Here is a 57,671-nt window from a genome sequence, read left to right on the forward strand (position 1 = left end):
ATTGATGAAAATCGGCTGGAGGATCGTAAATTTACAGGGCTGCGCACAGCGATAGACAAATATTCCAAGAGAATGGATTCCATTGTCCCGGCAGAGATACTGACCAAGCATGTCTCTGAAATCAATGTTGTGGAGGAACAGGAATTCTGGCCCGGACGTTCTGAGCTGAAAGATTTTCTGGCATCCATATCTGACCGATATGAACAGAGCGCAAAATTTAGCAAGAGCCTGACTGACCTCTGGTGCAATTCGGACTACTGGGGTCACGACGCTGTTCAGGGTGTACAGGTGCCGATCGGCTGGACTTCGGATGGCGAGATCGTTCCTTTCTCTATCGGTGGGGTGAATACAGAGCACCATGTTCTTCTGGCCGGGCGTTCAGGCTCCGGAAAATCAAACCTGCTTCATGTTCTGATTCATAGCCTCTGCCACATGTATTCACCCTCAGAGTTGAATATTTACCTGCTGGATTACAAGCAGGGTACGGAATTCAGTGTTTATGCTTCCCCTCCGCTTCCTCAGGCAAAACTGGTGGCTACAGAGAGTGATCCTGAATACGGGGTAACTGTTTTGGCGCATTTGACCGAGGAGCTTGAAAAACGGGCTCAGGAGTTCAAAAGCCGGGCTGTCCGTGACTTTTATGAATACAGGGAATCTTCAGCGGCCGAACTCCCGCGTATCCTGCTGATTATCGATGAGTTTCAGATCCTGTTTTCTGAGGGGCGGCAAGTGGCCGAACCCGCAGAGAAAATGTTGAACCAGCTGCTGAGGCAAGGACGGGCCTACGGCATACATGTGCTGCTGGCCACCCAGACACTGAAAGGAATCCAGTCTCTTTCAATGGGCCAGTTGATAAGCCAGATCGGCTGCCGGATTGCCCTTGCCTGCAGCGAGGAAGATTCCGCGATGATTCTTGGCAACAGCAACTGGGAGGCTTCCAAATTGAGTAGCCCGCCGGAGGGAATCATTAACAATTCCAACGGGGCAAAATCGGCAAATCAACGGTTTCTGATTCCATTTGCCGATCGTGGGCTGTGCAAGGATCACATTACCAAGATTACTCAGATCGCAGACCAGCGTGGTTACTGCGGCTCAACAAGAATATTCAACGGCTCGCGTCTGCCGGAAATGCCTGCTGCTGATTGGTTCAACTCAAAAAGCCATGAGACGGTGCAACTGCACATTGGTGAGCGTTTGAGTTTTGAAGCAGAACCGCTCTCACTGACACTGGTTAACCGACCGTCATCGAATTTACTGATATCCGGCTATAACGATGCAATCCACGACGGTCTGCTCGCCTCCATCCTTCAAAGCTTGGATGCTCAGAATGGCATCGATGAAATCATCTACTTTAACGGGCGCTCCATAGTGCCGGTGGGGGCATCAAAATATCTCGATGGTTCCGGAAACAGACCTGTTTCAAAGCACGAGAGTGTTCCCGCGCTGAATCTGGCCGAGATCTCCGGGAAATTACAACAGTCAAAAAGAATCGTGATTATTGACGGGCTGGACTCGACCAAGGAATTTCACTCCGGACCGGCGAGCTTTCGACCGGTGAAGAAAGATGAGCCACCATCACCACAAGAGAGTCTGAAGAAAATTTTGGAAGACGGTCCGCTGCAAGGGACATTTGTGATTGCCTTTGCGGATAATTGGAAACGCTGCAATTCATCGTGCAAGGACCTTCTTGGGTTCTTTGAGATGCGCGTCGGATTCTGCATGAATGAAGATGATGCAGGTTCATTCGTCAGTGGAGCAATAGGAAAATTTAAAGGACTTGAAACAGACAATCGCGCTGTCTTTGCCGATCGCCTGAAAAATCAGGTTAGTTGGTTCCGTCCATACATAAATGGGGAAAGTTTATGAAGAAATATTTAATGACATGGTACGGAATGACTGATTTCAGGGCCTCACTCGGACTGGAACAGACAACCGGCCCCGTTCTGGGAGCTTTGCTGGCGGAAGATTACACCGATGTGATCATCCTCGGCTTTACGCACCCGGATAAATCCGAATACAAAGCTGATGTATTTCAGCAAAAAATTGCAGGTGTTGAAGGCTCTGACCCGGCTGCTGCGAGACAGTTTGTCGACCTGTTTTCAAATACAGGGGCTGCGCACCATCATTTTAATGAATGGCTAAAGAAACAGCTTCGGGATGCCGGTAAAAAGGTCGATGTGCGTTTCCACTCTGTGGAGCTGACGCATCTCAATGACACGGAGGGCATCTATGAGGCTGCGACTCAATCCCTGCATGCGGTTGCAGCATCTGAAGGTGAAAAGCTCGTTACGCTCTACCTGAGTCCGGGGACTCCGGTTATGGCTTTCGTCTGGGCTTTTGCGGCCCTGAGGCACCCAACGCTAAAAAAACGCCTTATCGCATCTTCTCACCCAGGAAGGCCTCCAGAAAGCATCGTTCTGCCAAATGAGTGGCTGGAATGGCATGGAATACAGGTTCGAACAGCTAATACGGAATCTGACCAATATGATGCCATTTTTCACCTGTTCGGCGAACAGCGGATGCCGAACCTGCTTGGCGTGCTCCAGTTTTCAAGCAGTAAGCATATCTTTGTGAATTCCGCACAGTTTCCAGCCGATGTCATGAAACAGTTTATTGGAGAAGCTGAATACGCTGAAATTGCGGTGGACCCATATGACCCTGAGAATGTCCGAACCACGATTTTGGATCTGATTGAGAAAACGCCTGTTGATTCGAAGATCGGCTTTAACTTAACGGGTGGAACCAAGTTGATGTATGCAGGGGCGCTTGCCGCCTGTCGTAAGGTAAATGCAACGCCATTTTATTTCGATTTTTCAAAGAAACAGGTTATCAATCTTAATAGTTTTACTAAAAGTGAGATTGTTTCAATAGATTCGGTTGAAACATTTCTGAAGTTGAACGGTGATGGATTAACAGTATCGAAGCCTGGTCTTACAGAACAAGAACTTTCTCGAGAAATTATTAATGCCTCTCAGATAATCTGGGAAAATCGTAACTTGATCGCGTCAAAGTATCGTGAGCTGAAAAGTTATATTTCTGATGAATCATTCAAGAGTTGGGGCGATGATTTCTACGCTGAACTGACAATTGATAAACAAGCAAAGCTAACAATTGGCGGTAAGTCATTTGTGTTTAATGAATTCCCTGATTTTCTTGAGTTTCTGATGGGTAAGTGGCTAGAGGTGTATGTTTTTAGTGTGTTACTTCCCTTAAAAGAATCTGCTGTTCTAAAAGATTTACGCCTTGGGTTAGAGGTGTCTGTTGTGGACGTCGACTCCAACGATAACTTTAAGTATTACCATGATGGGTTTAAAGAAAATATAGGTTATCAAGAGTTTGATGTTATTTGTACCGATGGATATCGCTTATTCATTATTGAGTGTAAAAGTGGAAAGGTTGAAGCGAACCATGTTTTGAAGCTGAGTGAAACTGCCAAACATTTTGGTGGTGTGAAAGGGCACGGAATAATGATTTCGTCGTTTCGTCCCCCACATCCTGTGATAAAGCAAAAATCAGATGATCTTATAAATGTGGAATGGTTTTTTGGTAGTGGTGCCTCTGAGCATTTGCTAAATTTTTTCGGGAAAATTTGAGATGGAACTTTTTGTTTTTGTAGATGTTTCCGGCAGTATGAATGAAATGGGCAAAATCCATCTTCAGCGGAATCTTTGCCGATATGCGGCTCAGTTAAGGCTCATAGATAAGGAAAAATATTCGGGCTTAGACATCCGTTTTTATCAATGGGCGCAGAGTGTTGCCGTGGCCGTTTTGCAAAGCGACGGGGATATCCCTGACTTAAACGCTGAAGGCTCATCGAACCTATGTGTTATCTCCGAATTTCTGTCCCAGTATCAGAGTGATACCGGGAGATTAATGGTTCTCATTCTTTCTGACGGCAATTTCCCCAATTCAGACATCGTAAGTTTTCAGAAACAACTGGGCACATTTAGCAACCTGATCATCCGGACAGTTGCCGTCGGCGCAGATGCTGACCTGTTGAAGTTGAAGAAAATTTCCACAAATAACACTGTTTACCTTTCGGAGAACATAGCTTCAGCGATTGACAGCACAATCTTTGGTTCTGATGAGCCGTTGACCGCGCCAGTATCCACAGCCGGGATTCTGGAATCCGCACCGGCTGAAACAGAAGAACAAGAGGAGGATTGGGATGCTTGATCAACTCTGGAATAGCTGGGGGGGCTCAGTAATCGGCCCCCTACATGTTAAAGCCGGGATTCCCAATCAGGATTCTTGGATGGCACGCCGGTATAAATGGGGAAATGTCGTTGTTGTATCGGACGGACTGGGCAGCAAGGCACATTCAGATCACGGTTCAAAAGCCGCCTGTCTGGCTGTATTTGAGGCAGCCAAGAGCTACCAGAATACCCCTGATGCCAATATCGTTGATATTTTAAGGCTGATTCATGCCAACTGGCTCGTGAAAATAGCTCCGTACTCTTCAACAGATTGTTCGGCCACATGCCTTTTCGCCATCCAGATTGAAGGCATTATCACTCTTGGCCGCCTTGGTGACGGAATGATTGCCGCCCTTGGAGAAACTGGCGAAAACCACCTTATTCTCAGTGATAACAAACAGGATTCCTTCTCAAACTACACAAACAGTCTTCAGCAGGAGTTTAAGCCAGATCATTGGGAAACCGCTACGATTGAAAGCGCGGTATGCAATGCAGTTGTGCTATGTACGGATGGCATATCCGATGACCTGTTACCTGAAAAGCAGATGACTTTTGCACAGGAACTCTACTCCACTTATGCAGACCTGGAGTCGGAGGAAAGAAAGAGGGATCTTAAACGTTGGCTCAATGAATGGCCGGTTCCGGGACACTCCGATGACAAGACGATTGCTTGTCTGTTTAAGAAAGGAGGTTCCCAATGAGTCAAAGATTCAACGAGTATGTGGATGAATATCAGAATGTACACATTCAGGACAAGGTGCTCGGGCAAGGAGGCCAAGGGGTTGTTTTCCGTACCAAGGACCCTGATCTGGCGATCAAGCTTGTTACAGATGAAAGCGGAACTCCGATCACCGATGAGGAGTCGGTGGAACGGTATTCAAAGCGCTTTAAGCGCGTCCGGCTCCTACCTCTGCCAGAAAACCTGAATATATCCGTACCGGCAGCTCTTCTTCAAAACAATGCCGGTTATGTGATGCAGCTTTTGAGTGAAATGGTTCCGTTCAGTCATTTCTGGCTCGATGGCAAGTCCGCAGAAAAAATTGGTCCCGACGATATCCCAACATGGCTTTCGGCAATGCCGGAGAACGAAGCTAAAAAGATTGTTCATTATTATAGAACCGGTGGGCTCAGACGCAGGCTTCATGCGCTCTACAAATGCGCATCATTGCTGGCACGCCTTCACGGCAATGGTATGGTTTATGGTGACATTTCTCCCAACAATATCTTTATTTCAGAAGGGCTTGATGATTCAGCAGTCTGGCTGATTGATGCCGACAATATTCGATTTGAAATCACCGCAGGCGGAAGTGTTGTTTATACACCAAAGTACGGAGCTCCCGAGCTGGTGCAGGGCAAAGACGGTGGAAGACCTTCAAGCGATTGTCATGCGTTCGCGGTCGTGGCTTTCTACCTTCTTTCGTTGATTCACCCTTTTGTCGGAAAAAAGGTGGATGGAACGGATGAAGGCGACTGGGCTGATGAGGAAAATGATGGCGAGGATGTTGAAGATAAAGCCTATGCAGGGCTGTTCCCTTGGGTTGACGAACAAGATGATGATTCAAACTCTTCCGACAGCGGTCTGCCCAGATCCCTTCTCCTTACAGAAAAACTGATCTCTTTATTTGAGGGCACATTCGGCCCAGGTAGGACATCCCCATTGCTGCGGCCGACCATCTATCACTGGCCTGAGGCTCTCGCTCAGGCAGCGGATATGACTGTCACGTGCCCAGGCTGCTCGATGAACTATTACTATGATTTCATTCACCCGGAAACAGAGGCTCACAATTGCCCTTACTGTAAAAAGCAGAGGCCGCAGGTGCTCATTCTTGAGTCTTATCGATGGTGTGGACCGGACAAACCCATAAACTCACCATGCTGGCGGTATGTACGTGAGATCCCTCAGGGTACCGAACTCACGATACCAAGACGAATTTTTGATGAGTTTGCAATGCTTGATTCGGATACAGCAGAGGTGCTCATCTCTTCGAGCAATAATGGCATTTTGATTAAGAAGTCAGACCATGGCAAAGCCGATTTGTCCGTTGCTGCTGACAGTCCGCAAAGTGGTTTTCAGAAGCTGTATTCACAGATGAAAATTGACCGGGTAACGCCGGATGCTCAGTTCTGGATGTTCGCACATTTGAATAGTCCTCGGCTGGTTAAATGCATGATCAGCGGAGGTGGCAAATGAGACTGAAAGACATAAATGCTGAAATTAATTTTGAATTATGGTTGATACCTGAGCTGTCCGGAGAGACTCCAAACATTGGTATTGGATATATCGCACCCAACAATACCGGGCAGGCATACAGATTGAGAATCGATGGCCAGCAGTGGAGCGTGCAGCTTCGTGATCCTTCGGCCGGAAAGGATCTGAATTTTCATCTTAAAAGAGGTTGTGCGCATCTTGCCGAGGTAATGCAGGTTGCCAAGGACGGCAGTGCGCTTGTTAAAATCATCTTTTTCAATGGTGAAATCGTTGAAATTGGCGACGTGGAGATCGGCATTGATGAGCGCATAGAATCAACGGCTAAAAGAAATGGCATTCGCTTCAATGGAGCTGAAGAGCTGGGGAGCGTATTAAACGATAAATGCAAAATCAGCGTTGGCGGCGAAGATTTCTTTCTGCTCATGAGCGGCCCATCCGCTAAGGCTGATTTTGAAGCGGATATTCCTGAGGATGAAGACTCGCCCAACTCCAAAGCCGTTGTGCAGGAGAAGTACCGGGAATTCTCTATCTATGGAGAGAGAGTTCGTATCCCAGTTGAAAGGCGCAATGTCGATAAGTCAAAGGACATCTATTTTGCGACTAAAGCGGTCTTTAAGGACAACCAGAAGAGTGAAGGAGCATTGCGTCTGGCAAGGGGTACGGTCCTGTTTTCAGACTACACCAAGACAGGTCGCATTCGGGCTTTAGCCGCTGGAGCGATGAGTCAACTTACCAAGGAGACTGGGAGTTACTTGCAACAGTGGGACGAGTACGGCGCAATTGAAGGTGAAATGCTGCTGGCCCGGGCCAAAGCAGTTGGCAGAATAGGCTATCATGGCACTGAACAGACAACAAAAGGTGTTAAGTTCTTTGTGTCGTCTATTCCGGATCAACTTACCGAAGGCGATGAGATAGAGATCACCTCCGAAGAGCCTTTATACCTCAAGAATCCGGATCTTACATGGGAATCCTACAGCAAGGCTCTGGAAGAAGAATTCGCAACCAAAATGGATCAGAAAAAGAACGATGCTGAAATGCCAGCTTCTGTTTATGCCCCGATCCTTAAAATTTCAAAAACCAGCATTGAATTGGATCTGCCGTCAATTCCGTCTGGTCAAATGTTTTTGATTCTGTCCATCAATGGCGACAAGATTCAGATTGAAAGACGAATGCGGGCACGTTCAGCCATTCTGGAAGGACGCTGTGCAAACCCGCTTCTCGGCCTGCTGATTGAAGAAGGTGGAACGCTACCAGACATACAGCGAGTCACCAAACTAAAGCCTTTGACGTCCTTTGTGAAAGAGAAGATTTTTAAGCATCCTCCCACAGACAGGCAGGTGGAGGCCATCGATGTCGCCTTGAACACCCCAGACATCGCTCTTATTCAGGGACCACCAGGCACTGGAAAAACAACTGTAGTTACAGCAATTCTTGAAAGGCTTAACGAGGAATATGACAAAACCAAGTCGATAAGAGGTCAGATACTTGTCTCCGGTTTTCAGCATGATGCCGTTGAGAATATCGTTGCAAGGTTGAGTGTTAATGCACTTCCGGCAGTTAAGTTCGGCAGAAGAACCGGTGATTCGGAATTTACGGAAGATGCCGTCACTGAAAAAATTAACAAATGGTGCTCCAATGTCGCCGAGAATATTCGTATCAAGAATCCTCAAATTGCTCAGACGGAAGATCAGGTAAGACTGGCTGAACTGTTTGTCGCATATTCATTGTGTCCCTCGAAGAACAATACAGTCAGTTTAATGAAACGTATTCTGGATTTGCCCAGAGACGTGATTTCTGAGGATATCACCAGTGAGGCAGAAGAAATCATCAATTCCCTGCAAACCGAACTGAAGTCGAATGATCCTTCCACCTTGCGGCTCGTTAGAGCTCTGCGTGTCAGTGAAGCAGCCTTTGTTGACGACGGTGCCGCAAGAGCTGTCGATTTGCTGGATAAGATCGAAGACGAACTGGCTAATCCAGATTTAAGCGTTCTTGAAAAAGCGGCCCGTTGGCGCTGTGGTAAGCCTTTGAGTTTTCTCCCAGAGCTTAGAGAACTGAAAGAATCACTACTTTATAAATATCTGCCTTTGCCTGATTTCAGGACTGAAAAACCAAGAGAAGATGTTTTGAGATTGGTGGCAACGGTATCTCAGCTTCTGGAGAAAAAACTCAATTCAACCAATAAACGTGATGCAATACTGGCTGAGTTTTTACATGAGCTTGAAGACAATCCTGATGGCGTTCGTGAGGCCATAGAGGATTATAACTTTGTGTATGCTGCAACCACTCAACAGGCGGTCGGGAAAGATATCATCCGCTCAAAGAATAAAAACGTCCGATATGATCAGCGAACAGAAATGGTCAGGTACGATACGGTGATCATCGATGAGGCGGCGAGAACCAGCCCGCGAGACCTGCTTATTCCGATGTCTCTGGCTGAAAAAAGAATAATCCTTGTCGGGGACCACAGGCAGCTGCCTCATTTGATTGATGAGGAGGTCGCGAGAGCCTTGGAAGGTGGCGATTCATCCGGTCTGTCGGTTGATGTCGATTTTGTCAAAAAAAGTATGTTTGAGTATCTGTTCAACCGCCTGAAGAAACTGGAGGAGAAAGATGACATCAAACGAACAGTGACGCTGGATGCTCAGTACCGAACACATCCGATTTTGGGGGATTTTGCAAGCCGCAACTTTTATAACCAATACAATGAAGGTTATCGATCTCCTTTAGCTGCTAAGTATTTTTCCCAGAAGTTAAAAGGCATCGAAGATAAAGCAGCAGTATGGTTTGATGTACCTAATAGTAGAGGGCCAGAAGGTTACAACAAAGATGGTGGGAAGAGATGGCGAAGTATAGAGGCTGAAGTTATCGCTGAAAAAACTAATACTTGGATCAAATCGAGAGAATCCAGTGCAGAATTTATGCAGGAACTGACTGGTGATTCAAAACATGCAGGCCTTAGTTTTGGAATTATTAGTTTTTATAAACCTCAAGTATTTGAAGTCTACAGAGAGTTAGAAAAATATGGTATCACGGAGCGGGCACAGGATGGTACATGGCAGATATGTCAGGAATACCGCTTTCTTGAAAATGGCGAAGAGCGGCTCCGCATCGGTACTGTTGATGCCTTTCAGGGCATGGAGTTCGATATTGTGTTTCTTTCCATGGTGAGGTCTCAGGACATGAACGCCTTGCCGCCTAATATACGCAACGAGCTGGATTACAAAAAGAAGCAACAAAAACTATTCGGCCATCTCATGTCGGAAAACCGCTTATGTGTGAGCATGAGTCGTCAGAAGAGGGTCTTAGCCATTGTGGGAGACGGCGTCCTTACAAACACCCAGATTGCTGTGGATGCAGTTCCGGCGCTGAAAAACTTCTATGATTTGTGCCACGAAAAGGGGGTGATCCTATGAGTGCGCCCTCTACAAAAAAATCAGCAAAAGACCATCGTCCTAAAGTAATCAGTTTTCGCACAGCATTGGATGGATTGAACATCGCCGCCAGGCAAAGTGTTCTTTGGCCATGTCACGCTTTCAACATCTCTATTCCGCAAAAGAAAAAGAGTGGCCTCAATGTTTTTGAAGAAACTGTCTTGAAAATAACCGAGATAGAATCCGGCGACACAGAAAAGATTGCGCTGCTCACTTGTCTGGAAAAGGAACTGGTGGCCTTCATTCAGAATCGCCTCAACCAGCTCGGCCTTTTAAATGACCGCTATGAGTTGTCTGAGCATGGGCAGGAGCTTCTGAATGAGTGGCAGAATAAATCAGACGGAAATCTGGAATACACCGTGGCCACAGTGTTTGTAGATCTACTGTCCGGGAAGCTTCTTCCCTATGTCAGCACGGAGCAGCTGAGCTATAAAAAAATATCAAGGATTGGTGACAACGGATTTATTGATTTTCTAATCAATCCAACCAATGAGAAGTCGAGGGTCAGTGCAAGACAGATACGCCCTGCAAAAGACTCTTTCTGGAAAGCAGTTCCTGACTCCAACGATATTATCAGAGCCATAAGGGAGTTTAAGAAGAAATATAAACGGCATGCCCTGTTGAACCAAGGTGTCGATCAGTACCCGCCTCCGGTGCCAATGGCTGAAGCCATATCCTTACATGAGAATCCAGAACTGGTTTACTTGCATTGCAATGTCCTTATCCAGATAGGCAATTCTGACCTTTTGGTGACGGATGGATGCGGCTTTGGCTTCTCTGAAAGCTTTGCCAATTACCTTACTTCTCAGGACTGGAAGTGGGTCATAGATTTGAAGAATAAAGGGGTTATCGACAGACTGAATTCCAATCAAAGCAATGAAGAGGCTGAGGATGAGTCTTCAGCGGCGGACGGGTTGAAGAACTATCCACGGATAGCACGCCCACTTCGACGCGCACAAGAGTATCTTTCAGACGCTGAAAAGATCGAGGTTGATTCATCCAATGATGAGCAGGAATTCGCCCGTTTGACCGGCTTGGCGGTAGTCGCCTTGTATGAAGCCATAGAATGGGCGCTGCGATTTGTTGTATCTGACAACCCTGTGACTCACTGGGAACGCTTGTTCTCGTCACAGTCCTACCGGGAAAATGACAAGATACTGCGCTCGTTTGCTACCAAGATTGGGTTTGATGTTTCGGACAGTGTGAAGGCCCTTCTTCAAGTGAAACCCGGCAAAATCAGAGCCGTTGACCGTGGTGTTTCCGAGATGCAGCCACTACTGGCTCTGGCAATAGCCGGGGCGATAAATGATCCCAACCATCCGCTGAATCATCTGGCCATTGAAGACTCTGGATGTCTCTCCTTTATAAATGCGCTGAAAGAAGTCAGGGACCCGGTATCCCATGGAAGCTCAACCGATGTTGAACTTTCACCGGAAACCCTTGAGGGCTATCGCGATAGAACCACTCGGCTCATCCAGTCGCTAATACCGGATATAACCGAAGATGCCTATACAGCCAAAACAAAGCAGGAAAGAGATATTGATCAGGTCAGATTGAAGGCCAGGATCGAACTGGACAAGTCATTGGGGCTTGGATTTGTTCAAGCTGTTTCCCCGTCGTTACGGGAAGAGTTGGTCAAAGTAACGATCTTAAGCCAGAGGACGACTCTGGATAACGAGCAGCTTCAGCGCTACATAAATTTGTTGGCGTCCATTATGCAATTGTCGTTGCTGGAAGTAGCGAAGGACCGGAGAAAAATAGTCAAAAATCGAAATAAACTGAGGGATGAGGCGATTGAAAAAATCGTTCAATCTGGTTTGGTTCCAGCGTCTGATGCAATACCAGTGCAGATTAGTACTGTAAATGCAGATCGACTATATCGTGCTACTCAAGGCTCAAGCACAACTCTTGGGGCTCAACTTCTTGCACTCTGTTTGCTCGCATCAGAAGGTGAATTGCTAGTTCTAAAAAGGTGTTTTCCGAACTGCTTTGAGCTTATCGCCAAGTTGATAAAACTTCGTGGTCACGGGAATCATCATCAACATGACTTTACAAGGGAAAACTTGGAGTCATTAAAAATAAATGTATTCAAACTAGTCAAAATAATTATGGAAGTATTTTAATGGACTCTAATAGAAATAATAACACTCAGATAAGCGCAGATAATGGAAAAGGAGCTCAGAGTGATAGAACTATATACGCTAAAGAGGAAGTCCTCCTGAAAAAACAGCAGGAACTGAAAGAATTAGAATATTCTCTTGGTCAAAAAGAGACCTCTATCGTTCAAAAGGAACATGAGCTAAAAGCCGCTAAAGACGCGATAGCTAAAAAAGAAGCGGAGCTGAATGACAAACGTGTTCAGCTTGAAGAGATGGAGCTTCAGGCCAAAAACGGTTTTCCGCAACTCTTTGAGGAAAAGTTCGCAGCATTCCAAAAACAATTGGAGCAGCGGGAAGCTCAATGCGTAAGTGAGCTGGAGTCTCTTGAATCCGAAAAGGAAAAATTGCGGCAGAGAGAGGTGGCGATACAAAAGGCTGAAATCCAAAGGGACAATGGGTATGCAGATGCCCGGGCAAAGCTTGATGACGAGCTCTTCAATCTTCGGAAAGAACATGAAAAGGAGCAGGAGTCAAAACGGGCAAACGCTCTGACTGCCATTGAAAAAGAACTTTCGGAGGAGAGGACATCCAGAATAGCAAGCTTGGAGAAAGAGATAGCTGATAGACTGAAAGTTCATGAGGCTGCGATTCAACAGGAAAAAGATGAGCTCGAACAAAAAAGAAAGGCTTTCCTGAAGGATCAGGCTGCGCTTGATGAACTCAAGGATGAGCTTGAGTATCAAAAGCAGCGCCTTCAATCCAGCAAAGACCGCCTTGAGGAACGAGAAGCTCATTTAAACGTTGAGGTGGATGCCAAGGTTGTTGAACGGAAGCAATCTTTCGAGAATGAGAAGTCTGCGCTTAATGATGAAATTGCACGTTTGAGAGAATCTATCAAAACGAGCAGTGCTCTAATTTCAAACTTTGAAGAATTGAAGCATAAGCTCGGTGATGAAGACCCAGCCGCTGTTTTACTGAAACTGAAAACCTATGAAGAGGAAATTAAAAAGCTGCGCGATGACCTTGCCACACGCCCAACACAGGAGATGCGGGAAGCTTTTGATCGCTTGAAGTCCGAACAGAGCGAACTGCAGCTGGCCTGTGAGCGACTCTCTGAAGAAAATGAGGCTCTCAGAAGTTCAGCACGCGCACAGTCGGATCTTGAAATGCAGGTAGCGGAACTGACCGATAAAAACAAATCTCTGCTGAGACGGTTTGAATCAGTGGATGCCGACAATAATCGATTGATGGAAGAGCTGAAACGTTTACAGTCTTCTTACGAGCGTGAACAGGACCGAGAAGCAAGGGTTCGGGACATTGAAACTCCATACATTCATAAGAGTCTGCCTCGTGCGCAGGAGCAAATTAGTGAAATTCAATGGCTTGATAGGATTAGGACATCTTGCACAAATTATGGTTTGAGATTTCCACGACGAATACTTTATGCGTTTCATACAGCTTTAAAAACTGCTGAGTGGTCACCCATGACCGTTCTATCTGGGGTTAGTGGTACAGGTAAATCTGAACTACCCAGACTTTACTCCCATTTTGGCGGTATCAATTTTCTGAGCCTGTCTGTACAGCCAAATTGGGACAGTCAGGAATCGATGCTTGGCTTCTTCAATTCCATCGATAACAAATTTGATGCTCAGCCAGTTCTGCGTTTATTGGCACAAAGTCAAAAGGCACAGGTTGATGACTATCCAGGCTTAGAGGATGTAATGAGTCTCATATTAATGGATGAGATGAACCTCGCTCACGTTGAGCTCTATTTTGCTGAATTTCTAAGTAAGCTTGAGCTGCGACGCGGTCGCAAAGGCAACGAGGTGCCGTGTCTTGAAGTGAAGCTTGGCGCAGGTATTCAACAATATGATCTGCCTCTTGGAAGAAATGTGCTCTGGGCAGGAACTATGAATCAGGACGAAACAACTAAATCTCTTTCTGATAAGGTTCTCGATAGAGGAATAGTAATCAATTTCCCCCGGCCGGCCACTCTCGAAAGACGCCGTCAGCTGAAACCGTTGGGCGAACAGGCTCCTCTGCTGTCCCGCAAACTGTGGGAGGGTTGGTGGTGCAAAGAAAGCAAATTCAATGACGATCAGATTTTACCATTCAAGGGATTCATTGAAGAAATGAATACCTCGTTGTCCAAGGTTGGTAGAGCTCTGGGGCACAGGGTGTGGCAGTCTATCGAGTATTACATGGCTAATTATCCAGATGTGTTGGAAGCCCAGAGAAACAACGATGACGCAAGCTTGGGCAAAGCAATGAAAGTTGCCTTTGAAGACCAGCTTGTTCAAAAGGTTATGCCAAAACTTCGAGGAATTGAAACCCGAGGGAAATCAAAATTAGACTGCCTAGATAAAATACGAACTCAACTAGTCAATGACGATTATAACATCGTAGAGGACTTCGATCTTGCTTGTGAGTTTGGCTACGGGCAGTTTATCTGGAATAGTGCTAATTATCTAAAAGATGATGCATTTTTGAATGAGAGTAATAATAACGATTCCAGAAAGTCCATAGTTGCCTCACCTGAACAATCAAATTTTCATAGTAGTTCAAAAGTGGGGGATAGTCTTATCCCTAGTGAGCTCAAAAGATTTGCAAGTGATAATCAAAAGAAGCTATGGCAGCTAACCACAAACGAAATAATGAGAGCTATGTCATGTGACGTAAAAGAAGCGAAATCACTCAAGGATTTGTGTAATAAGACAAAGGAGTCATAGATAATGGAAAGAACCATTGAATTTGACTCGATTGAATCTCTTTATAGGGGGCTAAACGATAAAGATGAGGTAAAGACCCAAGCCAATTGGATACTAATAGTTCGCAAGTGGCTGACGGAAGTCTCGGGCTTCGATCCTGTTTCAGGGCATGCCCTGCATACTGGCATTGTCGATTTTTTGAGTACCGTGGAGAGATCGGTGCAGGATGAGTCACCAGAGGGCGAGATAAAGGACCGTATCTATCGAATTGTGTCGCATTCAAAGGAATCAGTTCTGGCAATCATGGAGCATACTCGGGATAAGATATTACGGGAACATGCCATGCTGCCAATACATGCGGCAAGAGAGGTTGACAGCAAAAGTGTTCAATGGCTCAGCCGTCAGCCGGGAAGAACACTCCGCGAGAAACTTTCCGGTAAACCTTATATGAAGGCTGTCAGGCGGAGGTCCAGTGTTGATACGGCAGAAAACCGACTATTAAAAGCTTTTCTACTCCGGCTGGAGCAGATTCTGATTGAAAGACAGTATGCTTTGTCTGCAGCGGCAGAAGAGACCTGTGAAGAACTGCTTGTTTCCCTCCAGCGCTGGCTTAGAACAGAAGATGCTGCTGAAATTGGCAATTGGGGCAATCTTCCGCCCAACAACACACTTCTTCAGGATAAGCGTTATCGAAAAGTCTGGGATGGTTGGCTCTGGCTCCAAACCATCGACGAGCAGATCACTGGGGACAGCAAAAGAGTCCATAGCGATATCCTCAGTGTTATTTATTGGAATACCCTTTCCTTACTCAACCATAGTGGTCGTTTTCGAACCGTTCAGCAGCCGGTCGGTCTCGACTATGATAATTTTTCTATCTCCCCAGAATTGCCGGTCAGGGGATATTTATTTCCTGTTGCTGACTCAAAGATCAAAGGAAAAATCAAAACAATAAACTATGAGAAGAAGTTTGGCTTTGTAACACAAGAAAGCGGTGTTGATTTATTTTTTCATCAAAACAATCTTTCAAGCAAGCTCAAGCTCGATTCATTATCTACTGGAGATGAAGTTTCTTTTGTTATCGGCATCAACCGACAGGGCGAATGTGCTGACGACATAACCCTTCCAGCAGGAATCATTCCTATCGATTTCAATTTGATGGGTGATAAATGGAAGGTACAAGTCGGTGAGGATAAGTATTTATTAAAGATCGTTTCCGAGAGTCTGGTTATAGAGCAAGCTCAGGGCGCAAAAAAGAAATTAAAAATAGAGCCAACAACTCTCAAAGAGATACCGAAGATGATACTGTCATTAGTCGCGGATGCCCCGTTTGAATACTCTGTACCGACAAATAATCAAAGTGGTCCAATACGGATGGATAGCTCTGTTGTTGACCTGTGTTCTATCCGTCCGACCTTCACGAATAATACAGGTTCTCAGGCGCACCTGCCGTTCAGGTTGCTTCAGCAGCACTGGCCTACAAATATTAATGGAGGGGTGGTAATAGACTGCGGTTGCGCAAAATCAATCGCCCTGCATTCCGATATTGAAACGGTCAGCATGAGGAGCCTCTTTTCACATAGCTCAACACTGCCCGATGCCACCAAAAGCAGTGCATCGATGTTTTTTACTAAAAAGTTGAGTGACTATATCAAGGCAGACAAGCTGACCTATCTTGTCCCTGATTGGGGCAATGACTTCGATCTGGAGGGAATAAGAAAAAGCGTCAATTTTTATTTTGATGAATCGACACCGCTTCCCAAAAGCATAGCTGCTATCTTTGCATGGCAATCATCGAAGAAATTTGTACAGGACAGAGTCCGAGAGAATGATTTTGTGCTGGTGGTTGATTTATTTGACGGCGGCATTTCAATAACCCCAGTTCAGGCAATATACCAAAAAGAGCTGGACGAAATATTGCCTGAGACACAAGGAATGAGCTGGGAGCGACATCCTACGGTTACTATTCCAAACAGTGGCATTCATACTGCCATGGCCCGCAATCTTGACCGTAATGGCTGCCAGACATCTGAAGAACTCCTCCATTTGTTCGGCTTCGATGGTTTAGCCAGTGATTCAGGAGAAGTGTCCTTTGTGAAAGATGACCACTGGTATCACTTACCAGGTTCTATTCGGGAGGCTCTGACTCAGGATTTAGATCTCAACATATTATCAAACCACTCTATCAGTGACTGCCTGAACTCTACAAACAGGGATTGTCGTGGAGTTGGTGTCTTTATCCTGCCTCTTGAGGATACAATCAGGAAACCTGATGTGCGAATGGATTACAAGTGGCTGGGGTCTGCATGGTCACCAATTAAAGGCTGCCAGACTTTAAACAGATGGCAGGAGGAAGTTGATGACATTGCCCTTTGGCGTGATCATCTTCCAGAGCTGTCGATCAGAATTGTACGTGATGGGCACTTTGAAAATTTCTATTTGGTAAAAGATGCGACAGTAACACCGCAACGTGGCAGAACTGTGAATATACCAGTAGAAGAGTCATTTACTCTTCCAGCCGGACAAACGCATTACAGTTTTCCTCTGCAGCAGGGAGAAGGCAATAAAGAGCTGCAGTTTGTTGCATACCTGAAATCGCCAGCATTCCCTTTGAAGAAGGCCACGGCCTGCAAGCTGAAGATGACCTACACCTATGGAGCGGATGATCCATACGAATTGAAATTCATTCCGTTGGATTCAGCGGAAGCAGGTTTTAAATCTATACGGGTTGAATGGCGCTCAGCATCAGAGGGTGAGGCAGCCGATCTTGAGAACTTGCCGGTTCCAGATTTTCCAGCCCGTAAAAGCTGGTCCGATTTTCAGCAATTCCCGAAAGAAGATGGCAAAAGCTTCTCTGACCTTCTGGACTGGTGTTGCTCCAAAATTGCAGGCTTGAATGATCTGATCTCGTTCGATTATGAACAGGAATTTAAATCTATCCTGAATAAAAGAAAAGTCGGCTATTTGGAATGGGGAACCACTGACCGTACCGGGAAATACTATTGCCGAGTCAATGTTGATGGAGAGAGTGTGTTTTGCCACAGTTCTCAATTTATTGAGGCTGTTGATGAAAATTCCCTATATGAAGGATGCCCAGTTTATCTGGATGTTTTTACTAATGAAAAAGGTCCTTCCGGGTCAAATATATCATTTTCAGAGAGCTTACCCTCACTGCTCCAGGAGAAGGCACAGGATACCATCAATCGGAAGCTTTCCAGAACCATGGAGTATGCTGAAAAAGGAATCTTCAGCCTCCGATTTCCAGCATTAACCATCTGGAATCATGGCCACTCCCTTTCAGAGTCAGATGTGCCTGACCATTTTAGAAACGCGATATTCGAAGGTACTCAAAAAATCATATCAATAATTGAGTCAGAAAATATGCCGGACACCCTTAAAGAGGAGCTTTTCTTCTTTCTGTGTTGTCTACATAAGGATGCCCCCGGGATTGTTGGTTCCCGGCTCCTTGATGCTGTGAAGGATAAAAAGCTTTTGCGGAGGTACTACAAGAATATTGCTTTCGCCATCGGTAATGCCGAACTGCCATACCAACAAAAGCTGTTGGAGAATGTCATCGACCCCATTGATAATGAGGGCCTGACCAGATCCATTACCATGGAGGTTTTGTCGATAGCTTTTTGGCGTTCCAAAACACTGATCAACAAATTGACTAAAGAGGATCTCGTAGCTTTATCTGGAGGCTTATATGGCTGCCTTGAGTTCGACATCCATAAGGTTGTTAATGATGGGAAAGGATATCAGATCGCGACTCTCTGTAAGCACTTGGAACTTCTTCTTGCACTCCTGAGAAGCCGACGGATTGAAGACGAAGAGTTCAAAATGATTTTCGCCCCAGATAATGACCTGACTAAAAAATATGTGGCATTGGTAGATGATGTTTCCAAAATAGTTATCGAAAGTGACATCGAGCTTAAGTCCCGAATCAGCCTTCAAATTGAAAAGCCTGAAATGTTCCGCAACACTCCCGATCTGTTATACGCATTGCGGATGTATCTAACGGGAGACGCTGGTGCAAGCTCGATAGGAATTACATCTGTTTCGGATGACTAGATTGTCAAGTTAACTAAGTTCTATTTCTTATTACCTATCTTGTTATCGTCTTCTTAGTGAACCTTCACACTATCGTGTCGGAGGTTCACTATGTTCAAAAACCTATTTTTTCAAACCAAAGTACTACCAGAGCTTTCATCGCAACTGGATGCGGAAATTCCACGCTATCCGCCATTCCTGAAGGGGTTGCCAGCAGCGTCACCCGAGGATTTGCAGTCCACACAAGACGAGCTAATAGCCAAACTGCGCCAGGTACTTGGCTTTAACCAGCGTGAGTTTCAAAGGCTGATTCAGCCCTGCATTGATCATCTGGCTGCTTATGTTCATTTGTTGCCAGCTTCTGAGCATCATCATCACAGTGGTGCTGGTGGTTTATTACGTCACTCGTTGGAAGTTGCTTTCTGGGCGGCACAAGCTGCTGAGGGGATCATCTTTGTTGCCAGTGGCACACCGGTTGAGAAAAAAGAGCTAGAGCCAAGGTGGCGTGTTGCAGCGGCTCTTGGCGGTTTGTTCCATGATATTGGTAAGCCCGTTTCAGACTTGTCCATCACGGATGAAGATGGACGCTATCAATGGAACCCTTTTTTAGAAACCTTATCCCAGTGGACCAGTAACAACAGCATTGAACGCTATTTCATTCGCTGGCGCGACGGACGGTGCAAGCGGCACGAGCAATTTTCAATTTTGGTATTAAACCGGGTGATGACACCTGAGTTGCTCGCCTGGTTAACCCAGCCGGGACCTGAAATTTTGCAAGCCATGTTGGAAGCAATTGGCAATACTGATCCCGAACATGTCCTGTCTAAACTGGTCATTGAAGCTGACCAAACCAGTGTCCAGCGAGACCTGAAAGCTCAACGAATTTCCGTTGACGACAATGCCCTTGGTGTCCCAGTCGAACGCTATCTACTTGATGCCATGAGGCGATTACTTGCCAGTTCGCAATGGCTGGTCAACCAGCGAGACGCCAGAGTTTGGATACGAAAATCGAATCAATCAACCCATCTTTACCTGGTTTGGAAAAGCGCGGCTAAGGACATCATTGAGCTATTGGCAAAAGACAAGATACCAGGCATACCAAGAGATCCCGATACCCTTGCGGACATCCTCATTGAGCGAGCATTGGCCACTAAATCCGCCTCAAATGAGCGATATGAAAGCCTTGCCCCTGAAGTTCTGATCAAAGACGACAAGCCAATCTGGTTACCCATGCTGCATATATCTGAGGCCGATTTATTGTTCAGCTCGAATGTACCAAGTAGCGTGAGACTGTTTAGCAAATCTGAGTGGGAATCAACACAGCAAACACAAGTAGAGCCACAGAGTCGCTCCAGTGAGCAGCCAGGCTTGTCTGAAGAGTCATCATCAATCGAACATAGAAAATCGGATGAGTCACCATCGACAAACTCGTCCGAGCAAGATGATGAACTTAGTCATGCCAGTGATGTTAATCACCTACAGGCAAATGAAAATGTTCCGGGTGATGGATGTGAAAAGCCTAACAATTCATATGATGGCGCTATCTCAAATAACGTAAACCAGCACGATGCAGAGGCATTGAATCTCCCTGAATCTTTGGCGTGGCTCCCAGAGGCCGGTAGTGCGTTGGTTGTGGTTGGTGAGCAAGTCCTGATCCGTTATCCCGATGCCGTAAGGCCTTGGTGTGCTCCTCGAAAACTGCTTGCTGAACTCAGTCGATTAGACTGGCTTGAACTAGATCCTGCAAACCCGACACGTAAGGCCAGAACTGTGACTACGAATGATGGCGTTCAGGAGCAAGGGTTACTGCTGAAGGTATCGATTTCTAAAGGGCTTACTGCACTGATAGATCTATCCAATCAAGACGCAGAATCAGTGTCAGTAATTGAGAACGATGAGGCTTCACAGCGGCCGAGTCGAACTGAGACAACCAATGGCCAAGCAAAGGAGCCCGCCGTAAGAACGGAGCGTAAGCAAAAGCCGATAGCGCCCAATACGAACTCATGTACAGACCCCAAACACGCACAGCGCCAACAGATGGTTAATTTTGTGAAAGATTTGCCCATCTTACTGACCGATGGCGATTACCCAGACGTGGATCATAGTGCCGATGGTATTCGCGTCACGATTAAAACCTTACGCCAAGTCGCAAATGAGCATGGTATTCCAGCCGGACAGCTGCTTCGGGGGATCTCGGCCAGTGACGAATGCCAGTTTTATGAGGGGGAAACGGTTCTGTTTACCGCTCACGCTAAACGTTAATCCATTTGAAATTAAGCGATTGCAAACGGTTATTTTGCGGAGAATGAATGAAAGAAAACGCATACGAGATGCCCTGGCGCACGAACTATGAAGCCATGGCAGCAGCAGGTTGGCTGGTTGGTGCAACTGGGGCAATTGCCGCAGAAATGCTGACTGAGCTACCACCTGAGCCATTTTGGTGGATGACAGGGATTTCCTCGGGCATGGCGTTGTATCGCCTGCCTGAGGCTTACCGTCTTTATAAGTTGCAGAAGGGACTGAAAGGAAAACCATTGGCTTTTATGGAGCTGTCGCATTTGCAAAAGGTGATGGCAAAACATCCTGATGAATTGTGGTTAGGTTATGGCTTTGAGTGGGACCAACGCCATGCCCAACGCGCTTATGAAATCCTAAAGCGGGATAAGCAAACCTTGCTTAACCAAGGTCACGGCAAACAAATGGGTTCGACCTGGATTCATGGTGTCGAGCCCAAAGAAGAAGATGTGTACCAGCCAGTTGGTCACACAGAGGGGCATACCTTAATTGTCGGAACGACCGGTGCCGGAAAAACCCGATGTTTTGATGCGATGATCACTCAGGCCATTTTGCGCAATGAAGCCGTGATTATTATTGACCCCAAGGGAGACAAGGAACTTAAGGATAATGCGCAGCGAGCCTGTATTGCCGCCGGTAGTCCTGAGCGCTTTGTGTATTTTCATCCGGGTTTTCCAGAGCATTCAGTACGTCTTAATCCTCTTAGAAACTTTAACCGGGGCACTGAAATTGCCAGCCGAATTGCGGCATTAATACCATCTGAAACCGGTGCTGATCCATTTAAAGCCTTTGGCCAAATGGCGCTGAATAACATCGTGCAAGGTTTGTTGCTTACGTCACAACGTCCTGATCTGAAAACACTGAGGCGATTCTTGGAAGGTGGCCCAGAAGGCTTGGTAGTAAAAGCCGTCACAGCCTGGGGGGAGCAGGTGTATCCGAACTTTAGTGTGGAGATCAAGCGCTTTACCGAAAAGGCCAATACCTTGGCTAAACAAGCCATGGCGATGCTGCTTTTTTACTACGAACGCATTCAGCCCATTGCCGCCAATACCGATTTGGAAGGCCTTTTGAGCATGTTTGAGCATGACAGAACCCACTATTCCAAGATGGTGGCCTCACTGATGCCGGTACTCAATATGCTCACATCAAGTGAACTAGGCCCATTGCTATCACCGATTGCAAACGATGTGGATGACAGCCGGTTAATTACGGATTCTGGCCGTATTATCAACAATGCCCAAGTGGCGTATATCGGGTTGGATTCATTGACCGACGCCATGGTTGGCAGCGCCATTGGTTCGTTGCTTTTATCCGATCTCACCGCCGTGGCCGGTGACCGCTATAACTATGGTGTTGAAAATCGTCCCGTAAATATCTTCATCGATGAGGCGGCTGAAGTCGTCAACGATCCCTTCATTCAACTGCTCAACAAAGGCCGTGGCGCAAAAATGCGTTGTGTAATTGCTACTCAGACCTTTGCTGACTTTGCAGCTCGTACAGGCAGTGAAGCTAAGGCTCGCCAGGTGTTAGGTAACATCAACAACTTGATAGCCCTTCGGGTGATGGACGCCGAAACGCAGCAATACATTACCGACAATCTGCCTAAAACTCGGTTGCAGTACATCATGCAAACTCAAGGTATGTCGTCCAACTCGGACAGCCCCGCGTTGTTTACCGGCAATCATGGCGAGCGCTTGATGGAAGAAGAAGGCGATATGTTTCCACCGCAGTTATTAGGCCAGCTCCCCAACCTGGAGTACATCGCCAAGCTTTCAGGTGGCCGCGTGATCAAAGGCCGCATTCCAATTTTAACCAGCTCTACACAGGCAGCATAAGGAGTCTGTATGCATCATTCTGTCTGTCTGAAAATGACAACACTTACCAGTAAAGAAATGCTCGCTCAGTGGCAGCAACATAACCCCCAGTTCAAGGAAACCTTAAGACTGCTTGAAACCGACTGGCCTCATGCTTTGGCCTCGGTGTATTGCTTGGCGGACTACTTAACGGATGCGTTCACGTTAGATGGCCATTCCACCTTTGATTTGTGTCTCTGCAATGGCTTGGGCAGTTATGAAGAAGTCAGTTGTGATGATGACAGTGTACGCCTTTGGCATTTCATTGAGGCACTGACCTGGACTGCCGCCAGTGCTTTAACGGGGATTCGCCTGCGTGATCCTGACCATTTCGAGTGGGCTGCCGTAGATGGTGTGTATTTCCACACATGGATTCGTAATCGTCCAAATCGAATGGCGTATTTGGCTGAAGGACGCATCGATGTGCGTTATGTCAGTGGCCATACGACGACAAAACGGCTTCAACAAGTGATTAAAGCCCGGATTATGACGCCAACCGTTGCAGCCATGCTGGCGCGAGTAGAAGAGGATATTTGGCATGAGCAAGCATAAGTCGGTTTGGCTGCTGTGTCTGGCACTGATGCTGGAGATTATTGCCATTGGCGTGTTAGTGCCCGGTGATTGGACTGGCCGGGTCATTAGTAAAGAGAAGCAGATGATCCAAAATCAATTGGGCGCACAAACGAGCTATTGGATTGGTCAAACTAGCCATGGCTGGTATCAATCATGGGTTGTGGATACGCAGATGGAGCAATCTGTGCGTGATTTTCTAATCCCCACTGAAGAGCAGCGACTGCGCTCTAAAGGGATGGAGAACATGGGAGGCTTTTGGTTTGTCTGGGTAGAAGACCGTATTCAGGCATTTTTTGATGTGTTGTACCAAGTGTTCACTCGATTTGCGTTGCTGATGGTCTGGTTGCCCTTTGCGCTTATTCTCATGTTACCGGCGTTGTGGGATGGCTTGATGACCTGGAAGATTAAGAAGACAACCTTTGATTTTTCGAGCCCTATCATTCACCGCTATAGCATGATAATTCTGGGTTCAGGTGTCATCTTACTGTTTATGGGATTGTTCGCCCCGCTGGCTATTCCTCCTGTGGTGTTACCGTCGCTGATCATTGGTTTGGCATTGATGGCGGGGTTGGCGTTAAGTCACTTGCAGAAGAAGATATGAGGCCCATCAGGCCTCATCTTGTAGAGCTAAAACCTTACGCCTACGGTATTGCCATTCTCGTCTTCCGCTGGCAAATGATAAGTATCAATAAGGTGGCCTTGAAGCCAAATATATTGAGGCATCCAAAAAGAGTACTGTCGTATAAGAGCCAATACTTCTTTTAACGGTTTGTTTGCATGAGGCTCGGCAAGACGAAAGTACATGAATGAGCAATAATCTCGAAAGTACTCCTGAAGCTCTGAATCCGATAGCGTTTCTTTTAGCGGCCTGTTTTGTTCGTCGTCCTCATCAGGGGAATTGGCATAAATTTCAAATAGCTGCTGTTCAGTAAGCATCTCCAAGAAGTGGTCTTCAATTAAAACCCCATCACTGGTATCGACATCCATACCATCTTTGACATCAAAAGCCATGACACATCCAGAAGATAATGCCACTTCTGATGGTTTCTGTACGTCATTAGCTTGTATAACCTGATGCCAATGATTAAAACCAACAGAGATTGCAATTTCATCGAGTGCTTGAGTGTGTGGAATAGATTTTTCACGTTTAAGCTTTCGTGCTTTTTGCTTTAAACGTTCAACCGTGGCAGAGGAAATGATTTTAGTAATTTGCATTGAGTTTCTCCTATTAGCGAATACGGTGCCCACTGCCGAGGTCGCAGAAAAACCTAAGCAAAAAATAAATTTGATATGCATGTCGTCCCGTCCGGGTTTGCTAAAGTGGGCAGCTGGTCTCGACACGACCAATATCCTCATCATATCAACCGCATCAAAAAGATCAATTGTTAGTATTGTCTGAGTAGAACCCTCAAAACCTTCAAAAATTCGGCATCTAGCTGACCACCGAACCTGCCAATCCCAAGGCATTCTTCACTTCTCAATTCAAACAACGAGGAGTGACTATGGAACCTGTGAGTATTCCGTCCTATATCGATGATCCGCCGCACTTCCTGCTTTGGAGTGCCGATGAGATGGCTCCCATTCTGTTGGGGCTAGTGATCGGCATTTTTACCGGTAATGCCTTGGTTTTATGCCTGTTGGGGTTGGTAACAACCAAGCTCTATCGGCGTTTTCGTGATGGCCGCCCAGATGGTTTTATTCTTCACGCCATCTACTGGGCCGGACTGTTGCCAACCAAAGCAAAGACGATCCCTAACCCATTTATCAGGAGCTATCTGCCGTGAAGTTCGACGTGTTTTTAAAATCATGGCAAGGCACGCAATTAGAGAACCGATGGCAGCGGTTCCTGATTGCAGTGCTGGTGCTATCTAATTTGCTGCTTGCGGTAGCGGCATTTTCTCGCAATACCGTGGTGGCCATTCAACCACCAACCTTGTCTGAAACGGCTGAAGTGTCACGAAACCAGGCCACTCAGCCTTACCTGGAATCTTGGGGACTCTACCTGGCTGAGCTTATGGGCAACGTGACGCCGGGCAATGTGTCCTTTATCCGGGTTGCTATCGAGCCGCTACTTTCACCTGCGGTGTACCAGCAAGTGGTCGATGCACTGGAGATTCAGGCAAGACAGATCCGTGAAGACCGAGTCACGCTCAAATTCCAACCCAGACAAGTGGACTATGAGTATGAAACCGGCCATGTCTTTGTGACCGGTTATTCCTTGGTCTCTGGACCATCTGGAGATGAACAGCGCCAAACTCGCACCTATGAGTTTGACATCGATATTGAGCAATACCGTCCAAAACTCAATTGGATGGATACGTATGAGGGGCAAGCTAGAACGAAGCGAGTTCGTGAAAAGTTGACCCAAGAGCAAAACCGGAGGGTGAATGATGCGAACCAAAATTAGTCGATGGATAACACCAAGCTTAATCGCAATGAGCTTGAGTGGAGTCCTTTTATCTCAAGCGTCGTATGCAGACGTGGAATTGCCGATTGTGCCAGCCAGTGTGATGAAGCAGTCTGCTACTGCAAATCCACCGACTCAAACCAATACGGCTTCAACGGATGTGCCAACAACGCTGCTGATGACACCGGGGATTAATGAACTGATCCCTGTAGCACTTGGCCATCTGAACCGGATTGTGACGCCGTTTGAATCGCCTCAGGTAAGAACAACCAGTGATGCTCAGACGCAAATCAAGGGGAATGTTGTATATGTGGCCACGGACAAAGAATCACCGGTTTCACTTTACATCACTCCGCCTGGTCAGGAAGCGCCCGCATTATCAGTCACCTTAGTACCTCGTCGTATTCCACCGCGTGAAATCACCTTAGCTATTGATGGTCAGCAGTGGCCTATTAAGGGCGTCGTGAACCGAAAAGCCGCCACTTGGGAAACGGCTCAGCCATACGTCGATAACCTACGTGACTTACTCAGACGCCTTGCACTAAATGAGTTACCACAAGGCTATGACATCCGTTTAGCTGGCCAAACTGACACAAGCCCAAAATGTTTTCAGCCGGGCTTAAAGTTTGGTTTTAAGCAGGGGCAAATTGTGACGGGACATTACTTCACCGTCTATGTAGGACTGGTTGAAAGCTTTGCCGATGAGCCGATAGAAGCCAGTGAAATAGCCTGTCATGCACCAGATATAGTGGCAAGCGCCTACTGGCCTCGCAATATCTTGTTGCCGGGTGAAAAGACTGAGTTGTATGTGGTTGTTCGCAATCATCGTGAAGAACCAGTGGAAAGTCAGCGACCTTCGCTTCTTGTGGGAGGTAAGTAACGATGAAAGCACAATGGGAACAAATGAGCCCGAACATGAAGCGGGGTCTATCGGTTGCTGGTATTGCTGGTGGTCTCATCCTTATGGTGATGGTGTTTTCACCTAATCCTGACGATGGCTCAAGCAGTCGGAACCGGCAGGAAACGATCCGGCACATTCTTACGGATACCAATACTCGTGATGTTGGGGTCGATAGTTTGGCTGCAAACGTAAAACTACTCAGTGAGCGCAATGAACAGTTACGTCGTGAAGTTGAGCGCTTGCGTCGTGACGTCGATTCAGGACGGCTAAGCCCAGGTTCGCCTTCTATACCAAGTGAGGTCAATGCGGAGCTGGCCCGCCTTCGAGCAGAACTTGATGATGTTCGCGCTGGAGGTGATGCAGCAGTTGAAGGCACAAATAACCGTTTTAAAGTGCCTTTATCTGCCATGGAATTGCCAAATGAAGAAAGGCCACTGCCGTCTAACCCAGACGACTATTTTGCCAATGCGCCGCTGCCTGATCCGCTCTATCAGCAGCCAGTCAATGGTCAAGGTACACGAGCACGAGATGTTCCATTGCCGCCAATCACGATTCGTATGATTGAGCCTGAAGTGGTTGCTGAACCAGACGTTGTTGTGCAAGAAGCGCCGCCTTTGTATCTACCGGCGGGCAGCATCATCTCAGGTACTTTGATCACGGGTTTGGATGCACCTACTCACGAGTCCGCAAGACGCGAACCTTTTCCTGCATTGCTGAGGATTCAAAAGGAAGCCATTTTACCCAACCGATTTAGAGCGGATATCAAAGAGTGTTTCTTGATCGCCGCAGGTTATGGTGATTTGAGCTCTGAGCGTGCTTATTTGCGAGGCGAGACCATTTCATGTGTGAGAGAAGATGGTGGCGTCATTGAAACACGACTGGATTCTTATGCCGTGGGTGAAGACGGCAAAGCCGGTATTCGTGGCCGATTGGTGTCGAAACAAGGTCAGCTGGTGGCCAAATCGATGATGGCCGGATTCCTTCAGGGCTTGGCAGGCGCATTTGATGTGAATCCTGTACCGACGATTCAGACAGGTAATGCCGGTGATACTCAGCTGTACCAGCAAGTCATGAGCCAAGAAGCATTACAAGGCGCTGCGATTAAAGGCACTGGTAAAGCATTGGATCGAGTGGCCAAGTTCTATTTGGACATGGCTGAAAATATGTTCCCAGTCATAGAGGTAGACGCTGCAAGGAAAATTGAAGTCATAGTCACTCGTGGAGCTTCGTTGTCATTGGCCGCTTCGCAAGGGGTAGGTGCAAGAAGATGAAAAAATCCTGCATGTTGCTAACCGATCGAAGTCCGTTTCAGACAATAAGATGTGTATCCAGAGGAGAGTTAACCATGACGACATCAATGCAGAACAACCCAAAGCACCAGTCAAAACAGTGGTCTAAAGCTGGATTACTTTTATTGGCAGTCGGCTCAACCTTATTGTCTGGCTGTAGTTCATTGGGTCTTGGGAGTAGTGAATATGGATGCCCAGGTATGCCTGACGGTGTGCGCTGTTTATCCGCTCGTGAAGTCTATGAGCTTACCAGTAATGGCGCTGCACCCAAGACGATTGATGCTGTGGCGACTCGAATTGGTTCTCCCTCTGGGTATTCACAATCTGATTTAGAGACAGGACTGCTGAGCCATCCAGCATTACCCGAAACGCAGCAATCTGCACCTATTCGCATTCCTTCAAGGGTAATGCGGATTTGGATTGCGCCTTGGGAGAATGATCGTGGGGATCTGAATTTATCCAGCTACGTGTTTACCGAAATTGAACCGCGCCGGTGGGATATTGGGGTGTCAGCACCTCGAACGGTTTCGCCAGTGCTACGTCCACTTCAGACTCAAAGCGATTCAGCCTCAGCGGGAGTTGATGGTAAGCGCGATAACTTGAGTATCTACGGAGAAACTAACGAATGACAAATGCAGTTCGCACCATTCAAACTCAGCGCCTAATGACCATTGGTGCGCTTGGTTTAATGGCGTTAATGATTTCGGAGCCCTCATTTGCGGGCACTGGTGGTGATGCTTTCACTGATGTGTGGGATACCCTAAAAGACTGGACCCAAGGTACTTTGGGACGGATCGTAGCGGGAGCCATGGTTCTGGTGGGTATTGTGGGCGGTATCGCTCGCCAAAGCTTGATGGCTTTTGCCTTGGGCATTGGTGGCGGTATGGGTCTCTACAATACGCCAACCGTCGTTGAAAGTGTTATGTCTGCAACTTTACCTGTCGTTGCCAGCACTCAAAAAGTCATTGGCACAGCAGTTCCAGCGATCAGCGCCGTTTTACTGGGCACCTGAATGTGAGCCACAGTAGGCACTTCACTTAAGGTAATCAAACTAGGTCTACACAACATCGGGTTATTGGTGATGTTCTGTAGACCTTTTCATTTCAACAACGCCGCATTAGCGGGCTTGGTTTACAGTATTTGGTATATTAATACCTAAAGTGTTAAAATCACTGTCACAATAAACTATATGGTTTATACTGTTCGTGATATTCATACTTTGGGTGTTAAAATGTCATCTAAGATAAACTGGCTTGTTGCTCATACTTCTCCTGGTGCGCTAGTACTTCAGCAATGGCTGACTGAAAACGGCGTGAGCTATTCCTTGGCTCAAAAGTACGCGCAGAACGGTTGGCTAAAGAAGCTATGTTCTGGCGTGTATTATCGTCCAGATGCGCAGGGCGATAGAAAGCCAACTTGGGTTGATGCCATTCAAGCATTAGATGTGCAATTGGGCGTTTCAGTTCATTTGGCTGGATTGAGCAGCTTAACTCACCAAGGACTGAGTCACTATTTACAGCTGAACAAAGAGCAAGTTTGGATTTCCGTTAAAAATAAGTCGTCCTTACCAAAATGGTTTCGTGAATTCCCTTATCAGAATTGGTTTTACTGTGGAAACCATAAGCTTGAAGTGAGTCCCGAGAAAGATTTGAAAAGGATCACGGTTAAAGAGAAAGAACTCACTGTCAGCTGTGCAGAACTTGCTGCCTATGAAGTGGTAGACGGGATTGGGAAGCTGATTTCATTTGAGCATGTCGCAGAATTATTTCAGGGTTTAGTCAATCTTAGCCCTAGAAAAGTACAAGATATTCTTGAGCGAAGCAGCTCTGTTCAGGCAAACCGAATATTTCTATTTCTGGGTCGATACTACGATCACCAGTGGGTCAATCGCATAGATGAAACAAGAATTAAATTGGGTGCAGGAAAGCGGCAGGTTGTCGAAAAAGGACGTTTTGATGAGCGATATCAAATTACAGTGCCAGAGATATTAAGCGTCAAAAAAGGTGAACAACATAATGGATAAAGATAGCCCATACTTCAAACAGGTTTCTTTGCTCATAAGAATGCTGCCTGTGGTAGCCACAGAGACGGTTTTTGCACTTAAAGGTGGCACAGCCATTAATTTATTTGTGAGAGATTTTCCTCGGTTATCTGTAGATATTGATCTTGCTTATCTTCCACTTGAACCAAGAGATGAGGCTTTGATTAATGTCAGGGCTGCATTGCAACGGATTACAGACAGAATCAATACTCAACCAGATATCCGAGCGGCATTTCAGGATAATAAAGCTGATGAACTGAGAATCGTTGTATCAAGTCCGGTTGCGACGATCAAAATTGAAGTGTCGCCCGTCGCCAGAGGTACATTGCATAGTGCAGAAATAATGCCAGTTCAAGAGTCTGTTGAAGACGAGTTTGGTTATGCTGAGATTCAGGTAGCCAGTCTTCCCGATCTGTATGGTGGAAAATTGTGTGCTGCAATGGATCGCCAACATCCTCGCGACTTATTTGATGTGCGTATGTTACTTGGCAGTGAAGGGATTTCGAGAGAGATTTTGGTGGGTTTTTTAACCTATACATTAAGTCACCCTCGGCCTATTAATGAAGTCATGTCGCCAAACTGGCAGCCTCTAAATGAGAAATTTCAGGCAGAATTTGACGGAATGACTTTTGAAAAAGTTGAATGCGAAGACTTAGCCTCTGTTAGGCCCATGATGTTAATTGAACTGCAAAAACATTTCACAGAAAGGGATCATGCTTTCCTTATGTCATTCAAAAGAGGGCAACCTGACTGGGCATTGTTTGACTATCCTAATGCAGCAGACTTGCCAGCGATTCGTTGGAAGTTGCAGAACATTAACAAATTGGCAAAGAATCAAGCAAAACATCAAGAGCAATTAGATAAATTGAAGCAAGTGCTTGATGATTGGCTTGTTAACGCAAACGCCGAGTAATTCGTTTATAACAAACCTCAACGAGCTATAAGCCCCCTAGTTAGATTGCGATTTCTTCAATCTATCTAACCGAGTCCACATAGGACAACTGCATAGACTGGAGCCTCGATTTACATTAACGAGGACTCCTCATGCGAAAACTATCTCCAATTATTCTGGCGCTTGCGCTGTCTCCTTTGGTTCAAGCTGAACCAGTGTCTGAAGTGTCGCCCGTTGGCAAAATTGACGGCATGGTTTCTTTGCCGGTCACGGGTATGAAAGCGGTTGAAAGCAATGGCCGTATTGTTTTCATGTCAGACAGTGGCCGGTTCGTCATTGATGGCACGCTCTATGATGCCTGGTCGAAAAAGCCGCTTACTAGCCTTGAAGAAATTCGAGAAGCGGGAAACACGCTGGACTTAAGTCGTCTTGGCTTAAAAATGGATGATTTGAACCCACTGACGCTGGGCGAAGGCAAAAAGAAAGTGGTGGTCTTTGTTGATCCACGATGCCCGCACTGCCATGAGCTTTTGAAACAAGCTTTACCGCTAACCAAAGAATACACCTTCCAAATACTTCCTGTGCCAGTGCTTGGTCCTGATTCAGAGCGTCAGGTTCGCCAGCTTGGCTGTGCGCGTGACAAAAAAGCGGCCACCGATGCATTGCTCAATGGTCGAATTAGTAACTTAGAGCAGGATGATGCCTGCAACTTAGAGCCAATGCAGCGTACCTTGGTGACGGCTCAAATCCTGGGCATTCAAGGTGTGCCTTTCATCGTCGCCAATGATGGTCGCATCAGCCGAGGCCGTCCTTATGATCTTTCTGCTTGGTTGGAGGGGCGTTAATGAAAGCCTCTCTGTATTCAGGGCAACGCGCTTCAGAGCTATTGCCAGTATTGGCCTATTCAGACGATGAGCAACTGTTTTTCATGGAAGACCAAAGTGTTGGCTTTGGTTTTCTATGTGACCCATTGCCGGGTGGTGATGAGTCTGTTGCAGACAGGGTTAATGTTCTACTCAACAACGACTGGCCAAAAGACACTTTGCTGCAATTTGGCCTGTACGCCTCGCCTGATATTCAAACCGACCTTCAGCGCATGATGGGCTTACGGCATCGTCAATCCGATCCATTACTCAGGGCGTCGATACGCAAACGTGCGGATTTTCTCGATGGGGGCACGGTTCAACCGATAGAAGAATCGACCCAGACTCAGGTTCGCAACTTTCAACTGATCGTCACCTGCAAATTGCCTTTGGAAAGTCCTATTCCGACGGAGCGTGAGTTGAGTCGAGCATCCGCGCTTCGGGCTTCTTTCTCGCAAGCGCTGGCAACGGTTGGTTTTCGCGTCACTGAGATGACTGACCGAAATTGGCTCGCGGCATTAAGTGCTCAGCTTAACTGGGGAAAAGATGCTTCCTGGCGCAATCCATCACCAATCCGCAGTGAGGCAGATAAACCACTTCGAGAGCAAGTGTTGGATTATGACCGAGCTATCAAGGTGGATAGCCAAGGTCTGATGCTGGGTGATTACCGAGTTAAAACCTTATCGTTTAAGCGCTTGCCTGAGCGGATCTGGTTTGGTCATGCCGCAAGTTTTGCGGGCGATATGATGACGGGCAGTCGCGGTTTACGCGGCAGCTTTTTGCTAAATGTCACCATTCACTTTCCCTCAGCTGAGGCGATGCGATCTCGTTTAGAGACGAAGCGTCAATGGGCGGTCAATCAGGCCTATGGCCCGATGCTCAAGTTTGTGCCGGTGCTTGCAGCCAAGAAAAAGGGGTTTGATGTTCTTTTTGAAGCTTTGCAAGAAGGTGATCGTCCTATTCGGGCAAATATGACCTTAACGCTGTTTTCCCCGACGGAAGAGGCGTCCATCAGCTCTGTTTCAAATGCTCGAACCTATTTCAAAGAGCTCGGATTTGAGCTGATGGAAGACAAGTACTTCTGTTTGCCCATTTTCCTGAATGCCTTGCCATTTGGTGCTGACCGCCAGGCGATGAACGACTTGTTTCGATTCAAGACCATGGCGACACGGCATGTCATCCCTCTGTTGCCTTTGTTTGCGGATTGGAAAGGCACTGGCACGCCGGTGATTAACTTTGTTTCCCGTAATGGTCAGATCATGAGTGTGTCCCTTTATGACTCGGGCAGTAATTACAACTGTTGCATCGCGGCGCAATCGGGGTCGGGCAAGTCTTTCCTGGTGAACGAAATCATCTCCTCCTACTTATCTGAAGGCGGGCAATGCTGGGTGATTGATGTTGGCCGCTCTTATGAAAAGCTGTGTGAAGTTTATGACGGAGAGTTCTTACAGTTCGGGCGGGACAGTGGCATTTGCTTAAACCCGTTTGAAATCGTTGAGGACTATGACGAAGAAGCGGATGTACTGGTTGGGTTATTGGCCGCAATGGCCGCACCTACGCAGTCATTAACCGATTTTCAGATGGCCAACCTAAAACGTCAGACCCGTGAACTGTGGGAGAAAAAAGGTCGTGCGATGTTGGTTGATGATGTGGCAGAGGCTTTAAAAAATCATGAAGACCGACGAGTGCAAGACGTGGGTGAGCAGCTCTATCCGTTTACGACACAGGGCGAATATGGCCGCTTCTTTAATGGCCACAACAATATTCGCTTCAAAAACCGTTTCACCGTTTTGGAGTTAGAAGAACTCAAGGGGCGTAAGCATCTACAACAAGTGGTGTTGCTTCAGCTTATCTACCAAATCCAACAGGAGATGTACTTAGGTGAGCGGGATCGTCGCAAGATTGTGTTCATTGACGAAGCCTGGGATCTGCTGACTCAAGGTGATGTCGGTAAGTTCATCGAGACGGGTTACCGTCGATTTCGAAAATATGGCGGCAGTGCTGTAACGGTAACGCAGTCGGTCAACGATTTGTATGACAGCCCTACAGGTAAAGCCATCGCTGAAAACTCGGCCAATATGTACTTGCTTGGCCAAAAAGCTGAAACCATCAACGCGCTCAAAAAAGAAGGACGTTTGCCATTAGGTGAAGGCGGTTATGAATACCTGAAAACGGTTCATACCGTCACGGGTGTCTATTCCGAAATTTTCTTTATTACCGAGATGGGCACCGGGATTGGCCGCCTCATCGTCGATCCGTTTCACAAGCTGTTGTACTCGTCCCGTGCAGAAGATGTAAACGCGATTAAGCAGTTAACGCGCAAAGGCCTTTCTGTTGCTGATGCCATATCCCAGTTGTTAAAGGAGCGAGGCTATGAATAAGACCACGCTTTGGCCATTTATGGCTTCTATTACTTTGTCTATTGCTGGTAGCGGTTTAATGACCAGCTGGCTCTTAATGAAAACACTCGAACCCATCCACAGCCAGTTGGCGTTAAGTACGCCCATTGCAGTCGTGGATTTTGGGGAGGCGGTGTTGTCACTGGGCCCCAATGCAAGCGAACAAGACATCGAATCCAGATTGCTTCAGACCAATCAGCAAATTGAAAAGCTAAAAGCAGCCGGTTTTATCGTGCTGGATGCCCAAGCGGTGGTGGGTGCTGATGATTCTGTATTTGTGCCAGTAGGCTCAAAGGAGGTGTCTCATGCAGATACTCCGTAAAAGAATGCCTTGGCGGCCATATCTCATTCGGTTGACCGTTCTTGCGTTAATCATGGCCTTGGTAGGCACCTACGCCATGATGCGCTACCGAATAGGTATTGATACCCAGCAAGAGCGCTGCCTGCCTGATACCACGGTGTATCTGATTGACCTATGGAATAAAGAGCCCGTTAAGGATGGTCTGTATGCCTTCCACTCAAAAGGACTTGCTCCGTTATATAACGACGGTACTCGGATGCTGAAACGCCTAACAGGGATGCCTGGGGATGAAGTCAAGGTGACGCCTGAGCATGTGCTGGTGAACGGTGCTGAAGTCTCTACCGGCATGGCATTAGCCCAGCGACTTGGTGTAGCGGAATCACAATTTAGCCGCTCATTGACGCTGCAAGAAAACGAATATTGGTTTTCCGGCGAGGCTGCTACGAGTTTCGACTCCCGCTATTGGAATGCCGTTAAGCGCGAGCAGATTGTCGGTCGCGCTTGGCCGCTTTGGTAGGAGGTAGATGATGCAAAGACTATGTCTCTTATTTTTGTTGGTTGCTCCATTGGCTTGGGTTCAAGTGTCCTGGGCACAAGAGCCTTATCCGTTGTCAGACGAAGACAAAAAGATCGTCGAAATGAGCCGCAGCATTTTACAAAGTGCTGTGGATGGTTCATCTGAATTTATAGAGCCTTTTTCACCGATTGAACAACCTAAGTCGCGCAAACACAACGATGAATGGTTGATATTTGCGTCGTCTTCACTGGGGGATTCCTCACTGAAGCAGCTATTTAAAGAGGCCAGTGCTACCGGCGCTATTGTGTTGTTTCGGGGAATTCCTGAAGGAAAGACCTTGGGGGCGGCTATCCGTGATTGGCATACCCTGATGACGGGGCTTGATCCTGTTCCTCAGGTTCGAATCGATCCGAAAGCCTTTGTGCACTGGCGGGTGACTAGCGTGCCTGCCATTTTCCGCATAAAAGATAACAAGGTGACTGCAAGTGCACTAGGGGTTTACAGCAAGGACTGGTTGCAGCGTCAAATTGAAACAGGCAATACCGGTTCATTGGGTCAACGCGGTCCTATTCATTCGATTTTAGAACCGGATTTGATGCAAGTAGCGATGCAGCGTTTACAGTCGATTGACTTGGGCGCGTTAAAGAAAAAAGCCATTGAGCGTTTCTGGTCTCGCCAAACATTTACTGAGTTACCCAAAGCCACGCAGTATCGGATAAGAATGGTTGATCCAACCATCGTCATGCAGCGGCCACTATTGGATGCCAATGGCCGAACATTGATCCCAGCAGGAACGCGTATTAACCCGCTAAATGCCTTGCCGTTCACTCAGCAGCTTGTGGTGTTTAATGCGTCGAACGCTGAAGAAGTGGACGCAGTAGCGCATTGGCTTGAGACGCAAGATAGGACACTGCGCCGCATTACGCTTATCACCACGCAGCTCGACCGTGCCCAAGGCTGGAATCGCCTCAATGCGCTCGAAAAGACATTGGATAGTCCGGTTTACCTTCTCAATGCCTCGCTAAAGCAGCGCTTTGATCTGCAAGTCACCCCATCGTTTGTTCAAGCAAAGGGGCTCGCGTTTGAAATAGAAGAAATTCCAGCAAAGGAGCTTGTTCATGAAAAAGCTCAATAATACGTATCGTCTGTTGCGGACTCTCGTTGTCATGTTTGTCCTTGGCGCATCTATTCCTGCAAAAGCCGAACTGACCTGCCCAGACGCGGGTTTATTGTCGGGTAAGTTGCTGACGGATGTTTGCTGGTCATGCATTTTTCCTATCCGAGTTGCGGGTCTTCCTCTTGGCTCTGGTAGTGTCCCAAGCGGCGCATCAAACAAGTCATTTTGCTTATGTGAAGATAACTTAGGCGTGCCAAGGCCAGGTATTGTTACCAGCATGTGGGAGCCAGCGCGTTTAATTGAACTGGTCAGAACGCCGGGTTGCTCGCCTTCCCTGGGAGGGATTCGTTTACCGTTAGGTGATAGGCGACTGCAAGGTGGTCATGGCGAGGGTGAATACGATACCGGTGATCTCGCTTTCTACCATTACCATTATTACGCCTTTCCGCTTTTGGTCATGCTCGATTTGTTCATGGATGGCAATTGCAATGCCGATGGTTACATGGACTTTGACTTGATGTATTTGTCCGAATTGGACCCAACATGGCTGAACGATGAACTGGCCTTTTTTACTCAGCCTGAAGCTGCTGCCGTTGCCAATCCATTGGCTATTTCGGCTTGTACCGCTGACGCTGCTTCATCAACGCTTGGTAAACCCATCGACCAGTTGTTTTGGTGTGCTGGCAGTTGGGGCCATCTCTATCCCTTATCTGGCCACACCTTAGCCTTTGGCTCATTAGCAGAAAACACCAGCCATTTAGCGGCGCGTGCAATCGCGGCTCAACACAGGCGTGGTCTTGCAAGGCGAACAATGGGGAACAGTGCGCTATGTCGACCTGTTATCGAACCCATGCTACCGAAATCCCAATACAAGATGAGTATGTTCTTCCCTGTACCAGAAACTGAAAGTGCGCATGTCATCGGTGAAAGCACCATGAAATGGGGAGAGTGGCGAACGATCCCCGGTGCCGGAGAAGATGCTCTCTACATTTTGTGGCGCTGGCAAGACTGCTGTAACTCGGGAGGTTAACCATGAAACCAACACTTTTTACCCGAGTTTTAGCGGGTGTTTTATCAATCACTATGGCGTGCTTGCCCTTACATGCTGTGGCCGCTGATGTGCAGCGCCAATCCGGCTTAAGCGGACAACAAGAAGGTAAGCAATTGCTGCAAAACTGGGCGATGCCCGCACTCAATGGCAATACATTGTCGGTGCCGAATGGCAGTGGTAATGAGACGATTAACTTGCAAGAGCTTTTCCCTGGTATGGATCAGGGCTCATTGGATGTCTTAACGGGCGTTTATGGCTCTGATGCCAGTATGAATCAATTGGGGACGCAGCGCCAAGAGAGCATGGCATCCGAAAATGGCGCTACGGGTGAGGCGTTTCGCTCGCTCCAGCAAATCAAAGACAGGTCTCGGCCAGATATGGTCAATGATCCGCTTTGGGCATTAACCGATGCGGTTCAAACTGACCCAAATCTATTAACGCAAAGCTTCCCAGGCTGTGAGTCTCAAGGTGAAGGCAGCCCAAACTACCAGCAATGTGACAGGCTCAATACAGCGGTTAACAGCTGCACTATTACTCACGATTACACGGCAGGCATTATTGAGCATGTTTCAGGACCAATGAACCTTCGCTCTTGTGGTGAGGGATGTCTTGAAGTTTGGATTGGACGAATAGGCGACAACTACTGGAGTGGCCGTTGTAAAGTGTTTGAACAGGCCATCACACTCAAAGTCGTGAACCCCGATGCGATTACCTCAGCCGTTCTTGAGTACGCCAAATGGGATGACTACATGCAGGTGTGGCTTGGCGATCAGAAAGTCTGGTCTGGGCCGAACAATAACTTTCCACCAGAAACGGCAGGTCGCTGCGAGCTTAGTACCAGTTGGGAACGCAATCCTAATACTGACCTCACCGCCAAGCTAAAAGCGGTAGAGCCAGGTTTAGAAGTGCCAGTCAAAATTCGCGTATCGGTTACGGGTAGTGGTGAGGGTTATGCACGCATCAAGGTGCGCTTTGATCCAACCATGGTGGTGATGAATGATAGTTGGTCGCCACAATCCTGTATTGAACAAGCAGCGGATATCCCGACGATGTTTTCAGACTACAGCATTCAATGCACGGATCGGCCGTCTTCAACCAACGGATGTACGGTGGTCAATGGTGTTTCAGTTTGTGAATCCTATTTTGCCCCAAGCCCTGTGGCTGGCATATCGCCTTTGTGTCGGCGTGTACAAGTTAGTGTGGATGATGAAAGCTATAAGGGGATTGAAAATCAGGCCTGCCAAGTGCTTGAAGCGAATCCTTCCTGTGGATTCATGTCGTCAGAATGTGCCGAAACCAATGATAAAGATGAATGTATTCGTTTTACCGATACCTATGACTGTGGATTGCAAACCAGCGATCCAAAGTGTGTGGTATCCAATCTTATGCCGAGTAGTTTTGAGGCCTGTGAGCCTACTCAGACGATTACGCCATTTACTGAAACCAAGCATGTACCGGATTACCAGGTGTGCGAGAAGATCAGCACGCTTACTCAGTGTCAGTTAGAGCGACGTGTATCCGCTGAAACCCATCAACAAAGCTGGTCCATTGAGCGTGGTTGCTTTAGCTCCGAAACGCTCAGTTTTGTTCCACAGCACAGCAGTACTATGCAAACTGGAAACGCGACGCTGAGGATTTTTGATAATCAAAATACTGAGATAAAAGTCACCGAGTCGCCATCGAAGGCAAATGGTTGGAAAACGACACTCTCACTGACGGGCAATAAGGAAACGGTGACTGAGACGAAACCGTCGATTAAGTACCCTGAAATGACCTGTCCAAAAGGAACCTTGGTTGGCTCATTGTGCAAGGTCGTTAATGGGTCGATTATTTCGTGGCATGAACCCCAGGAAGTCACTCGTTCCAGATGTGAATTCGGCTGGAACAAAGTCGATTTCGATACTTGCAGCCGAGAAGTTCAGAAGTGTTTGGCTCCTGCGAAACTGAGCGCTTCATTGACCTTCTCTGGCAAGTACTTAGAGCAGGAGGTAGTTCATCAATCAAGTGATCCAGGCATAGACCAATGCTTGATGCAAACGGATCAGTTTACTGCGGTGCAGTGGCAGTGTTTGGATACGGGCACAAAACGAATCGACGAGTTAAAGGTTGGTAGTGGCGAGTTGGCCAATCTTGGAAGCCTTTATCCGGCGGTAGTTTCGTCTCCTGCTCATTTAACCAGTCGCGGCAGTTCTGATGGACTGGGGCTCTCATGCTGGAGGGCAAGAGCGACCTACAATGCTTCGACTGCTCATCCAGAGTTCAACATGGGCAGCTCAGATAGCTGGGTAGATGCCAATGGTAATACACAAACCATCGTCAATAACGGACAAAACACGACCACCAATACGTGTGCCGCGCTAGAGCAAAACCATGCCTGCCAGTATGTCAGAACCGAATGCACTGAAGGCGGGGCTGGTCATGAAGGCTTCTGTTATATCCAAAGTTTGGTGTATGACTGCGGACAAAGCGTAGAAGTGCAAAACGCTCGAATGGAAACTCAATACAACTGTGAGGGGCCAGTTCGCTGTATGGGCACAGATTGTTTAGAGCCAGAGTCAATCAAGCAGGCTAACTTTGCAGAGGCCGCTGCGATGCTTAATGCAGCGCAGTTTATGACCAATGATATGTCATGCACGGGAGCTGATGGCCAAGATAACGTCGAGTGTACGGTCTTTAAAGGTAATGCTGGCCAGTGCAAAAAAGCCGTTGGCGGCATAGTGGATTGCTGTGAAAAGCCAAGTGGCGTGTCGTTATCGGATTACATCACAATGATAGTTGCGGTCAACAAGCTTGATACGGCAGTCATGGCCATGAATCCGTCGTCGGCAATCTATGGTTCCTGGAATACGCTCAGGGAGCCAATCACGAGCACTTGGAGTGCGGTCAAAGAGCCTTTTGTGTCTGCATGGGACTCTCTCATGGGGGCTGGGCCATCAACGGCTGCTGGCGCGGGAGCGGAGCAAGCTGCGACTGGCTTTATGCAGGTGTTGACCAACAAGACGGCTGAATGGGTAGGTACGACCTTTGGTTCGGGGGCGCAATCGGCACTGTTTAGCAACGTTGGTGGCGCGGTTGGAGCCGATGGTGTTGTTTCGGGTGGCAACTTTGCCCTCGGTGGCGCTGCGGGCGCGGTTCTGAGTACGGTTATGACGGCCTACATGATTTATTCAGTCACCATGATCCTCATTCAGCTAATCTGGAAATGTGAGCAAAGTGAGTTTGAGATGAACGCCAAGCGGGTATTGAAGAGTTGCCATTACGTGGGCTCTTACTGCAAGTCTAAGTTCTTAGGTGCCTGTGTTGAGAAACGGCAATCATATTGCTGCTTTACTTCGCCACTTTCACGGATCATTCAAGAACAAGTACGTCCTCAATTGGGCCTTGGTTGGGGCAGTGCCAAGTCACCAAACTGTGAAGGTTTGACCGCGAGTCAGTTAAACCAGGTAGATTGGAGCCAAGTCAATCTGGATGAATGGATAGGTATCTTGTCGATAACAGGCAACCTACCCGAAGTACCGTCACTGGATCTGGAACGACTCACAGGCTCAGGAAGTACGCTAAACGTTGATGGAAATCGTCAAAGTGCCGCAGATAGAGCCATTGAAAGGCTAAACGGAATGGATGCTCAGAAATTACGCCAGGAGGCGACGGAAGAAATTTCGGGGAATAATTGAGCGTATCCATCTAAAACAGCTTTGCCAATAATGTTCCATCATGGTTACTTTAATGAGCTTATTGCGCCTTAAGGTAACCAATTTGGCACTTTGGGCCTCTTATACTTTCTGTTCAGCGTGTGCGCAATTTGCTCTTATTTTTTTACCATTTTCAGACTTAGGAGGCTGCTGCAAAAAGGAAAAGCTGATAGTCTGGCACATATAAAATTTATGATAAAAGGAAAATTAATAATGCCTAATTTCGATCAAAACTTTGAAGCTACTCGTTTGTCTATGCTTTCAAAACAACACCCTGACATTGTGAAGGTGTCGGGTGAGGTGGTGTTTCGTGCGGAAGATGACGAAGACCGCCTAAGCGGAACATCTTGGACTCTTGAAGATGACATTTTTGATCAGGTCACCGAATCAGGCTTCAAATTACACTTGCTTGAACTTCTGGATAATTTCATAGAATACCGAGGTCAATGTAACGAGCTGCCGAAAAAGGAAGGGATTGTGCGTTTTGGTGGTGGCACTTTAAATATTGAATGGCTACCTAATGGAACTACCCATCTATCCAAATGATGTTTTATAAGAACCAGCCTGAGTTTTCCTATGGATGATAAATATGTTTCAGAAATAGACTGTCTTGATAAGTTAATGGTTGCATGGTCAGAGGCATTCCCGAAGGATTGGTATTTCAACTACGATGGAGTGATTTCAACTGAGGACTGGGATAGTTGTGGTAAAAAAGTTTTGTTTGTTTTAAAGGAAACAAATGAAGCAAAGCAAAATATTGTCAACGCTATTAATAGGGCTATTGAGGTGAAGGCAAGTGGATGGTGGCGAGGAAAGGTTCTTCGTCGGGTGGGGCGTTGGGCTTACGGACTTCAAAAATATGATGGGGCTGTGCCGTCACTGAGAGATGCTAAATTAAATGAAAAAAATGCAGTTAAGAATATTGCATACATAAATATAAGGAAAACATCTGGAAGTGCGCGAACCGACCAAAAGTCGTTTGACGCCCATGCCAAAGAGTTTGCCCCTTTTGTTCGAAGGCAAATTGAGTTGATTAACCCTGATATTGTTGTGCTTTGCGGCACATATAATCAAGTTAAACGTTACGTATTCCCTGAGCTTAAAAAAGTTAGCGAACGAGTGCATGTTAATGACGGGGTTGTCTTCATCAATGCCTTCCATCCTGCCGCAAGAAAAAAGTCGGCCATGCTTTATCATCAAGTACTCGATAACTACCACGCTTACAAAAATCATATATAACCAATGCTTGAATAGTTATATGCAGCGCAAGCCTTGCGTCGTATCTTGAAAAAGCCCCTTCAAGAGGGGCTGTGTGATGGGAGCCGTTCGCTAGTTGGCGGGAGTATCTGTTTCCTCTTCAGTGATATCGTCATCGGTTGAAGGCACCGCTTGCTCAACTTCTGCTTCTTTACCCTTAGCTTGGGCTGATTTTCGTGCACGAATTTCGATATCAATAATGCGTCGTGCAAGTTTGATAATGCGCTGTTGCCATGCGTAGTTGCCATCAACACGTTGCTTGTTACTAAGCACGCTAGATAACCAGAGTGTGTCCATTGAGATCATCAACGAATCGAGTTTGCGCACTAAGCCGACAAACTGGCCAACCTGAGGCGAGCTGATTTTAGCGTTGAAGGTAATCGGGTCGGTGTAGTCAGGTACTTCATCGATGCCGTTGGACTCCATCAATTTGTCCAAACGAGATTGTTCGTTGTCTACCGCCTTAGCGCAATCCTCGATCAACTGGCTAATGATCTGTTCCACTTCATCAATTTCGTTCTCATCGCCAATGATGCGCAGGATGACATCGATTCCGTAAAGCGCACTGACCGTCCGTCTAAAAACACGGTCAACGACACGTTGCGCCTGTAAGCTATTAATTGTGAATGATTGTTCAAAGATGGGTTTTGAGTAATTGGGTTTTGCTTGGGCCATAAGTTTTTGCTCCTGATATGACAATAATCAGTCCCTAGCCTAATCCTCTGTGCGGTAATGGCCTTTCAGCTAGGTGGAAGAATTGAGCATCTTTCTAACTATCCTGTCTGGATAAGACGGTTACAATGACTATCAAATATTGCTGATCTGTTTCAGTGATATCTGCGCCTGAGAGCATGAGCTCAAAGGAAGCCCGCCGCTGAGTATTCTCAGTGGTACTAAGAGGTAGCTAGCCTCCTTAAACAAATAGCCTGCATGTTTTTACATGCTCAACCATGCGTTCCTTGCGGTTCGCCTTTTCACCACCCAACTGGGGGAGTTTTCCCCAGTTGGGGGTGACTCCTTCACAACCTAATTAAGGAGTCACCAATGGAATATATCTTCGGATTTATTATCCAAGTCGCAGGCATTATGTTGCTTGCAAAACTGAGCTGGTCGCTTTTGCGATTGGTTGCTCTTCAAAGCGTGCGCCCGTTTCGATTTGTACTTACTCAAATCAAGCGATTGCTCACACCAACACCAAAACGTCGTCCAATGGCAGTGCCTAAAGCTCCTGGTATGCCCCGTTTGACATCTGCGTTTTACAAAGAGCCACATCAGTACGACATGGCTTTACTCGAAATACCAACCTATCTGCGTCGTCAGTCTTCTTTGCCCAGCCGGGTAGAAGCAACTGTGTGCACAGAGTTCAACTAAGACGAGGAGAACATCATGAAAAACCAAGTAACACTCATAGGCTACGTTGGCTCTGAGCCAGAGACACGAGCCTATCCATCAGGTGATTTAGTGACCAGCATTTCGCTGGCCACTTCTGAGAAATGGCGCGACCGTCAATCCAATGAGCTCAAAGAGCATACGGAATGGCATCGGGTCGTTTTTCGAGATCGTGGTGGATTTAAGTTAGGGCTAAGAGCAAAAGATTTGATCCAAAAAGGAGCGAAGCTTTTTGTTCAAGGGCCTCAGCGCACGCGCTCATGGGAGAAAGATGGCATTAAGCATCGATTGACCGAAGTGGACGCGGACGAGTTTCTGCTTCTTGATAGTGTGAACAAAGCATCTGAGCCATCACCGGCGGATGATGCGAGCTCCCAAGCTAATTGGGCACAAACTTATCCTGAACCAGATTTTTAACCGAGCGATAACGCTTTAACCCAGCCGGGAGTACTTTCCCGTCAGGGGCAGACTCCCACTTTGATTGTCGGAGTCCATAATGGAAAAACCAAAGCTAATCCAACGCTTTGCTGAGCGCTTTAGTGTCGATCCAAACAAGTTGTTCGATACCCTAAAAGCAACAGCATTCAAGCAACGTGACGGTAGTGCACCGACCAATGAGCAGATGATGGCGCTCTTGGTGGTCGCAGATCAGTACGGCTTGAACCCTTTCACCAAAGAGATTTTTGCGTTCCCTGATAAACAAGCTGGAATTATTCCAGTGGTAGGTGTCGATGGATGGTCTCGTATCATCAATCAACACGACCAGTTTGATGGCATGGAGTTCAAGACTTCAGAAAACAAAGTCTCCCTGGATGGCGCGAAAGAATGCCCGGAATGGATGGAATGCATCATCTACCGGCGCGACCGTTCGCACCCAGTCAAAATCACTGAGTATCTGGATGAAGTCTATCGACCGCCTTTTGAAGGTAACGGCAAAAATGGCCCTTACCGGGTAGATGGTCCATGGCAGACGCACACTAAGCGAATGCTAAGACATAAATCCATGATCCAGTGTTCCCGCATTGCCTTTGGCTTTGTGGGAATTTTCGATCAAGACGAAGCGGAGCGAATTATCGAAGGCCAAGCAACACACGTTGTTGAGCCATCTGTGATTCCACCCGAGCAAGTTGATGATCGAACCCGAGGGCTTGTTTACAAGCTTATCGAGCGGGCGGAAGCTTCAAACGCTTGGAATAGTGCATTGGAATATGCCAATGAACATTTTCAAGGTGTTGAGCTGACGTTTGCGAAGCAAGAAATCTTTAATGCTCAGCAACAAGCAGCCAAAGCGCTCACACAGCCTTTAGCTTCTTAGCGCCACGCATTCATTTTACTAACCCTGGCGGGATTACTCTCCCGTCAGGGGGAAGGTCTCGTCTTTTTTTGGAGATCTTCCATGACTAAATCAGCCTCACTTTTTCGCTTGGTATTGGTTGTTGCCCTTGTCTTAGGTTCGATTCAAGCCGGTAAAGCGGCAATTGATTCGGTTCAAGCAAGTGTTGTTCAGCACCAAACAGCGTTAGCACAAGCTGCAAAGTAACCACTTAACCCTGAAGGGGAGTTCTCTCCTTCGGGGGAGTCTCCCCTCAAAGGAGGCAATATGAAGGTTATCGACCTATCACAACGTACTCCTGCATGGCACCAGTGGCGCATTGCAGGGGTTACGGCATCTGAAGCCCCAATTATTATGGGGCGTTCACCCTACAAAACACCTTGGCGATTATGGGCAGAAAAAACCGGATTCGTATTACCGGAAGACCTGTCGAATAATCCTAATGTGCTTCGAGGTATTCGGTTGGAGCCTCAAGCAAGGCGAGCATTTGAGAATGCGCATAATGACTTTCTTCTGCCGTTATGTGCAGAAGCCGATCATAACGCAATCTTTCGAGCTAGCTTTGATGGCATCAACGATGCGGGTGAACCCGTTGAATTGAAATGTCCTTGCCAGTCAGTTTTTGAGGATGTGCAAGCTCACAGAGAACAAAGCGAGGCATATCAGTTGTATTGGGTGCAAGTACAGCATCAAATACTGGTCGCCAATAGCACGCGAGGTTGGTTGGTTTTCTATTTTGAGGATCAACTGATTGAGTTTGAAATACAACGAGACGCGGCGTTCTTAACTGAATTGCAAGAAACAGCGCTTCAGTTTTGGGAGTTAGTACAGACCAAAAAGGAACCGTCAAAATGCCCTGAGCAAGATTGTTTTGTTCCTAAGGGTGAAGCCCAGTACCGTTGGACATCACTGTCTCGGCAGTATTGCTCAGCACATGCCGAAGTGGTTCGACTGGAAAATCACATTAAATCTTTGAAAGAGGAAATGCGAGAAGCTCAGTCGAAATTGGTCGCTATGATGGGTAACTACGCTCATGCCGACTATGCTGGGGTCAAACTCAGCCGCTACATGATGGCAGGTACGGTGGACTATAAGCAATTGGCCACCGATAAATTAGGCGAGCTGGATGAACAGGTTTTAGCCGCTTACCGAAAAGCACCACAAGAGCGGTTGCGCATTAGCACCAATAAGCCAGAGCAGCCCGTTGAAACACCAATCAAAATCAGTCTTGAGCAAGAGAACTTGGTTCTGCCAGGTGACTCGCCGAGCTCATTTTACTTTTAACGTTCACTTGGAGCCGATTTCGGCTCCTTTCTAATGCGCTTATACCAAGTGCATCAGAAAGCAGTTTCACTCGTAGCCAATGCTGGGTACGAATGATAGAGCGAGCTGAACTCTTACATACACAGCCATACCACAATCAACACACCACCCGACGGGGACTTCAGTCCCTTTTGGGGCATGGGGCCTCGTCAAAACAGATGAGGTTTACCATGACTGAACAATCCCCATTTTTGGTTCAAGTTAATCAAGCGTTTAATGTCCCAGCTCCTGATGCTTTCGTTCTGGAAGGATTTAGTGCCGACACTACCCATCCAAACATTCCCGTTCGCAAGGACGAGTATGTTTTTAGAAAAGAAGACTTACGTGACGTATTGGCGTTCTTGTCTAACCCAGACGGTGACGGTTTGTATATTACAGGCCCCACAGGATGCGGTAAGACCTCGCTAATTTGCCAAGTTGCTTCTCGATTGAATTGGCCTGTTCAGCAAATTACTGCGCATGGTCGATTGGAGTTGTCCGATCTTATCGGTCACCACACGCTGGTTAATGGCAGCATGACCTTTGTGTATGGACCGCTAGCACTGGCTGTAAAGCATGGCTATTTGCTGATCATTAATGAAATGGATCTTGCTGAGCCTGCTGAACTGGCTGGACTCAATGACATTTTGGAAGGTGCCCCGTTGGTCATCGCACAAAATGGCGGTGAGATCATCATGCCACACAACAAGTTTCGTTTTATCGCAACCGGTAACAGTGCTGGCAGCGGTGACCAGACGGGCTTGTATCAAGGTGTGCTTCAACAGAATTTGGCTTTTCTTGATCGCTTTAGAATCATCGAAGCGACCTATGCAGAGCCTTCTGTAGAGGAAGCCATTCTGGAGAACGTTGCGCCGGGCTTATCAGAAGTCTTTCGCCAAAAAATGGTGAAAGTGGCTGGTGACATTCGCCGTCTTTTTATTGGGGGCGCGGATGGCGGTGCTGAGCTTAGTATCACCATGTCCACTCGGACCTTGGTGCGCTGGGCAAAGCTAACACTTGCTTTTAAAGGCGCTCCTAACGCAGTGGAGTATGCACTGGTTCGGTCTTTGACGGCTCGTGCTGAGTTGGAGCAACGTGAAGCCATTCACCGTATTGCCGCTGATGTCTTCGGTGACCACTGGGAGGATTGATGATGGAAAATTGCTTTGCTCTTTACCGTTACAGTCATTCTGATGGGACAGCCAAAGAATGGGCCATTTACGTTGGATCAGACACCCAGGAGATTGAAGTTCGGTTTGGAAAAGCCGGTCAATTGTCGCAGCAGCGATTGATTGACTCGACTGATCCTAACGCTGAAGCAGACCGAAGAATCAATGAGAAAATCAACAAGGGTTATCGATTTGTTGGACAAGTCGGCATTGATCATCAAGGGCGGCCATTTGAACTCTCAAATGCGCTAGATAGCGTCGCGTGCGCCAATAACGTCAGTTGGGAGTTTCGTACTCGCAAGGACGTCAATGGCCAAATATCGCTGGCGCAAAAAGCGTTGTTCGATATGGCAAAGCTGCTTGAAGCCTATGGCTTGGCTGTTATTGATGATAACCAGGTCAGGATTGGAGAATGGTCATTAGGGTTTTGCAAAGGCGCATTACCTAGTACCAATCAAATCAGCATGGTGTCAGGTGAAGGCGCTGGCATTGTTAACACTGATGATGGCCCGTGGCCATTGTTGCTGTTACTGGCCTTTAAGCGTCAATTACCACCACTGTGTTCGCTCACAGTAGCGAGTCCTGAAGGGATAGAAGTATCTGACCAACTGAAGTTGGAAAAAGATGTATTGAGGCTGTTAGGCAGTGATTTAGAGCGGGTTCGCCCGATAGCTGAAGCACTGGACTTAATGCCTGCGAAAATCGATCTCAACCAATCGTCGCCTGATTCGCAAAATTACTATTTCTGATAGTGATGTTGCCATTAGCGCGTCAACTACTACCACCCAAACGGGGGCCATTGCTCCTGTTGGGAGTGATGCGTCCCCATCTTACATGAGGATGCACTATGAGTATTCAAACCCTCGACAAACTTTTGATTTGTCACATCGACTGTTCCATCTGGAGCGGTAGAAAAAAACTAAGGCCTGAAGATTTCAGATTAGCTAATGGCAGCCAACTTCCACCGAAGGATGTTGCCAGCTTAGGGAGTAAAAAAATTTGCGACCCAGAGGCATTGGCGAACTTTGAAAGGCTTAAAAAAGAAGCGCAGCGCTTGTGTGAGCAAGTCGGTGTACGGTTTTTAGGTGGCTATGCCGTCCCTGAAGATCGAATTGATCAGATTGTTCCTGAGCTTGACCGGATCGGTCAGGAGTTTGCGCAGTGTAAGCAGTTGTTCTTGGACAACTATGATCAGGTGACTTTTGACTGGGTTGCAAAACACCCGGAATTTGCAGATGCAATCCGACGTGCATTATCACCCATCGAAGACGTGGAACAACGGCTTCAGTTCGATTATGCCATCTATCGAATGCAACCGGCTGACCAAGCTGGTGGCTTAGATGACAAGGTCAATGGTATGGGACACACCCTCTTTAGGGAGGTGGCTCGTGATGCCAATGAACTGTTTGAGCGTTCCGTTGCAGGTAAGAATCAAATCAGCCAGCGAGCCCTTAATCCTCTCAAACGGTTAAGAGACAAGTTGGATGGTTTGTCCTTCCTGGATCATCGAGTTCAGCCGATGGTTGAAGCGATGGACAATTTATTTGTTCGTCTGCCGAAGACCGGCCCTGTGACAGACAATCTCTATCACGAACTGATGGCGACCATTTTAATTTTGTCTGATCCAGACAAGATGAGAATGCACGGTGAAGGTCAATTGGATATCAGACAACTGATGCCCAAACCTGAACCTAAACCCGCACAGCCAGTATCTGCTCAGGCAGATAACTTACGTGCAATACCACAACCAACCGTCAGACCAAACCTTGGTTCGACTGTACCAAACTCATTTTATTTCTAACGTCCTTGAGGGCATGTTGCCCTTAAGGGCGCATGTCCTCTGAACTATGTAAGAGGAAATTATGCAATCAACCATCCATAACCCCAGCCAACTGAACCAGTTTGAAGCACATTTTCGTGGTGTGACTGATGCGGTTGAAAGTGAATCGATACCAGAAGTGGCGTGTTGTCGAACGTTAGTACAACGGTCGTACTCAACACATAGTGTCTTGATCCCCAAGAACCCTGTTTTGATCGCAGATGCGGACGCACAAGGAGTTTGGGTAACGGCCATGGTATTTGTTCCAAACATGGCATTGCAGCAAACCGCTTATGAGCGGGCCTGGCTGCAATATCAACACGAGGTGTCTACTCAGTTACAAGACCAGTACGGTCTGACATTGGATGACATCCTGAGTTTAGACCAGCTTAAAACGTCATTTGAGCAGCACGAGAGTCCAGCTCAATTGGTGGCTTGGTTAGGTCAAAAATACGACCTGGATAAGCTAAAAGCACAGGTTTAAACACTTACATTCCCAGCGGGGAAACGCTCCCGCTGAGGGAGTATTCCCCCTAATGATTAGGAGACTCCCATGAATCATCCATTAAAAAACGCACTGCCAATCGTTGCCGCCGCTTATGGCGAAAAGTTTGGTGTGAAGGTGCTTATTCAAGGACAAGATGCGTTTACCGATGGTGAGCGGATTGTGATCCCAACAGCAAACCCAGACGACCCACACTATCAACAGATAGCGTGGGGTTATCTGGCTCATGAAGCGGCGCATATTCGGCATACTAATTTTGACATGGTGCAGAAGGCGTCGTCCAAACCGATCCGTAAGGCACTTCTCAATATCATTGAGGACGTTCGCATTGAAAACGAATTGGCAAAGGATTACCCCGGAACCCGGCGCAGTATTTCGCAAGTGATTGAGTACATGGTGGACACACAGCAAATGTGTGTACCTGAACAGCCTGAGCCTGCATCTAACTTGCAAGCCTGGTTGTTGTTTCGCTTGAGATGCCATTTTCTGGGCCAGAAAGCACTGACGCCTTTGTATCAAGCTGTTGATGAAAGAGTGAGACAACTCTTTCCTGCCGCAGCGATGAGCCGGTTAAGCGCCATGCTGACAGCAGTGCCTAGCCTGGCATCTACAGGTGAAGTGCTGAAACTTGTCGATGCCATCGTTGCCATGTTGGAAGAAGAATCTCGTCCACCACAGGATGAGTCGGATGCTGATAACGGTGATGACATTGGACAAGATGCGAGTAATGACAGCAATAGCAGTAGTGACAGTCAAACCCCGGAAACAGGTTCGTCTGCAACGGGGGATGCTGCTGAAACGGGAGATTCTGATAACTCTGATCAAGCTGACAATTTGCGACAAGCCTTAGAGGCCAGTGCCGCTCAGTTTGAATCCGATACCTTTGCACAAGTGGCAGAAGTATTGTCGGAACAAGCTGAAGGACATCAGGGTGTCACTCCACTCAGTTTGCCCCAAGCAGAGCAGGCTATGTTGGGTGATGAGGCCATTTTGACCTTATCGGCGTCTGAGTCCGCTCAAATTCGAGCCAGGCTTAGGGGCATGGTTCAGTCCAGTCAGGACAATCGGAATCATGCCAAACGGCACGGTCTTCGAGTTGCAACCCATCGTCTTGCCGCCTCACAAGCAGGTGAATCGAGATTGTTTATTCAAAGGCAGCCGCGCATTGCGCCTAATGCTGCTGTGCACTTGCTTGTCGATATATCGGGCTCAATGGGTAAACCCATTGGCGAAGGTAATCGCAAGTACTTTCATGTTGCCAATGAAGCCGCTTTGGCTTTGGCCATGGCATTGGAAGGTATACCGGGTGTTGTACCTGCGGTCAGTTATTTTCCTGGTATTCATCAGGAAGTATCTATCGCGTTATTGCCCAAGCAATCGGTTCGACATCGGGCCGCCTGTTTTGACCAAAAACCACGAGGTTGTACGCCTATGGCACAAGCGATGTGGTTTGCGGCAAACAGTTTGTTAGCGCAAAAACAGAAGCGAAAGCTAATGATAGTGCTAACGGATGGTGACCCAGATGATTGGGCTGCCACGCATGACATTGTTGACCGGTGCAGGCGAAGTGGCTTTGAGCTGCTGGGAATAGGGATTCAAACACGCAGTGTTGAGAAATTCTTTCCTCAAAGCATTGTGATTAATGACGTCAAAGATCTGAAGCGTGAGTTATTCGAAGTAACACAACAACTGTTAATTCAGTAACCACATCAATTATACCACCCTGCGGGGACGATTCCGTCCCCTTCAGGGCATGGGTTCGTCTCCGCTTTTTTTTGGAGACTCCTATGAAAAACAAAAAGTTCTTAGCTGGCGAAGAAGCCGGTACTTACATCGTTCCTGAGCAAGTGACTGAAGCGGATATCTTAGATATGGCGCTCAAGCTTGCCCGTGGTCGATTGAGTAAAGGTCGCAAAATTGAACAGCCATCATCGGCGTTCTCATACCTGCAAACACTGATGCACGAGTATGAGCACGAAGTCTTTGGCGTACTGTTTCTTGATACAAAGCATCGCGTTATTAGATTTGAAGAGCTATTCAAAGGCACTTTAGATGCTGCGAGCGTGTATCCAAGGGAAGTAACAAAGCGGGCGTTGGAATTTAATGCGGCAGCAGTGATACTGGTTCATAACCATCCATCGGGTGATCCTGAACCCAGTGAAGCTGATAAACGCATCACTCATCGAATTCGTGACGCCTTGTCACTTGTTGATATTCGAACGCTTGACCATGTCGTGGTCGCATCCGAGGGCTGCGTTTCGCTTGCCGAACGCGGTTATCTGTAATGAATGGGCGTATTGCCCATTCTCCTACATCACAAAAGCAGTCCCATCAGCACACATCAGCACAGCTCGAATTTCTATTTGAGTTTGATGATGCCCCTGTCACTTGGTCTGACACGGAAATCTGGCAGTTACGCGAAGGCATTCTATTGGATGCGATCCGTGTATTGCTAGACGGTCGTGTCAGTACTCGATTGCGAAAGGATGTGTTGTCGTGGATTCAAAATGACGAATTAACGCCATTTTGCTTTCGTGTTTGCGCAATGGCTGCGGTTGTCGATCCTGATGTGCTTCGTGATTCCATCATGTGGCTATTAAGACGACATGGTATCCAGCTTGACTAACGTTCCTGCATTAACCAAACGGCTCAATGCAGGCCCAGAGCTGACTTTTATCACTTGTGGTAGGAGTCGGCTTTTTACTTAAGGAGGTTATATGGCGTTACCTTTACAAATTGAAACTGTAAGGCCATATCTTAATGGCCAATGGCTTCAAATACTGGCGGCGTTGGTGCCAGAACTTGATGCCGCTATTGCTCGAAAAGGCCGTCATGTGGCTTGTCCTGTTCATGGCGGTCGTGATGGCTTTAGGCTGTTCAAAGATGCTGAATATACCGGAGGTGGCGTTTGTAACACCTGCGGGATCTTTCATGATGGCTTTGAACTGTTGTCTTGGATTAATGGATGGAACTTTGCTCAGTCTATTGAAGCAATCGGTCAAGCTCTAGGTATTCAACCCGGACAAGTACCAACTCGGGTAATACCGAGTAACGCTGTTGACTGGAAGGCTAGAAAGCAGGAAGAGGACAAAGCGATTATCCATCGCTTGAATCAAACCTGGGGAGAAACGTTTTCTCTTGCAGATACTCGTGCGCAACCAGTTTGGAACTACATGCATCGTCGTGGCATTGTTACCCGGCTTCGTCCTGAATGGGATTCGGTGCTGAGGTATCATCCAAACTTGCCTTACCATGATGAAGATGGTTTGTTTATCGATAGCTACCCAGCGCTGCTAGGTAAAATCGTTACTCAGCAAGGGCGTTCGGCCACGTTTCATCGGATCTACCTAAGTGAAGAAGGATTCAAAGCGCCGGTTGAAAAGCCTAAAAAGATGATGCCGATACCAAGTGACAGAACAATCACTGGTGGTTCCATTCCGATAGGTGAGCCTGGTGAGGTACTAGGTGTTTCTGAAGGCATCGAAACAGCTTTAGCGGTTAACAGAGCAACGGGGCAAATATGTTGGTCGGTTGTGAACGCAACCCTACTGGCTAGGTTTGAACCACCAAGCAATGTGAAAATGCTGTACATCTGGGCAGATCACGATCTCTCTGAGACTGGCCTGAATGCAGCGAATGAACTCAAGAAAAAAGCCTGGCAAAAAGGCATTCTGACACAAGTGTTGATCCCCCCGATACCAACGTCACTCGGCGTGAAAAGTTGGGATTGGAATGATGTGCTGAATGTTTACGGTGCCATGGGCTTTCCTAAAGTTCATATCTGATCCAAGGGGCTTCGACCCCTTTTTTTGCGCCTTGCATATTTGAAAAAACATGGAGAATGAAAAATATATAACCAATAGGAGAACAAACATGATGGTATTAACCCTGTTAACAAAGCAGATTGATGGTGAGTTTACGGTTTACTGGAAGACCGGCCTTCGAAGAGGTGGTGAGCTAAAGGTCGATTTAGGTGAGCAATACGACAAGCTACCTGAGCAGCAAAAGCCAATTGCAGCTGAGCTTTATGCTATTCATCACCTACTGTCAGTGAAAGAGGTGATGGGGAGTAACCGAAGCGGTAATGGGCTTCAAATCCGGGTCAGTAAAGGAGCTATCAAAAAGTTACATAAACAACGCTCAACTCAGCATTCACTTTACAGCCTGACTAGGCTTTTGCTCACCCGTTACCAGGAAGCACAGATCTCGGTAGAAAAGAGTGACGATTGGCTCTCATATCTCTTCGAGGAATACAGTGTGGATAATGTTACGGTGAGAGACATCGATGAGGTAATAAATGTTCCGAACATTGGACCTGTCGTGGTGACTCATCATGCACTGGAGCGGTTTGTGGAACGGCTTTCAGACGGCGTACCTAAGCATCCTTGGAAGGCTTTGTGCTCAAAGCTGCTATGTTCGGGGCTAACTAAAACTCAGTTGCCAGAAAACGTCGCTATCCAAAAAGCAAAAAAATATGCCCAAGAGGCCGAGTTCTGGCAGCATGTGGGGAGCAAAATGTACTTTGTCATGGTTCCAAGTTGCTCAATTAAAATTTTGGTTACAGTTATTGCAGTAAAGTGAGCTAACGTAGTATTCGAAGTTTCTGAATATTGCTTTATGTGCCAGAAGTAGACGTTAGAGGTCTAACTTGAGCACTGATCTGGTCGATTCATCTTTTCCTTTTTTGAACTGCACGATCCATACGTTTTCAGTTTTTCTTTGTGATGGTTGCCTGAATTTCAAAAATCCTATATATTTTTTTGTGGCGCTAGCCACACTTGCACACGAGTGAAAAACAGCAAATTGACCTGAAAAGGCGTATAGAGAACCCAATATTTACTTAAATTTTAATTATACATACATGGCTTGAGAGATCATGTTGTAATCGTGTGTAGCAATGATTGATAACGGTTAATAACTGTCTCAAGCATATGGATATGTATATGAAAAGTTTAAAACCCATCATTTTTACGGCTCATTCTGAGTTAAAAACAGCAATTCCATCAATAAAGAAAAGCCATTTATACGAAGCGTTCGCAGCATTTTGCGGCTTTAAAAGCTACGCGGCATTTCAAGTTGCCTCTGAATATAGAGTTGAAAACCTTGAGATCGCAAATAGACAGTGCTTTGAGCGCTTGCAAGCTTTGGATTTTGATGCAGGTGTTACGCTTCAAGTATGCCAGCGAATCCAGCAAGCTTGGGAGCAATTTAACATTATCTCTTTAGATGATGTTTATGCATTTTATGCTGAGGCTTCTTTTGAAAAAGCATTAGGTGAAACACGAATGCTAGGTGTTTTAACCTCATTCATAGATGCAAATGACTCAGAAGCGATATTGGTTGGTCTTGTTGTAGCTGCGACATTATTGGCTGAATATGAAGACAATCCGGATAACAGAAGTGGCGAGTTCTGGTATAACAAAAAACTAGCTGGTCATTCGCTTAATGTAATTCAGTCTGACGTTGCTGAGCAATACCAGAAAATCGTCCCTTATCGAGAGCTTTTAACGCTGGTATTAAAGAAATTTGAAAACAGTAATGATGCGGTATTTCCAATTCCTTCATCGTTGAAACCAATCTATGATCAATGTGGTGACGGCCATAGCCACTGCTGGAGTGGCTATTTTTATGATGATCCTTATGTTGTGATTGAGGCTATTGGATATGCTTTGCATTGTCATGACGAAGATGAGCCAGTAATCCCAATTAGTTTTTATCTTGATTGGCTAAAAGCTGAAATGATTGTTGCTCCGTCACGCGAAGGGTTGATTGAAATAATCGAAGCTACGATTAGTGAAACTGAAAAGTGGTTTTGGTATTACGTTGGTCTACAGGATGATATCGACGTAACCAAAGATTGTTACAGGGCAATCAATGCTGACACTGGTGAAGATTATGATGATTATGGGCCAGCAGTAGCTGTTGGCGATGACGGTGTAGCGCTTCCAATTATTTCTGACGACTTAAAACTTAAACTAAAAACTGTTGCTCAAAAGCTTATCTCTTAATCTTTGAGATAAAAGTGATGGCTATGCTGAGGCTTAGCCTTTCGCTCAAAGCGTAAAATCATATCTTTTGTTCATTAACGTTAGCTGTTGTTACTAGTCACAACAGCTAGTCAGAAACACACACAATTCCTTCATCTATCTGGCCAATCGCTCTTACCGGGATCATTAGCATGTTAGCTCTATGAAATTTTCTGGAGCTGACAATGAGAACGCCTTTGTTACCTTGGTTTATCCTATGGGTGACCATCCCAATCATTATTTTCTTTCTATTCATCTTACCCGCCTATGCCAGTGACGAGCCATTCTATCAGCGTGGTCAGGAAGGCTGGTTTTGGTATCAGGTCATTCCTGAGCCAGCGGAGGCTGAAGAGCTTATTAAGCCGGAATCTGGTGCGGCAGAGTCGAGTCAGAGCGAACTAAAGCCCTTCAGTGCCGCATGGTTCCGAGAGCATATGCAATCGTTCATGGACAAGGCAATTGATGAGCCGACGAATGAGAACGTCAGAGCCTATCTGTATCTCCAGCGCGTCATGATGGATAAGGGCTCACAGTTTGCTGATGTTAGTCAGCAGGTGGTCATGGGCGATCCTGTTTTGGATGAAATTAGTCGCAGACCCTTGGCGACCTATGCTGCCAATCGGATGGATCGAGAAGCTGGCGCTCAACGTGATGTAGCTTTAGGTGAAGTAGCGAAGCGGGCTGGTTTGTTCTTTTTCTATCGTTCGGATTGCCCTTATTGCCATGCTCAAGCGCCTATCATCGAATCTATGGCCTTGAACTATGGGTTCGAGGTGTTTGCTATTGCTGTCGATGGCTTGCCTTTACCCGGTGGAGAGTTTCCCAATTACAAAGTCGATTCAGGACAAGCACAATCCTTGTCCGTTACGACTGTCCCTGCCGTGTTCTTAGTTGACCCGCCTAACGTTATTACTCCGATTGGACAAGGCGCAATGAGCCTTGATGAGCTCAATAATCGAATCATTCTCGCAGCCCATCAAGCCGGTTGGATTGACGATCAAACTTACTATGCCACCAGACCTGTTCAACCCGGCGTGTCACTCGCGATGTCAGCCCAAGAGCTTAACGAAAAGATATTACAGGACCCTGAGTTCCTTGTTCGCTATCTGCGTGCACAAGGAGGGTTATAACAATGAAAAAAGTAATCCGAGTATCGCTAATCGCCTGTGCGATTGGTTTTTCATCTATGAGCCAAGCAAGCTTGCAACAGGAGATGAACCAGTTGTTTGGTTCAATGACCAACACCACTGCGCCTGGTGTATTCGAGAGTCAGCGGCGTGGCGTTATATCTGGAGGAAGCGTTGTTGTTCGTAACAGGATCATGAACGAGAACCTCGTCTCTATGGTGCCACCGTCATTCCAAGCCGGTTGTGGCGGCATTGATATGTTCGCGGGAAGTTTGTCATTTGTTAACGCGGATCAGTTTGTTCAATTACTTCGCTCTGTTGCTGCAAACGCCAAGGGGTATGCATTCCAATTGGCGCTCAGTGCTATGTGTGAGAAATGCTCCCAGCACATGGAGACACTGCAAAAGAAAATCCAGCAGTTGAACGAGTATTTTGGCAATTCCTGTCAAATGGCTCAGGGAGTCGTGAACGATACCCTGGCCGCCTTTGGTAAGAAGGGGCAAACAGAGGCCAGCATGTTGAGCTCACTTAAAGGGGCTGGAGACATTTTTACCAGTTGGAGTGAGTCCAATGGTAAGAACCCTTACGAGAATGCTTCAAGTGTCGCGGCATCTGATGTGAACAAAACGATTAAAGGTAACTTGGTCTGGCGAGCACTGAAACGTCACTCGGCATCAAGCTGGTTTGCATCGGGGGATGACCGTTTTCTTGAAGCGGTTATGTCGGTGACTGGTTCGATCATCGTTGGTGATTTAGCGAATGCCGCTGATGGCCAAGGTAAAGCCCCAAAACTGACCAGACTGAATGGCAATAAAGTGACTATTGAGCATCTAATTCATGGCGGTAACGTCGCTATGTAC

The 57,671-nt window shown here is 46.9% G+C and carries 49 protein-coding genes (2 of these 49 cut by a window edge); 47 read left to right on the forward strand and 2 right to left on the reverse strand.

What is annotated here, in order from left to right; translation table 11 throughout:
• From GKR71_RS20350 to GKR71_RS08160, 13 genes are all read left to right on the forward strand, one after another.
• Positions 1–1,866, forward strand: partial view of an FtsK/SpoIIIE domain-containing protein gene (locus GKR71_RS20350; protein WP_199908616.1) — the 3' portion only. It extends 1,290 nt beyond the left edge of the window; 1,866 of the gene's 3,156 nt are visible here — the last part of the coding sequence; its start codon lies off the left edge, out of view; it ends in the stop codon at positions 1,864–1,866.
• Positions 1,863–3,593: a Card1-like endonuclease domain-containing protein gene (locus tag GKR71_RS08105; RefSeq protein WP_108479643.1), complete on the forward strand. Its 1,731-nt coding sequence runs from the start codon at positions 1,863–1,865 to the stop codon at positions 3,591–3,593. Before GKR71_RS20350 ends, GKR71_RS08105 begins: the two co-directional genes overlap by 4 nt.
• A gap of 1 nt (position 3,594) precedes the next feature.
• Positions 3,595–4,176, forward strand: coding sequence for a hypothetical protein (locus GKR71_RS08110; protein WP_108479644.1), 582 nt, complete (start codon positions 3,595–3,597; stop codon positions 4,174–4,176).
• Positions 4,169–4,897, forward strand: a complete 729-nt coding sequence (locus GKR71_RS08115) for a PP2C family serine/threonine-protein phosphatase (RefSeq protein ID WP_001963868.1) — start codon at positions 4,169–4,171, stop codon at positions 4,895–4,897. Before GKR71_RS08110 ends, GKR71_RS08115 begins: the two co-directional genes overlap by 8 nt.
• Positions 4,894–6,387, forward strand: coding sequence for a protein kinase domain-containing protein (locus GKR71_RS08120; RefSeq protein ID WP_108479645.1), 1,494 nt, complete (start codon positions 4,894–4,896; stop codon positions 6,385–6,387). The genes GKR71_RS08115 and GKR71_RS08120 overlap by 4 nt, the downstream gene beginning before the upstream one ends.
• The gene (locus tag GKR71_RS08125) at positions 6,384–9,821 is read left to right on the forward strand and encodes a DEAD/DEAH box helicase (protein WP_108479646.1); all 3,438 of its coding nucleotides are present in this window, start codon (positions 6,384–6,386) and stop codon (positions 9,819–9,821) included. Before GKR71_RS08120 ends, GKR71_RS08125 begins: the two co-directional genes overlap by 4 nt.
• Positions 9,818–11,962, forward strand: coding sequence for a hypothetical protein (locus tag GKR71_RS08130; RefSeq protein ID WP_108479647.1), 2,145 nt, complete (start codon positions 9,818–9,820; stop codon positions 11,960–11,962). The genes GKR71_RS08125 and GKR71_RS08130 overlap by 4 nt, the downstream gene beginning before the upstream one ends.
• Positions 11,962–14,667, forward strand: a complete 2,706-nt coding sequence (locus GKR71_RS08135; protein WP_108479648.1) for a chromosome partitioning protein ParA — start codon at positions 11,962–11,964, stop codon at positions 14,665–14,667. The genes GKR71_RS08130 and GKR71_RS08135 overlap by 1 nt, the downstream gene beginning before the upstream one ends.
• 3 nt (positions 14,668–14,670) lie before the next feature.
• Positions 14,671–18,714 carry a DUF2357 domain-containing protein gene (locus GKR71_RS08140; RefSeq protein ID WP_108479649.1) on the forward strand — a complete coding sequence of 1,348 codons (4,044 nt, stop codon included), beginning with the start codon at positions 14,671–14,673 and terminating at the stop codon, positions 18,712–18,714.
• Positions 18,715–18,804: 90 nt separating this feature from the next.
• Positions 18,805–20,955, forward strand: a complete 2,151-nt coding sequence (mobH, locus tag GKR71_RS08145; protein WP_154634118.1) for a MobH family relaxase — start codon at positions 18,805–18,807, stop codon at positions 20,953–20,955.
• A gap of 47 nt (positions 20,956–21,002) precedes the next feature.
• The gene (traD, locus tag GKR71_RS08150) at positions 21,003–22,823 is read left to right on the forward strand and encodes a conjugative transfer system coupling protein TraD (protein WP_000661885.1); all 1,821 of its coding nucleotides are present in this window, start codon (positions 21,003–21,005) and stop codon (positions 22,821–22,823) included.
• Positions 22,824–22,832: 9 nt separating this feature from the next.
• On the forward strand, positions 22,833–23,393 hold the full coding sequence (locus tag GKR71_RS08155; RefSeq protein ID WP_154634119.1) for a conjugative transfer protein: 561 nt from the start codon (positions 22,833–22,835) through the stop codon (positions 23,391–23,393).
• A complete protein-coding gene (locus GKR71_RS08160; RefSeq protein ID WP_000033753.1) occupies positions 23,380–24,015 on the forward strand; it encodes a DUF4400 domain-containing protein in 636 nt (211 codons plus the stop codon). Before GKR71_RS08155 ends, GKR71_RS08160 begins: the two co-directional genes overlap by 14 nt.
• 26 nt (positions 24,016–24,041) lie before the next feature.
• On the opposite strand, the gene GKR71_RS08165 is transcribed toward GKR71_RS08160, so the two are convergent.
• Entirely contained in the window at positions 24,042–24,629 is a 588-nt protein-coding gene (locus GKR71_RS08165; RefSeq protein ID WP_154634120.1) for a plasmid-related protein, read from the reverse strand.
• 287 nt (positions 24,630–24,916) lie between these two features.
• On the opposite strand from GKR71_RS08165, the gene traL reads away from it, so the two are divergent.
• The 17 genes from traL (at position 24,917) to GKR71_RS20365 (ending at position 42,123) form a co-directional block, all read left to right on the forward strand.
• Positions 24,917–25,198, forward strand: coding sequence for a type IV conjugative transfer system protein TraL (gene traL / locus GKR71_RS08175; protein WP_000433891.1), 282 nt, complete (start codon positions 24,917–24,919; stop codon positions 25,196–25,198).
• Between the two features lie 8 nt (positions 25,199–25,206).
• A complete protein-coding gene (locus GKR71_RS08180) occupies positions 25,207–25,821 on the forward strand; it encodes a TraE/TraK family type IV conjugative transfer system protein (protein ID WP_442959412.1) in 615 nt (204 codons plus the stop codon).
• Positions 25,802–26,701, forward strand: a complete 900-nt coding sequence (locus GKR71_RS08185) for a hypothetical protein (RefSeq protein ID WP_442959408.1) — start codon at positions 25,802–25,804, stop codon at positions 26,699–26,701. Before GKR71_RS08180 ends, GKR71_RS08185 begins: the two co-directional genes overlap by 20 nt.
• A gap of 23 nt (positions 26,702–26,724) precedes the next feature.
• Complete coding sequence (locus tag GKR71_RS08190) at positions 26,725–27,993, forward strand: TraB/VirB10 family protein (RefSeq protein ID WP_442959409.1); 1,269 nt, start codon at positions 26,725–26,727, stop codon at positions 27,991–27,993.
• Positions 27,994–28,067: 74 nt separating this feature from the next.
• The gene (locus GKR71_RS08195; protein ID WP_154634122.1) at positions 28,068–28,640 is read left to right on the forward strand and encodes a TraV family lipoprotein; all 573 of its coding nucleotides are present in this window, start codon (positions 28,068–28,070) and stop codon (positions 28,638–28,640) included.
• Positions 28,637–29,023 (forward strand): TraA family conjugative transfer protein, encoded by a 387-nt coding sequence (gene traA / locus GKR71_RS08200; RefSeq protein WP_154634123.1) that lies wholly within the window; start codon positions 28,637–28,639, stop codon positions 29,021–29,023. Before GKR71_RS08195 ends, traA begins: the two co-directional genes overlap by 4 nt.
• Positions 29,024–29,200: 177 nt before the next feature.
• Entirely contained in the window at positions 29,201–30,034 is an 834-nt protein-coding gene (locus GKR71_RS08205; RefSeq protein WP_431665932.1) for a type IV toxin-antitoxin system AbiEi family antitoxin, read from the forward strand.
• Entirely contained in the window at positions 30,027–30,965 is a 939-nt protein-coding gene (locus GKR71_RS08210) for a nucleotidyl transferase AbiEii/AbiGii toxin family protein (protein WP_154634125.1), read from the forward strand. Before GKR71_RS08205 ends, GKR71_RS08210 begins: the two co-directional genes overlap by 8 nt.
• Before the next feature lie 131 nt (positions 30,966–31,096).
• Positions 31,097–31,789: a DsbC family protein gene (locus GKR71_RS08215; RefSeq protein ID WP_031500474.1), complete on the forward strand. Its 693-nt coding sequence runs from the start codon at positions 31,097–31,099 to the stop codon at positions 31,787–31,789.
• A complete protein-coding gene (traC, locus tag GKR71_RS08220) occupies positions 31,789–34,188 on the forward strand; it encodes a type IV secretion system protein TraC (protein ID WP_024008831.1) in 2,400 nt (799 codons plus the stop codon). Before GKR71_RS08215 ends, traC begins: the two co-directional genes overlap by 1 nt.
• Positions 34,181–34,528, forward strand: a complete 348-nt coding sequence (locus GKR71_RS08225; RefSeq protein ID WP_001044650.1) for a hypothetical protein — start codon at positions 34,181–34,183, stop codon at positions 34,526–34,528. Before traC ends, GKR71_RS08225 begins: the two co-directional genes overlap by 8 nt.
• Positions 34,512–35,024, forward strand: coding sequence for a S26 family signal peptidase (locus GKR71_RS08230; RefSeq protein WP_022609810.1), 513 nt, complete (start codon positions 34,512–34,514; stop codon positions 35,022–35,024). The genes GKR71_RS08225 and GKR71_RS08230 overlap by 17 nt, the downstream gene beginning before the upstream one ends.
• 7 nt (positions 35,025–35,031) lie before the next feature.
• Positions 35,032–36,159: a TrbC family F-type conjugative pilus assembly protein gene (locus GKR71_RS08235; protein ID WP_230085043.1), complete on the forward strand. Its 1,128-nt coding sequence runs from the start codon at positions 35,032–35,034 to the stop codon at positions 36,157–36,159.
• Positions 36,143–37,171, forward strand: coding sequence for a TraU family protein (locus GKR71_RS08240; protein ID WP_004249369.1), 1,029 nt, complete (start codon positions 36,143–36,145; stop codon positions 37,169–37,171). The genes GKR71_RS08235 and GKR71_RS08240 overlap by 17 nt, the downstream gene beginning before the upstream one ends.
• A 2-nt stretch (positions 37,172–37,173) precedes the next feature.
• Positions 37,174–40,866, forward strand: a complete 3,693-nt coding sequence (traN, locus tag GKR71_RS08245; protein WP_154634126.1) for a conjugal transfer protein TraN — start codon at positions 37,174–37,176, stop codon at positions 40,864–40,866.
• A 231-nt stretch (positions 40,867–41,097) separates the two neighbouring features.
• A complete protein-coding gene (locus GKR71_RS20360) occupies positions 41,098–41,430 on the forward strand; it encodes a hypothetical protein (RefSeq protein ID WP_001132435.1) in 333 nt (110 codons plus the stop codon).
• A gap of 30 nt (positions 41,431–41,460) precedes the next feature.
• Positions 41,461–42,123, forward strand: coding sequence for a hypothetical protein (locus GKR71_RS20365; protein WP_000342215.1), 663 nt, complete (start codon positions 41,461–41,463; stop codon positions 42,121–42,123).
• A 90-nt stretch (positions 42,124–42,213) separates the two neighbouring features.
• Here GKR71_RS20365 and GKR71_RS08260 read toward each other — a convergent pair whose 3' ends face one another.
• A complete protein-coding gene (locus tag GKR71_RS08260) occupies positions 42,214–42,816 on the reverse strand; it encodes a hypothetical protein (RefSeq protein WP_022614423.1) in 603 nt (200 codons plus the stop codon).
• 369 nt (positions 42,817–43,185) lie between these two features.
• Between GKR71_RS08260 and GKR71_RS08265 the strand changes: the two genes are divergently transcribed.
• The 17 genes from GKR71_RS08265 to GKR71_RS08340 all read left to right on the forward strand — a co-directional run.
• The gene (locus GKR71_RS08265) at positions 43,186–43,512 is read left to right on the forward strand and encodes a plasmid-related protein (protein ID WP_154634127.1); all 327 of its coding nucleotides are present in this window, start codon (positions 43,186–43,188) and stop codon (positions 43,510–43,512) included.
• Positions 43,513–43,527: 15 nt separating this feature from the next.
• The gene (locus GKR71_RS08270) at positions 43,528–43,947 is read left to right on the forward strand and encodes a single-stranded DNA-binding protein (protein WP_012368368.1); all 420 of its coding nucleotides are present in this window, start codon (positions 43,528–43,530) and stop codon (positions 43,945–43,947) included.
• A 79-nt stretch (positions 43,948–44,026) separates the two neighbouring features.
• The gene (gene bet / locus GKR71_RS08275) at positions 44,027–44,845 is read left to right on the forward strand and encodes a phage recombination protein Bet (protein WP_000414662.1); all 819 of its coding nucleotides are present in this window, start codon (positions 44,027–44,029) and stop codon (positions 44,843–44,845) included.
• 81 nt (positions 44,846–44,926) lie between these two features.
• On the forward strand, positions 44,927–45,070 hold the full coding sequence (locus tag GKR71_RS19890) for a hypothetical protein (RefSeq protein ID WP_015066581.1): 144 nt from the start codon (positions 44,927–44,929) through the stop codon (positions 45,068–45,070).
• Positions 45,071–45,130: 60 nt separating this feature from the next.
• On the forward strand, positions 45,131–46,147 hold the full coding sequence (locus GKR71_RS08280; protein ID WP_004249381.1) for a YqaJ viral recombinase family nuclease: 1,017 nt from the start codon (positions 45,131–45,133) through the stop codon (positions 46,145–46,147).
• 209 nt (positions 46,148–46,356) lie between these two features.
• Complete coding sequence (locus GKR71_RS08285) at positions 46,357–47,316, forward strand: AAA family ATPase (RefSeq protein WP_154634128.1); 960 nt, start codon at positions 46,357–46,359, stop codon at positions 47,314–47,316.
• Between the two features lie 122 nt (positions 47,317–47,438).
• Positions 47,439–48,083, forward strand: coding sequence for a hypothetical protein (locus GKR71_RS08290; protein WP_442959410.1), 645 nt, complete (start codon positions 47,439–47,441; stop codon positions 48,081–48,083).
• A gap of 98 nt (positions 48,084–48,181) precedes the next feature.
• Positions 48,182–49,135 carry a DUF3150 domain-containing protein gene (locus GKR71_RS08295; RefSeq protein ID WP_053426188.1) on the forward strand — a complete coding sequence of 318 codons (954 nt, stop codon included), beginning with the start codon at positions 48,182–48,184 and terminating at the stop codon, positions 49,133–49,135.
• 61 nt (positions 49,136–49,196) lie between these two features.
• Complete coding sequence (locus tag GKR71_RS08300; protein ID WP_022614431.1) at positions 49,197–49,637, forward strand: hypothetical protein; 441 nt, start codon at positions 49,197–49,199, stop codon at positions 49,635–49,637.
• Between the two features lie 69 nt (positions 49,638–49,706).
• On the forward strand, positions 49,707–51,362 hold the full coding sequence (locus GKR71_RS08305) for a VWA domain-containing protein (protein WP_154634130.1): 1,656 nt from the start codon (positions 49,707–49,709) through the stop codon (positions 51,360–51,362).
• A gap of 83 nt (positions 51,363–51,445) precedes the next feature.
• Complete coding sequence (radC, locus tag GKR71_RS08310; protein WP_154634131.1) at positions 51,446–51,943, forward strand: RadC family protein; 498 nt, start codon at positions 51,446–51,448, stop codon at positions 51,941–51,943.
• Entirely contained in the window at positions 51,943–52,284 is a 342-nt protein-coding gene (locus GKR71_RS08315; protein ID WP_023266667.1) for a hypothetical protein, read from the forward strand. The genes radC and GKR71_RS08315 overlap by 1 nt, the downstream gene beginning before the upstream one ends.
• Before the next feature lie 91 nt (positions 52,285–52,375).
• The gene (locus GKR71_RS08320; RefSeq protein WP_154634132.1) at positions 52,376–53,443 is read left to right on the forward strand and encodes a DUF7146 domain-containing protein; all 1,068 of its coding nucleotides are present in this window, start codon (positions 52,376–52,378) and stop codon (positions 53,441–53,443) included.
• 88 nt (positions 53,444–53,531) lie between these two features.
• Positions 53,532–54,239, forward strand: a complete 708-nt coding sequence (locus GKR71_RS08325; RefSeq protein ID WP_154634133.1) for a hypothetical protein — start codon at positions 53,532–53,534, stop codon at positions 54,237–54,239.
• 362 nt (positions 54,240–54,601) lie between these two features.
• Positions 54,602–55,666: a hypothetical protein gene (locus GKR71_RS08330; RefSeq protein WP_039977871.1), complete on the forward strand. Its 1,065-nt coding sequence runs from the start codon at positions 54,602–54,604 to the stop codon at positions 55,664–55,666.
• A gap of 203 nt (positions 55,667–55,869) precedes the next feature.
• The gene (locus GKR71_RS08335) at positions 55,870–56,814 is read left to right on the forward strand and encodes a thioredoxin family protein (RefSeq protein ID WP_154634134.1); all 945 of its coding nucleotides are present in this window, start codon (positions 55,870–55,872) and stop codon (positions 56,812–56,814) included.
• Positions 56,815–56,816: 2 nt separating this feature from the next.
• On the forward strand, positions 56,817–57,671 hold the 5' portion of the coding sequence (locus GKR71_RS08340) for a conjugal transfer protein TraH (RefSeq protein ID WP_154634135.1). The gene runs 534 nt beyond the window's last position; 855 of the gene's 1,389 nt are visible here — the first part of the coding sequence; the start codon lies at positions 56,817–56,819; the stop codon falls past the right edge of the window.

The organism is Providencia sp. wls1922 (genome assembly GCF_009706505.1).
GTDB classification, from domain to species: domain Bacteria; phylum Pseudomonadota; class Gammaproteobacteria; order Enterobacterales; family Enterobacteriaceae; genus Providencia; species Providencia lanzhouensis.

Excerpts from the sequence above, each read along its gene's own strand:
- GKR71_RS08235 (WP_230085043.1), top strand. The coding sequence starts at position 35,032 with ATGATGCAAAGACTATGTCTCTTATTTTTGTTGGTTGCTCCATTGGCT.
- GKR71_RS08195 (WP_154634122.1), top strand. The coding sequence starts at position 28,068 with ATGACGACATCAATGCAGAACAACCCAAAGCACCAGTCAAAACAGTGG.
- GKR71_RS08325 (WP_154634133.1), top strand. The coding sequence starts at position 53,532 with ATGATGGTATTAACCCTGTTAACAAAGCAGATTGATGGTGAGTTTACG.
- GKR71_RS08305 (WP_154634130.1), top strand. The coding sequence starts at position 49,707 with ATGAATCATCCATTAAAAAACGCACTGCCAATCGTTGCCGCCGCTTAT.
- GKR71_RS08260 (WP_022614423.1), bottom strand. The coding sequence starts at position 42,816 with ATGGCCCAAGCAAAACCCAATTACTCAAAACCCATCTTTGAACAATCA.
- mobH (WP_154634118.1), top strand. The coding sequence starts at position 18,805 with ATGTTCAAAAACCTATTTTTTCAAACCAAAGTACTACCAGAGCTTTCA.
- GKR71_RS08190 (WP_442959409.1), top strand. The coding sequence starts at position 26,725 with ATGAGCCCGAACATGAAGCGGGGTCTATCGGTTGCTGGTATTGCTGGT.
- GKR71_RS08295 (WP_053426188.1), top strand. The coding sequence starts at position 48,182 with ATGAGTATTCAAACCCTCGACAAACTTTTGATTTGTCACATCGACTGT.
- GKR71_RS08215 (WP_031500474.1), top strand. The coding sequence starts at position 31,097 with ATGCGAAAACTATCTCCAATTATTCTGGCGCTTGCGCTGTCTCCTTTG.
- radC (WP_154634131.1), top strand. The coding sequence starts at position 51,446 with ATGAAAAACAAAAAGTTCTTAGCTGGCGAAGAAGCCGGTACTTACATC.
- traL (WP_000433891.1), top strand. The coding sequence starts at position 24,917 with ATGGAACCTGTGAGTATTCCGTCCTATATCGATGATCCGCCGCACTTC.
- GKR71_RS08320 (WP_154634132.1), top strand. The coding sequence starts at position 52,376 with ATGGCGTTACCTTTACAAATTGAAACTGTAAGGCCATATCTTAATGGC.
- GKR71_RS08315 (WP_023266667.1), top strand. The coding sequence starts at position 51,943 with ATGAATGGGCGTATTGCCCATTCTCCTACATCACAAAAGCAGTCCCAT.
- GKR71_RS08160 (WP_000033753.1), top strand. The coding sequence starts at position 23,380 with ATGAGCAAGCATAAGTCGGTTTGGCTGCTGTGTCTGGCACTGATGCTG.
- GKR71_RS08265 (WP_154634127.1), top strand. The coding sequence starts at position 43,186 with ATGGAATATATCTTCGGATTTATTATCCAAGTCGCAGGCATTATGTTG.
- GKR71_RS08135 (WP_108479648.1), top strand. The coding sequence starts at position 11,962 with ATGGACTCTAATAGAAATAATAACACTCAGATAAGCGCAGATAATGGA.
- GKR71_RS08155 (WP_154634119.1), top strand. The coding sequence starts at position 22,833 with ATGCATCATTCTGTCTGTCTGAAAATGACAACACTTACCAGTAAAGAA.
- GKR71_RS19890 (WP_015066581.1), top strand. The coding sequence starts at position 44,927 with ATGACTAAATCAGCCTCACTTTTTCGCTTGGTATTGGTTGTTGCCCTT.
- GKR71_RS08330 (WP_039977871.1), top strand. The coding sequence starts at position 54,602 with ATGAAAAGTTTAAAACCCATCATTTTTACGGCTCATTCTGAGTTAAAA.
- GKR71_RS08130 (WP_108479647.1), top strand. The coding sequence starts at position 9,818 with ATGAGTGCGCCCTCTACAAAAAAATCAGCAAAAGACCATCGTCCTAAA.
- GKR71_RS08205 (WP_431665932.1), top strand. The coding sequence starts at position 29,201 with ATGGTTTATACTGTTCGTGATATTCATACTTTGGGTGTTAAAATGTCA.
- traC (WP_024008831.1), top strand. The coding sequence starts at position 31,789 with ATGAAAGCCTCTCTGTATTCAGGGCAACGCGCTTCAGAGCTATTGCCA.
- GKR71_RS20360 (WP_001132435.1), top strand. The coding sequence starts at position 41,098 with ATGCCTAATTTCGATCAAAACTTTGAAGCTACTCGTTTGTCTATGCTT.
- GKR71_RS08115 (WP_001963868.1), top strand. The coding sequence starts at position 4,169 with ATGCTTGATCAACTCTGGAATAGCTGGGGGGGCTCAGTAATCGGCCCC.
- traA (WP_154634123.1), top strand. The coding sequence starts at position 28,637 with ATGACAAATGCAGTTCGCACCATTCAAACTCAGCGCCTAATGACCATT.
- GKR71_RS20365 (WP_000342215.1), top strand. The coding sequence starts at position 41,461 with ATGGATGATAAATATGTTTCAGAAATAGACTGTCTTGATAAGTTAATG.
- GKR71_RS08280 (WP_004249381.1), top strand. The coding sequence starts at position 45,131 with ATGAAGGTTATCGACCTATCACAACGTACTCCTGCATGGCACCAGTGG.
- GKR71_RS08240 (WP_004249369.1), top strand. The coding sequence starts at position 36,143 with ATGAAAAAGCTCAATAATACGTATCGTCTGTTGCGGACTCTCGTTGTC.
- GKR71_RS08105 (WP_108479643.1), top strand. The coding sequence starts at position 1,863 with ATGAAGAAATATTTAATGACATGGTACGGAATGACTGATTTCAGGGCC.
- GKR71_RS08125 (WP_108479646.1), top strand. The coding sequence starts at position 6,384 with ATGAGACTGAAAGACATAAATGCTGAAATTAATTTTGAATTATGGTTG.
- GKR71_RS08270 (WP_012368368.1), top strand. The coding sequence starts at position 43,528 with ATGAAAAACCAAGTAACACTCATAGGCTACGTTGGCTCTGAGCCAGAG.
- GKR71_RS08300 (WP_022614431.1), top strand. The coding sequence starts at position 49,197 with ATGCAATCAACCATCCATAACCCCAGCCAACTGAACCAGTTTGAAGCA.
- GKR71_RS08285 (WP_154634128.1), top strand. The coding sequence starts at position 46,357 with ATGACTGAACAATCCCCATTTTTGGTTCAAGTTAATCAAGCGTTTAAT.
- GKR71_RS08120 (WP_108479645.1), top strand. The coding sequence starts at position 4,894 with ATGAGTCAAAGATTCAACGAGTATGTGGATGAATATCAGAATGTACAC.
- GKR71_RS08140 (WP_108479649.1), top strand. The coding sequence starts at position 14,671 with ATGGAAAGAACCATTGAATTTGACTCGATTGAATCTCTTTATAGGGGG.
- GKR71_RS08210 (WP_154634125.1), top strand. The coding sequence starts at position 30,027 with ATGGATAAAGATAGCCCATACTTCAAACAGGTTTCTTTGCTCATAAGA.
- GKR71_RS08335 (WP_154634134.1), top strand. The coding sequence starts at position 55,870 with ATGAGAACGCCTTTGTTACCTTGGTTTATCCTATGGGTGACCATCCCA.
- GKR71_RS08110 (WP_108479644.1), top strand. The coding sequence starts at position 3,595 with ATGGAACTTTTTGTTTTTGTAGATGTTTCCGGCAGTATGAATGAAATG.
- traN (WP_154634126.1), top strand. The coding sequence starts at position 37,174 with ATGAAACCAACACTTTTTACCCGAGTTTTAGCGGGTGTTTTATCAATC.
- GKR71_RS08225 (WP_001044650.1), top strand. The coding sequence starts at position 34,181 with ATGAATAAGACCACGCTTTGGCCATTTATGGCTTCTATTACTTTGTCT.
- GKR71_RS08185 (WP_442959408.1), top strand. The coding sequence starts at position 25,802 with ATGATGCGAACCAAAATTAGTCGATGGATAACACCAAGCTTAATCGCA.
- GKR71_RS08165 (WP_154634120.1), bottom strand. The coding sequence starts at position 24,629 with ATGCAAATTACTAAAATCATTTCCTCTGCCACGGTTGAACGTTTAAAG.
- GKR71_RS08230 (WP_022609810.1), top strand. The coding sequence starts at position 34,512 with ATGCAGATACTCCGTAAAAGAATGCCTTGGCGGCCATATCTCATTCGG.
- traD (WP_000661885.1), top strand. The coding sequence starts at position 21,003 with ATGAAAGAAAACGCATACGAGATGCCCTGGCGCACGAACTATGAAGCC.
- bet (WP_000414662.1), top strand. The coding sequence starts at position 44,027 with ATGGAAAAACCAAAGCTAATCCAACGCTTTGCTGAGCGCTTTAGTGTC.